The 56229-nt window shown below is 63.8% G+C and carries 55 protein-coding genes and 1 pseudogene (1 of these 56 only partly in view); 30 read left to right on the forward strand and 26 right to left on the reverse strand.

Annotated elements, in window-relative coordinates:
• The 3 genes from NKJ84_RS13950 to NKJ84_RS13960 form a co-directional block, all read left to right on the forward strand.
• Positions 1-384 (forward strand): helix-turn-helix transcriptional regulator (locus tag NKJ84_RS13950; protein ID WP_352506918.1); only part of this gene is annotated, 384 nt, incomplete at its 5' end.
• 111 nt (positions 385-495) lie between these two features.
• Positions 496-969 carry a carboxymuconolactone decarboxylase family protein gene (locus tag NKJ84_RS13955; protein WP_352506919.1) on the forward strand — a complete coding sequence of 158 codons (474 nt, stop codon included), beginning with the start codon at positions 496-498 and terminating at the stop codon, positions 967-969.
• Between the two features lie 85 nt (positions 970-1054).
• Complete coding sequence (locus tag NKJ84_RS13960; RefSeq protein ID WP_352448516.1) at positions 1055-1417, forward strand: nuclear transport factor 2 family protein; 363 nt, start codon at positions 1055-1057, stop codon at positions 1415-1417.
• A 269-nt stretch (positions 1418-1686) separates the two neighbouring features.
• On the opposite strand, the gene NKJ84_RS13965 is transcribed toward NKJ84_RS13960, so the two are convergent.
• From NKJ84_RS13965 to NKJ84_RS13985, 5 genes are all read right to left on the reverse strand, one after another.
• The gene (locus NKJ84_RS13965) at positions 1687-2187 is read right to left on the reverse strand and encodes an MmcB family DNA repair protein (RefSeq protein WP_352506996.1); all 501 of its coding nucleotides are present in this window, start codon (positions 2185-2187) and stop codon (positions 1687-1689) included.
• A gap of 197 nt (positions 2188-2384) precedes the next feature.
• Complete coding sequence (locus tag NKJ84_RS13970) at positions 2385-2912, reverse strand: hypothetical protein (protein ID WP_352506920.1); 528 nt, start codon at positions 2910-2912, stop codon at positions 2385-2387.
• Positions 2913-3074: 162 nt separating this feature from the next.
• A complete protein-coding gene (locus NKJ84_RS13975; RefSeq protein WP_352506921.1) occupies positions 3075-3602 on the reverse strand; it encodes a hypothetical protein in 528 nt (175 codons plus the stop codon).
• Between the two features lie 334 nt (positions 3603-3936).
• Complete coding sequence (locus NKJ84_RS13980) at positions 3937-4335, reverse strand: hypothetical protein (RefSeq protein ID WP_352506922.1); 399 nt, start codon at positions 4333-4335, stop codon at positions 3937-3939.
• Positions 4336-4344: 9 nt separating this feature from the next.
• The gene (locus NKJ84_RS13985) at positions 4345-4644 is read right to left on the reverse strand and encodes a DUF1330 domain-containing protein (RefSeq protein WP_023676391.1); all 300 of its coding nucleotides are present in this window, start codon (positions 4642-4644) and stop codon (positions 4345-4347) included.
• A 150-nt stretch (positions 4645-4794) separates the two neighbouring features.
• Between NKJ84_RS13985 and NKJ84_RS13990 the strand changes: the two genes are divergently transcribed.
• From NKJ84_RS13990 to NKJ84_RS14005, 4 genes are all read left to right on the forward strand, one after another.
• Positions 4795-5121 carry a GYD domain-containing protein gene (locus NKJ84_RS13990; protein ID WP_023676390.1) on the forward strand — a complete coding sequence of 109 codons (327 nt, stop codon included), beginning with the start codon at positions 4795-4797 and terminating at the stop codon, positions 5119-5121.
• Positions 5122-5233: 112 nt separating this feature from the next.
• Positions 5234-5362 carry a hypothetical protein gene (locus tag NKJ84_RS13995; protein ID WP_352506923.1) on the forward strand — a complete coding sequence of 43 codons (129 nt, stop codon included), beginning with the start codon at positions 5234-5236 and terminating at the stop codon, positions 5360-5362.
• Complete coding sequence (locus tag NKJ84_RS14000; protein ID WP_352506924.1) at positions 5363-5488, forward strand: hypothetical protein; 126 nt, start codon at positions 5363-5365, stop codon at positions 5486-5488.
• A gap of 338 nt (positions 5489-5826) precedes the next feature.
• Positions 5827-6444 (forward strand): L,D-transpeptidase, encoded by a 618-nt coding sequence (locus NKJ84_RS14005; protein WP_352506997.1) that lies wholly within the window; start codon positions 5827-5829, stop codon positions 6442-6444.
• 110 nt (positions 6445-6554) lie between these two features.
• Here the strand turns inward: NKJ84_RS14005 and NKJ84_RS14010 are convergent, their stop codons facing one another.
• The 5 genes from NKJ84_RS14010 to NKJ84_RS14030 all read right to left on the reverse strand — a co-directional run bounded on the left by NKJ84_RS14010 (position 6555) and on the right by NKJ84_RS14030 (position 13879).
• Positions 6555-7124, reverse strand: a complete 570-nt coding sequence (locus NKJ84_RS14010) for a NifU family protein (protein ID WP_023676386.1) — start codon at positions 7122-7124, stop codon at positions 6555-6557.
• 278 nt (positions 7125-7402) lie between these two features.
• Positions 7403-7894: a universal stress protein gene (locus tag NKJ84_RS14015; protein ID WP_023717912.1), complete on the reverse strand. Its 492-nt coding sequence runs from the start codon at positions 7892-7894 to the stop codon at positions 7403-7405.
• Between the two features lie 183 nt (positions 7895-8077).
• Positions 8078-9154, reverse strand: coding sequence for a tryptophan--tRNA ligase (gene trpS, locus NKJ84_RS14020; RefSeq protein WP_352506925.1), 1077 nt, complete (start codon positions 9152-9154; stop codon positions 8078-8080).
• Between the two features lie 281 nt (positions 9155-9435).
• A complete protein-coding gene (murJ, locus tag NKJ84_RS14025; RefSeq protein ID WP_352506926.1) occupies positions 9436-11034 on the reverse strand; it encodes a murein biosynthesis integral membrane protein MurJ in 1599 nt (532 codons plus the stop codon).
• A 46-nt stretch (positions 11035-11080) separates the two neighbouring features.
• A complete protein-coding gene (locus NKJ84_RS14030) occupies positions 11081-13879 on the reverse strand; it encodes a [protein-PII] uridylyltransferase (RefSeq protein WP_352506927.1) in 2799 nt (932 codons plus the stop codon).
• A 228-nt stretch (positions 13880-14107) separates the two neighbouring features.
• On the opposite strand from NKJ84_RS14030, the gene NKJ84_RS14035 reads away from it, so the two are divergent.
• The 3 genes from NKJ84_RS14035 (at position 14108) to NKJ84_RS14045 (ending at position 17996) form a co-directional block, all read left to right on the forward strand.
• Positions 14108-16612, forward strand: coding sequence for a heavy metal translocating P-type ATPase (locus NKJ84_RS14035; protein ID WP_352506928.1), 2505 nt, complete (start codon positions 14108-14110; stop codon positions 16610-16612).
• A 42-nt stretch (positions 16613-16654) separates the two neighbouring features.
• On the forward strand, positions 16655-17041 hold the full coding sequence (copM, locus tag NKJ84_RS14040; RefSeq protein ID WP_352455040.1) for a CopM family metallochaperone: 387 nt from the start codon (positions 16655-16657) through the stop codon (positions 17039-17041).
• Positions 17042-17150: 109 nt separating this feature from the next.
• On the forward strand, positions 17151-17996 hold the full coding sequence (locus NKJ84_RS14045; protein WP_352506929.1) for an aldo/keto reductase: 846 nt from the start codon (positions 17151-17153) through the stop codon (positions 17994-17996).
• 85 nt (positions 17997-18081) lie between these two features.
• On the opposite strand, the gene mutS is transcribed toward NKJ84_RS14045, so the two are convergent.
• Positions 18082-20730, reverse strand: coding sequence for a DNA mismatch repair protein MutS (gene mutS / locus NKJ84_RS14050; RefSeq protein ID WP_352506998.1), 2649 nt, complete (start codon positions 20728-20730; stop codon positions 18082-18084).
• 202 nt (positions 20731-20932) lie between these two features.
• Between mutS and NKJ84_RS14055 the strand changes: the two genes are divergently transcribed.
• Positions 20933-23212 (forward strand): NADP-dependent malic enzyme, encoded by a 2280-nt coding sequence (locus tag NKJ84_RS14055; RefSeq protein ID WP_352506930.1) that lies wholly within the window; start codon positions 20933-20935, stop codon positions 23210-23212.
• Positions 23213-23269: 57 nt separating this feature from the next.
• On the opposite strand, the gene NKJ84_RS14060 is transcribed toward NKJ84_RS14055, so the two are convergent.
• The gene (locus NKJ84_RS14060) at positions 23270-24262 is read right to left on the reverse strand and encodes an adenosine kinase (RefSeq protein WP_352506999.1); all 993 of its coding nucleotides are present in this window, start codon (positions 24260-24262) and stop codon (positions 23270-23272) included.
• Between the two features lie 208 nt (positions 24263-24470).
• On the opposite strand from NKJ84_RS14060, the gene NKJ84_RS14065 reads away from it, so the two are divergent.
• Entirely contained in the window at positions 24471-25361 is an 891-nt protein-coding gene (locus NKJ84_RS14065; protein WP_502904020.1) for a DMT family transporter, read from the forward strand.
• 83 nt (positions 25362-25444) lie between these two features.
• Complete coding sequence (locus NKJ84_RS14070; RefSeq protein WP_352506931.1) at positions 25445-26140, forward strand: sulfate transporter family protein; 696 nt, start codon at positions 25445-25447, stop codon at positions 26138-26140.
• Here NKJ84_RS14070 and NKJ84_RS14075 read toward each other — a convergent pair.
• From NKJ84_RS14075 to NKJ84_RS14090, 4 genes are all read right to left on the reverse strand, one after another.
• Complete coding sequence (locus tag NKJ84_RS14075; protein ID WP_352506933.1) at positions 26137-27135, reverse strand: proline racemase family protein; 999 nt, start codon at positions 27133-27135, stop codon at positions 26137-26139. The two genes, NKJ84_RS14070 and NKJ84_RS14075, sit on opposite strands and share 4 nt — an antisense overlap.
• Positions 27136-27149: 14 nt before the next feature.
• Positions 27150-27953 carry an isocitrate lyase/PEP mutase family protein gene (locus NKJ84_RS14080; RefSeq protein ID WP_352506934.1) on the reverse strand — a complete coding sequence of 268 codons (804 nt, stop codon included), beginning with the start codon at positions 27951-27953 and terminating at the stop codon, positions 27150-27152.
• 77 nt (positions 27954-28030) lie between these two features.
• A complete protein-coding gene (locus NKJ84_RS14085; protein WP_352506935.1) occupies positions 28031-28888 on the reverse strand; it encodes a hypothetical protein in 858 nt (285 codons plus the stop codon).
• 75 nt (positions 28889-28963) lie between these two features.
• The gene (locus NKJ84_RS14090; RefSeq protein ID WP_352506936.1) at positions 28964-29374 is read right to left on the reverse strand and encodes an SRPBCC family protein; all 411 of its coding nucleotides are present in this window, start codon (positions 29372-29374) and stop codon (positions 28964-28966) included.
• An 81-nt stretch (positions 29375-29455) separates the two neighbouring features.
• Here NKJ84_RS14090 and NKJ84_RS14095 point away from each other — a divergent pair, with 81 nt between their 5' ends.
• Complete coding sequence (locus NKJ84_RS14095; RefSeq protein ID WP_352506937.1) at positions 29456-30040, forward strand: TetR/AcrR family transcriptional regulator; 585 nt, start codon at positions 29456-29458, stop codon at positions 30038-30040.
• A gap of 33 nt (positions 30041-30073) precedes the next feature.
• Here the strand turns inward: NKJ84_RS14095 and NKJ84_RS14100 are convergent, their stop codons facing one another.
• From NKJ84_RS14100 to NKJ84_RS14110, 3 genes are all read right to left on the reverse strand, one after another.
• Positions 30074-30730 carry an HAD family hydrolase gene (locus NKJ84_RS14100; RefSeq protein WP_352479875.1) on the reverse strand — a complete coding sequence of 219 codons (657 nt, stop codon included), beginning with the start codon at positions 30728-30730 and terminating at the stop codon, positions 30074-30076.
• A complete protein-coding gene (gene dut / locus NKJ84_RS14105; RefSeq protein ID WP_352506938.1) occupies positions 30730-31215 on the reverse strand; it encodes a dUTP diphosphatase in 486 nt (161 codons plus the stop codon). The genes NKJ84_RS14100 and dut overlap by 1 nt, the downstream gene beginning before the upstream one ends.
• 84 nt (positions 31216-31299) lie before the next feature.
• On the reverse strand, positions 31300-31770 hold the full coding sequence (locus tag NKJ84_RS14110) for an Lrp/AsnC family transcriptional regulator (protein ID WP_254816142.1): 471 nt from the start codon (positions 31768-31770) through the stop codon (positions 31300-31302).
• Positions 31771-31885: 115 nt separating this feature from the next.
• Between NKJ84_RS14110 and NKJ84_RS14115 the strand changes: the two genes are divergently transcribed.
• The gene (locus tag NKJ84_RS14115) at positions 31886-32101 is read left to right on the forward strand and encodes a DUF6356 family protein (RefSeq protein ID WP_023717932.1); all 216 of its coding nucleotides are present in this window, start codon (positions 31886-31888) and stop codon (positions 32099-32101) included.
• A gap of 168 nt (positions 32102-32269) precedes the next feature.
• Positions 32270-33643, forward strand: a complete 1374-nt coding sequence (locus NKJ84_RS14120) for an amidase (RefSeq protein ID WP_352507001.1) — start codon at positions 32270-32272, stop codon at positions 33641-33643.
• On the opposite strand, the gene NKJ84_RS14125 is transcribed toward NKJ84_RS14120, so the two are convergent.
• A complete protein-coding gene (locus NKJ84_RS14125; protein WP_352506939.1) occupies positions 33637-34713 on the reverse strand; it encodes an NAD(P)/FAD-dependent oxidoreductase in 1077 nt (358 codons plus the stop codon). The genes NKJ84_RS14120 and NKJ84_RS14125 overlap by 7 nt on opposite strands.
• 116 nt (positions 34714-34829) lie before the next feature.
• Between NKJ84_RS14125 and NKJ84_RS14130 the strand changes: the two genes are divergently transcribed.
• From NKJ84_RS14130 to NKJ84_RS14140, 3 genes are all read left to right on the forward strand, one after another.
• Positions 34830-35420, forward strand: a complete 591-nt coding sequence (locus NKJ84_RS14130; protein ID WP_352506940.1) for a TetR/AcrR family transcriptional regulator — start codon at positions 34830-34832, stop codon at positions 35418-35420.
• Positions 35421-35424: 4 nt separating this feature from the next.
• A complete protein-coding gene (locus NKJ84_RS14135; protein ID WP_352506941.1) occupies positions 35425-36342 on the forward strand; it encodes a haloalkane dehalogenase in 918 nt (305 codons plus the stop codon).
• 86 nt (positions 36343-36428) lie between these two features.
• The gene (locus NKJ84_RS14140) at positions 36429-38021 is read left to right on the forward strand and encodes a peptide chain release factor 3 (protein WP_352506942.1); all 1593 of its coding nucleotides are present in this window, start codon (positions 36429-36431) and stop codon (positions 38019-38021) included.
• Positions 38022-38191: 170 nt separating this feature from the next.
• On the opposite strand, the gene NKJ84_RS14145 is transcribed toward NKJ84_RS14140, so the two are convergent.
• A complete protein-coding gene (locus NKJ84_RS14145; protein WP_352506944.1) occupies positions 38192-38665 on the reverse strand; it encodes a VOC family protein in 474 nt (157 codons plus the stop codon).
• Between the two features lie 288 nt (positions 38666-38953).
• Between NKJ84_RS14145 and ilvD the strand changes: the two genes are divergently transcribed.
• The 3 genes from ilvD to NKJ84_RS14160 all read left to right on the forward strand — a co-directional run bounded on the left by ilvD (position 38954) and on the right by NKJ84_RS14160 (position 43242).
• On the forward strand, positions 38954-40798 hold the full coding sequence (gene ilvD / locus NKJ84_RS14150; RefSeq protein WP_352506945.1) for a dihydroxy-acid dehydratase: 1845 nt from the start codon (positions 38954-38956) through the stop codon (positions 40796-40798).
• Between the two features lie 27 nt (positions 40799-40825).
• Entirely contained in the window at positions 40826-42100 is a 1275-nt protein-coding gene (locus tag NKJ84_RS14155) for an amidohydrolase family protein (RefSeq protein ID WP_352506947.1), read from the forward strand.
• Between the two features lie 218 nt (positions 42101-42318).
• Positions 42319-43242, forward strand: a complete 924-nt coding sequence (locus NKJ84_RS14160; protein ID WP_352506948.1) for a DMT family transporter — start codon at positions 42319-42321, stop codon at positions 43240-43242.
• On the opposite strand, the gene NKJ84_RS14165 is transcribed toward NKJ84_RS14160, so the two are convergent.
• Entirely contained in the window at positions 43239-44141 is a 903-nt protein-coding gene (locus NKJ84_RS14165) for a phosphotransferase (RefSeq protein ID WP_352506949.1), read from the reverse strand. The genes NKJ84_RS14160 and NKJ84_RS14165 overlap by 4 nt on opposite strands.
• A gap of 105 nt (positions 44142-44246) precedes the next feature.
• Between NKJ84_RS14165 and NKJ84_RS14170 the strand changes: the two genes are divergently transcribed.
• Positions 44247-44879, forward strand: a complete 633-nt coding sequence (locus tag NKJ84_RS14170; protein ID WP_352506950.1) for a class I SAM-dependent DNA methyltransferase — start codon at positions 44247-44249, stop codon at positions 44877-44879.
• Positions 44880-44897: 18 nt separating this feature from the next.
• Here NKJ84_RS14170 and NKJ84_RS14175 read toward each other — a convergent pair whose 3' ends face one another.
• The 3 genes from NKJ84_RS14175 to NKJ84_RS14185 are packed head-to-tail and all read right to left on the reverse strand — an operon-like array spanning position 44898 to position 48403.
• Positions 44898-47351 carry a GcvT family protein gene (locus tag NKJ84_RS14175; RefSeq protein WP_352506951.1) on the reverse strand — a complete coding sequence of 818 codons (2454 nt, stop codon included), beginning with the start codon at positions 47349-47351 and terminating at the stop codon, positions 44898-44900.
• Positions 47348-48232, reverse strand: a complete 885-nt coding sequence (locus tag NKJ84_RS14180; protein WP_352507002.1) for a phosphotransferase — start codon at positions 48230-48232, stop codon at positions 47348-47350. The genes NKJ84_RS14175 and NKJ84_RS14180 overlap by 4 nt, the downstream gene beginning before the upstream one ends.
• Positions 48233-48268: 36 nt before the next feature.
• Entirely contained in the window at positions 48269-48403 is a 135-nt protein-coding gene (locus NKJ84_RS14185; RefSeq protein ID WP_352506952.1) for a hypothetical protein, read from the reverse strand.
• Positions 48404-48669: 266 nt separating this feature from the next.
• Here NKJ84_RS14185 and NKJ84_RS14190 point away from each other — a divergent pair.
• The 7 genes and pseudogenes from NKJ84_RS14190 to NKJ84_RS14220 all read left to right on the forward strand — a co-directional run bounded on the left by NKJ84_RS14190 (position 48670) and on the right by NKJ84_RS14220 (position 56206).
• Positions 48670-49447 (forward strand): annotated as a pseudogene (locus NKJ84_RS14190) (DeoR/GlpR family DNA-binding transcription regulator).
• A gap of 66 nt (positions 49448-49513) precedes the next feature.
• Positions 49514-50440 carry a LysR family transcriptional regulator gene (locus NKJ84_RS14195; RefSeq protein WP_254816127.1) on the forward strand — a complete coding sequence of 309 codons (927 nt, stop codon included), beginning with the start codon at positions 49514-49516 and terminating at the stop codon, positions 50438-50440.
• A gap of 201 nt (positions 50441-50641) precedes the next feature.
• Complete coding sequence (locus NKJ84_RS14200; RefSeq protein WP_352506953.1) at positions 50642-51796, forward strand: ABC transporter substrate-binding protein; 1155 nt, start codon at positions 50642-50644, stop codon at positions 51794-51796.
• A 191-nt stretch (positions 51797-51987) separates the two neighbouring features.
• Complete coding sequence (locus NKJ84_RS14205; protein WP_352506954.1) at positions 51988-52983, forward strand: ABC transporter ATP-binding protein; 996 nt, start codon at positions 51988-51990, stop codon at positions 52981-52983.
• A 14-nt stretch (positions 52984-52997) separates the two neighbouring features.
• Positions 52998-53948, forward strand: coding sequence for an ABC transporter permease (locus tag NKJ84_RS14210; protein ID WP_352507003.1), 951 nt, complete (start codon positions 52998-53000; stop codon positions 53946-53948).
• Positions 53938-54753 carry an ABC transporter permease gene (locus tag NKJ84_RS14215; RefSeq protein WP_352506955.1) on the forward strand — a complete coding sequence of 272 codons (816 nt, stop codon included), beginning with the start codon at positions 53938-53940 and terminating at the stop codon, positions 54751-54753. Before NKJ84_RS14210 ends, NKJ84_RS14215 begins: the two co-directional genes overlap by 11 nt.
• A gap of 25 nt (positions 54754-54778) precedes the next feature.
• Positions 54779-56206: a gamma-aminobutyraldehyde dehydrogenase gene (locus NKJ84_RS14220; RefSeq protein WP_352506956.1), complete on the forward strand. Its 1428-nt coding sequence runs from the start codon at positions 54779-54781 to the stop codon at positions 56204-56206.
• A 17-nt stretch (positions 56207-56223) separates the two neighbouring features.
• Here NKJ84_RS14220 and nhaA read toward each other — a convergent pair whose 3' ends face one another.
• Positions 56224-56229 carry the end of a Na+/H+ antiporter NhaA gene (gene nhaA / locus NKJ84_RS14225; protein ID WP_352506957.1) on the reverse strand. 1188 nt of this gene lie beyond the right edge of the window, so 6 of the gene's 1194 nt are visible here — the last part of the coding sequence; the start codon falls outside the window, past its right edge; the stop codon is at positions 56224-56226.

Here is a 56229-nt window from a genome sequence, read left to right on the forward strand (position 1 = left end):
GGGCGCGGCGACATCCTCGCTTCGCGGCAGGTCGCCGACCTCGCCCCCGCTTCAGGCCTTAATTTCAATGAACCCGGGCGCAACGCGCATGCCGCGCTGGAGGAGCCCCTGGCGCAGGTTCCAGCGCCCTCGGAACAGCACCTGGAGCCGGCCTGCCGGCCGAAGGCCAAGGCTGCCGAGCCGGCCGCACTGACGGCGCGCGAAAGCGAGGTGGTGAACCTGATCGCCGATGGCAAGAGCAATGCCGCGATCGCCGCCGAACTCGGGCTGAGCGAACACACCGTCAAGCGTCACGTCGCCAATATTCTGCTCAAGCTGGACCTGCCGTCGCGGGCGGCGGCGGCGGCGTTCTCGGCCCGGCACGCTGGCCCGCACGGGCCATAGCAGCCATGGCGCTTTCGGGCGAAGCGGCCAGGCATGCGTAAGCGCTATCACTTCGTCCCATGCAGGCCAGGCGGATGTCGCCGGGAAAGGCGCTGCGAAGGGAGGAATAAAATGCTGAAGTCGACACTCAAATCACTGGTGCTGGTGGCAGGCGTTGGCGCGCTGTTGGCGATCGTTCCTGCCAAGGCCGAAGACGCCTCGGCGACGGCTGCCTACAAGGACATCCAGGCAACGCTCGGCTCGGTGCCGGACATGTTCAAGACGCTGCCGGATGTCGCCGTTGCCGGCGCCTGGGCCGAGATCAAGGGCGTGCAACTCAACCCGAACACCGCGCTCGACGGCAAGACCAAGGAATTGATGGGCCTCGCCGTCGCCTCGCAGATCCCCTGCCAGTACTGCATCTATTTCCACACGCAGGCGGCCAAGCTCAATGGCGCCAGCGACGAGGAGATCAAGGAGGCGGTGGCTATGGCGGCGATCGTGCGCCACTGGTCGACGATGCTCAACGGCAGCCAGGTCGATCTCGCCACTTTCAAGAAGCAGTCCGACGAGGTGTTCGCGGCCGTCAAGGCGAAGTCGCAGTGAAGAAGCCACTGCCCGGCGGCGAGCGCCGGGCAGTGCCTGATCAAGCAACCACCCGATCCGAGAAGACGGGCCTATGGAGGAAAAAATGCTGACCAAGACACAGACGATAGACGGCGCTGCGATCAAGAAGGCGATTGAGGGCCGTGATGGAAAATTGCTGGCGAGCTTCTATGCCGACGACGCATTGGTGCGGGTGATCGACCGCAACAACCCGCCGAGCAAGCCGCGCGAAATCCGCGGGCGCGCTGCGATCACTACATTCTGGGACGACATTTGCAGTCGGGCGATGACCCACAAGGTCGACACCACCATTGCCGACGGCAACAACCTCGCCTTCACCCAGGCCTGCTCCTATCCGGACGGGACCAAGGTATTCTGCGCGGCGATGCTGGAGCTGAAGAACGGCCAGATCGCGCGGCAGACCGTCGTGCAGGCGTGGGACGAGTGAGGCGGCCATATTCGGTACCAGATGGGCATTTGCCAGGCCGCGTACCCCACCCCTAACCCCTCCCCACAAGGGGGAGGGAGACGATGCCGCTGCTGTTTCGGCTAGAATTGTCGAAGTTAATGCTAAGTGGCGCTGCCGCTGCGAAGTTCCCCTCCCCCTTGTGGGGAGGGGCTAGGGGTGGGGGTCTTCTTCGCAAGAATCCGCTGCGGTGCACGGGAGCAGGTGGCGGCAGCCGGGTAGCGCAACCCTCAATTACGGCGAACGAAATCCTACTCGCTCTCGCCGTCCAGCGCCGGCACCGACACGCCGGCAAGCTCCGCCGCCAGCAGCCGCGACGCACCGGCGCGTGCGATCCTCAGCATCAGCGCCTTGCGCGTTGCCGCCGCCATGCGGTGCTCGGGCGCATCGCGCAAAATCTCGGCGCCGTAACCGTCCGAAAGAATGAACCCGCACTCCTGCGGAAAAATTTCCGAAGGCACGCCGGGATGGGTGGCGAAGAAGAAGCGGTCGGAATGCAGCCGGTAGTCCGGCCATTTGCGGTCGACCCTGAAATCCTCGATCGAGGATTTGATCTCGATGATCCAGATGTCGCCGTGGCGGGTCAGCGCAACCAGGTCGGCCCGCCGACCGGTGGCCAGCGACAGTTCGGGCAGCACATGTGCGCCCATCTGCTTGAGCAGCCGCTGCACGCCACGCCTGACCAGCATAGCGCGCTCCGACTGGCGGCCGTCTATGAGGGGGTTGAGGGGTAGAGGTGAGATGATCGGCATGGCGACACCATGCCAGATTTTGTTCACGGTTTGAACCTGGATTTTTTGGGCGATTATCCGGCTGACAAACCCACCGGCAATAGGACTATTGTCCCAATTATATACTTAGAGAGCACGGGAATATGTCCTATGATTCGAGTCGACAGGCCGGCACCGATCCGAAAGCGCAGATAGAGGTAATTCTCAGGGACGCGGAGCTAGAAGGGGAAATCTTCGCGGACACCGCGCAGCGTGTCCTCAATCTCTTCTTCGCTGAGAATGCCAAGGTGCCTAATCGTGAAGACCATCATCGCCAATGCTAGATGGCCGCATTTGCCGGTGGTTTCTCGGATAGTATCCATCGTAATCTCCCTACTTTCTAGGAACTCCATTGCGGGGCGTTCAAAGCGGGAGAGATTCAACGGCTGATCATAAAGTGTGCCACCAATCATTGAAGCGGTCCCATGGATGCACCAGTTTCTATCGTCCACGATTCGGAAGGCTGCGTTGGCTAGTTCCCCCGCTCGTGCGATAGCGCTCGCCAGCTCGGGAGTGGCCTTCACTGCCTTATGGAAGAATTTGATTTTTGCTCGGGCATTGAGCGGTAGGAGGGCAGCCAGAGAACTAGCGCCTTTCTCGTAAAATAGGATAGAAAGACAGTGGTCGAGCGCGTGTTCGGCGGCCGCCCAATTGATGGCTAGCTTGCCGATGGCGCGTTCAAAATCTTCTCGCTGGATAGGTTCCAATTAAAGAATCACCTGGTAATCGTGGTGGCGACAAAGCCGACGATACACGCTTCAACGAAATCGTGAAGCGGATGCTCGAGACACCGCCGAAGCCGCGCGGAAAGACAGGTATCGTGGCAAAGCCAGATAAGAAAAGCCCGCCGAGCGGCGGGCCAACAAGAATTAAGCGTAAAGACGCTCTCGTTCCTTCTCTCGTTCCTTCTCATGCACCGCCTCGTGGCTTTCCTCAAGGCGAGCGTTTGTTTGCCGAAGGATCAGCGCCTCTAGGGCGACTTCCGGCGTCACTTGGCCGCGCTCGAATAACCAAAAGGCCACATCTGTCCAATCCCAGAGCGGATTCTGAGTGGTTACTCTAGCTACAGGCAAGGGAAAGTCCTCGCCGCGTTGCCCCTTGGAATACAAACTGACAGCTGCTCTTGTAAGCATTGCCCGTTCGGCTATCTCGGAAAGACTGACCAAATAGTCAGGCTCAACCCGTTCGACTGTGGCACCCGTGGACTTCACCGCATCAATGACGGAATCAACGGCAGAACTCAAATCTTCTGCCTCGCGGGCGAACTGAAGGATGATTGCGCCACGCGCCACAGCTATTGTAGCGTCATCGCATCCAGCTTCGAAGAAACGGTCTTCGAAGTGCTCATCCTCATGATCGAGGCCAGAGGCTACAATCGTGAATTCAAACTTCTTCATTTTTGCCTCCTTCTTTTTCGTGGGCACATTTTTTACCGTGCCCTATCAGTTGATTTGCGTGGTCTTCGGGAACCCTGGGTGTGGACCAAACCGAGACTTGGCATCCCGACCGGTCGTGCTGGGGGCATAGCATGCGCCCCCAGGCATGAGCGCTTTTCCCGGTCGCTCGATAGGACCATCCAAGAGATTCCAAATGAGAGATCGCGGCCTCAATCTCCTTGTTTGGGTGCTTGGGACGCCTGCTCATGCCAGCGCCCCCAAAATGGGACAGCTGTTAACGGTTGTCAACACTATAGGTTCCGATTCGTGAATTTAGGGTGAACGGGCGTTGGGGTCAGTCCGCTAAAAACGGCTGTCCTTGGCCCGTAAAATTACTGAAGCCGGTGAGGTATTCGCGTGTCCAAGATAGCAGTTCCAATTCCTGAATCACGTCCCCCTCAGTGTTGTCCCGGAGCTCATAATATGCCCGGCGAAGCCGTTCTAAAAAACGCTCTTCAAAGGATGGATCTGATTCATTTAGAGTTTGAACGATGCAAGCGGCAAGGATTGCCGTGCCCCTCTTTGCCCGATGTAGATCAGTTGTTTGGCCGGCCATAAGAATCCCTCCTGCTGAAGTAACGGTAGAGACTACTTCTTTTTTCGTAAATGCAGGAGTCGTTTTGCCTTCATCGCGAAAGTCGGCCTCATGGATGATAATCAGATCCAGTTGAATTGGCGATTGTCCGGCTGACAAACCCGGCCCTCAGCTAACCGGCATCATGCCCTCCAGGGCAATGATTCTCGTCTTTGCGCAGCGTTCGCGGATGGTTTTGAGGCGGCCGTATTCTGGAGAGTCGTACCATGCCAGGAGGGACGCCATGTCCGGGAATTCGACAATGACGAGGCGATGAGGTTCCCAATCGCCCTCCAGAACTTTGGTGGCTCCGCCGCGAGCGATATACCTCCCCCCATAGCGGGCTTCGGTTGCCGGCACGTCCCGGCGGTATTCCTCGAAAACGGCGGCGTCGGTTATGTCGACATCAGCAATGAGATATGCGGCCATTGACCTTACTCCCTGAAAAAAACATTGAAACAGGTCTATTAGCGGCCCCGCAACTAAGCCAGCGGTACTACGCCTCGGAAACGACTCGCGTTCTCCCGGATTGGGGCGCTTAACTGTCTTGGTGGGGGCAGCTCTGGGAGGAGACGAACCATGCCGATGTATCTCACGCGATTCAGCTACAGGCCCGAAACCTGGGCGCGCTTGATGGATAATCCCGAGGATAGACGCGAGGCTGCCCGTTCCTATATCGAGTCGGTCGGCGGAAAGCTGCACGGGTTCTGGTATGCCTTCGGAGAGTACGACGGCTGGAACCTATGGGAGGCGCCGGACAACGTGTCGATGGCATCCGTCATGCTCGCCATCGGTGCGGGAGGCGCGCTCAGCTCGTACCAGACCACCGTGCTGTTAAGTGTCGAAGAGACGATGGACGCTCTTGGGAAAGCCAAGTCGATCCGGTATCGCCCACCGGGATCGTGACCGCCGCCCGCGCTTTGCGGAGTGTCGAAGGCTGGGGAACGCTTGCTCTCGGACGGCGCACGTTGCAGCTTGCGCTTTCAATGTCTGCCACGGATTTTAGGAGGAGCATTAGATGACGGAAGATGACGACCGGAAATCGGCGACGCCGGAGGAAATCCGCTCGGCCATCGGAGGCTGGGCGGTGCTTGGGGCAATTATCGTTGCCGTGTTTGGTGCGGCCTACGTCATGATCGATAGTTGAATGGCCAACGATCCTGGTCGCCCCGATGGATTGCCTGAAAAGATCGGCACGGTCCTTGGTGCATTGGTGGTGATCGGCACGTTCGGGCTTCTGGCTTGGGCCGTGCTTCGCGGCGTCCTTTATTAAACCCGGCCTGTCTGGACTTTCCCCTGCGGCGGCCGCGTCTCAGGCCGATCTCCTCGTAGCAACGGATGGTCTTGGCCGCAGGCCAGAGCGCCGGGCAGCGTCACCGACATTCATGGGTGATTTCTTCGTCTCCTGGTCCTTGTTCCTGGCCCATTGATTTTGCAACATAATCCTGCGGGGGCTGTTGCCGAAATGCCATAGTCGCAGGTTTACCAGCACGCAAGCGCAAGGATATAGGCATCGCCCGCTTGGCAAGCAAAGCAAATGCCAGCATGAATGAAGATGAAAAAAGCGGCCGACTCGAGCCGCTGTTGTTTGGGCAGGCATCGGACCTTTTCATGCGCATGAAGTCACTTGCAATCGTCGCGGCCCTGGCGCTGTCGACGGCTGTCGCCGGTTGCAGCACCATCGGCTCGCAGATCTTCACCAACAACTACGGCGCGGTGACCGACGCCGGCTATCACCTGCCGCGCGTTCCGATCGAAAAGGTGCCGTTCAAATACCGCCGGCAGATCGTCGACTACGACACCAGGGAAAAGCCGGGCACCATTATCGTCGATACGCAGAACAAGTTCCTCTTTTTCGTCATGGGCGACGGCGAAGCGATGCGCTACGGCATCGGCGTCGGCCGTGAGGGTTTCGAATGGCACGGCACCGCCCATATCGCGCTGAAGCGCGAATGGCCGACCTGGACACCGCCTTCGCAGATGATCAAGCGCCAGCCGGAGTTGGCCAAGTTTGCCGGTGGCATGGAGCCGGGGTTGAAGAACCCGCTCGGCGCGCGCGCCATGTACCTGTTCAACAAGGGCGGCGACATGGGTTATCGCCTGCATGGCAGCCCGGAATGGAATTCGATCGGCAAGGCGATGTCGTCGGGCTGCATCCGGCTGATGAACCAGGACATTATCGACCTCTACGACCGCACCTCGGTCGGCGCCAAGGTCATTGTGATATAAAACCCTTATACGCGGACCGTCTAGGCAACAACACAGACGTCGCAAACAGAAAACCGGGCACTTTGGCCCGGTTTTTTGTTGTCTATCGACGTTGACGATGGAACGGTGCGTCAGGAGACCTGTTCGACGTGCTGCACTTCCGGCACAAAGTGCCGGAGCAGGTTCTGGATGCCGTGCTTCAGCGTCGCCGTCGACGACGGACAGCCGGCGCAGGCGCCCTTCATGTGCAGGAACACGGTGCCGTTCTCAAAGCCGCGGAAGGTGATGTCGCCGCCATCCTGGGCCACCGCTGGGCGCACCCGCGTGTCGAGCAGCTCCTTGATGGTGACGACCAACTCCTCGTCGGCCTTGTCGTAGAATTCGCCGGTCTGGCTGGTCTCGGCGGCGGGGCCGGCCTTGGCCATCACCGGGGCGCCGGACATGAAATGCTCCATGATGGCGCCGAGGATAGCCGGCTTCAGATGCTGCCAGTCGGGGCCGTCCTTGGTCACGGTGATGAAATCATAGCCGAAGAAGACGCCGGTGACGCCGGGGATTTCGAACAGCCGGCCGGCGAGCGGCGAAGCCGTCGCGGCGCTATCGGCATCGCGGAAATCGGCGGTGCCTTCTTGCAGCACTTCCTTGCCGGGCAGGAATTTCAGCGTCGCCGGGTTTGGCGTCGACTCGGTCTGGATGAACATGGCCGTCTCCGTGCCCATTTCGGGCAACTAGTTTGGAATAGTTCTAATTAGGCTTTATCCGCCCGACATTCAAGCGAAAGGCATCGCGGGGAACGGCTGGCTGGCGGAATGTTTTGCTAGCGCCCTGAAACGCTTGGAGATGTGTTGAGATTCAGGTCAGGCCGAGCCGAAAATGGTGGGTTCCGAGAACCGGAGCGGAGCGTACTTTTGGTACGTGAGCACCGGAAGCGCAGGAAGCCGCCAATTGCAGGCCGGCCTCACCTGAATATCAGCGCATCTCAGGCGAGGCTGTCGATCTCTTCGTCCGACAGGTTCTGCGGCACCACCGTGACGGGAATCGGAAAGGCGGCGCCCTTGCCGGCGACCGCGCCGACCAGCGGCCCCGGCCCCTCCTTGCCGGCGCCTGCCGCCAGCACCAGGATGGCGATGTCCTGGTCTTCCTCGATCAGCTTGTGAATCTCTTCGGTCGGCTTGCCTTCGCGCACCACCAGTTCCGGCTCGATGCCGAGCTTCTGGCGCACCTTGTTGGCATAGCTGTCGAGTGCGGCACGCGCCGTGGCGGTCGCCTCCTCGCGCATGATCTTCTCGACGCCCAGCCAGTGCTGGAAATCATCCGGCTCGATGACATAGAGCAGCACCAGCACGCCGCCTGTGCTTTGCGCCCGCTTCGAGGCATAGGCGACGGCGCGCTCGCATTCCGGCGTGTCGTCGATGATCGCCAGGAACTTACGGCGATGACCGGCTTCGCGGCTGAGGCGTTTGGAGACCATATTCACCCTGTTCGATGGTTTCGGTCGCAATCTGCCACCGCCACAGCCCGCCCGCAAGCGACAGGCGGCGGTGGCGATATTGGTGCGGCTTGAAGCGCGTCGCGTTCGACCAGCGACGCGCTTCAGGTTCTTGTTTTATGCATGTCGTTATCGCAAACCGCTACACACTTTGCGCGACATGCATCAGCCTTGCAGCAGGCCGATAATGTCGCGCACGGTCTTCATGGTCGCTTCGGCCAATGTGCCGGCACGCTCGCCGCCATCCCGCAGCACCGCGTCGACATAGGCGCGGTCGCCGGAGATGCGGCGCATCTCACCGGCGATCGGCGCCAGCTTTTCCACGGCGAGATCGGCAAGCGCCGGCTTGAACACCGAAAACTGCTGGCCGCCGAACTCTTGCAGCACCGCCTCTTTCGATATTTCGGCGAGGCCGGCATAGATGCCGACGAGGTTCTCCGCTTCCGGCCGGCCGGCAAGGCCGTCCAGTTCCCCGGGCAAAGCCTCCGGGTCGGTCTTGGCCTTGCGGATCTTCTTCGAGATGGCGTCGGCATCGTCAGTCAGGTTGATGCGCGACAGGTCCGACGGATCGGATTTCGACATCTTCTTCGAACCGTCGCGCAGCGACATGATGCGCGCCGCCGGGCCGCCGATGACCGGCTCGGTCAGCGGGAAATAGCCGTTCACCGTCTCTTCGCCGACCTGCATCTCGACGCCGACGCCAAGCGCTGCGATGCGGTCCGAAAAGTCGTTGTTGAATTTCTGCGCGATGTCGCGGGTCAGCTCCAGATGCTGCTTCTGGTCGTCGCCGACCGGCACGTGGGTGGCGCGGTAGACGAGGATGTCGGCGGCCATCAGGGAGGGATAGGCGAGCAGGCCGAGCGAGGCGTTCTCGCGGTCCTTGCCGGCCTTGTCCTTGAACTGCGTCATCCTGTTCATCCAGCCGATGCGCGCCACGCAGTTGAAGATCCAGGCAAGCTCGGCGTGCTGCATCACCCGCGACTGGTTGAAGACGATGTGCTTGGTCGGGTCGATGCCGGAGGCGAGAAACGCCGCGGTGATCGACCGCGTCTGGTCCTGCAGATCCTGATGGACGAGCTGTGCGGTCAGCGAATGCAGGTCGACGACGCAGTAGATGCAATCGGAGGTGTCCTGCAGGGCGACGAATTTCTTGATGGCGCCGAGATAATTGCCGAGATGCAGATTGCCGGTTGGCTGGACGCCGGAAAAGACGAGCTGTTTGAAGGCGGGCTGATCGGTCATGGTGTTTCCCTGGCTTGTGGAGGGCCGTTTCGCGCGCGGCGAAAGTCTTGCGACGGCGCGCTTATGGACGAGAGCGAGGAGACGATCAAGAGGGGCGTTGGCCAGGGCGCGCAGGCTTTGACGTCGGCCGAACAGACGGCTGTTTGAGGGATGGCGCCGACCAGAAATAAAAACCCGCCTCGGTGGGCGGGTCGTTGGAGCCAATTAGCACCATACCGAGATTAGTAGCATAGCTGCCGGCACAAAGCAAGAACAAAATTGGCGCTGATGAATTTTCCCCCTCACGGATCCGGAGAGTGCTCCTTGACCGGCTGGGACGCCTTCCGCCCGATATTGCGGCGGATCATGCCGAAATCGGCGCCGCCGGTGGCGAAGGCGGTGACGAAGTAAAGCAGCGCGCCGCCGGCGACGAGCGCAAGCAAGATTACCGCCTTGATCACCAGCGGCGAGCCGGAGCCGAGACTTGCGGCGAACCAGTGTTCGGCAAAATAGAGCGCCGCGGCCATCACCGCCGCCGACAGCACCAGCCGCGGGATGCGTTTCATGAGCGGCACGTCGCGGCCCCAATGGCCGCGCCGGATCAGCACGGCGAGCAGCATCGCCGCATTGACCCAGCCGGCGACGGCGGAGGCAACGGCAATGCCGGGCGCGCCCATGATCGGAAACAGCGTCAGCGCCGTCGTAATGTTAACCGCCACCGAGATGGCGGCAAAAATCATCGGCGTGCGCGTGTCCTCGCGGGCGAAATAGCCTGGGGTGAACGCCTTGATCAGCACGAAGGCCGGCAGGCCGAGGCCGAAGATCGCCAGGATTGCCGCGACCGTCGGCGTCGAATTGTTGGCGGCGAAGGCGCCGCGCTCATAGACCAGCCGCACGATCGGCTCGGACATGACCAGCAGCGCGGCCGCCGCCGGCAACGTCATGAACAGAGTGAACTCGACCGAGCGGTTCTGCAGATTGGCGGCCTCGACCAGATTGCCCGATTTCAGCGCCCGCGACAGTTCCGGCAGAAGCACGATGGCGACGGCGACGCCGACGACGCCCAACGGCAGCTGGTAAACGCGGTCGGCATAGGCCAGCGACGACACCGCGCTGTCCTGCGCCGACGCGATCGCCGTGCCGATCAGCTGATTGATCTGGGTGATGCCGCCGGTGATAGCCGCCGGCAGCGCCAGGATCAGCAGCCGCTTGACGTTCGGCGTCATCTTCGGCCGGCGGAAGCCGATCGAGATGCCGGCATGGCGCACCGCCGCCCAGACGATCGCCAGTTGCACCAGGCCGGCCGCCAGCACACCCCAGGCCAGGCCGAAACCAACGGTGCGGGCGTCCGAACCCTTGTACCAGGCATAGGCGAGCACGGCGATGAGGATGACGTTGAGGAACACCGGCGCCACCGCGGCGGCGAAATAGCGGCGCAGCGAATTCAGCATGCCGGCCATCATGGCGCCGAGCGACATGCAGATCAGGTAGGGGAACATCACGGTCGCCAGTGCCACCGTCGTTTCGAATTTTCCCGGCGTGTCGGCAAAGCCCGGCGCCACCAGGTAGCGCACGATCAGCGGCATCGCCAGTTCCATGGCGATGGTCAGCGCCAGAAGCGCGGTGAACAAGACGCCGAACACCTCTTCGGAAAAGCGCTTGGCGCCGTCGGTGCCGTGCGTCTCGATCTCCTTGGCGAACAGCGGCACGAAGGCGGCGTTGAAGGCGCCTTCGGCGAACAGCCGGCGAAAGGTGTTGGGGAACTGGAAGGCGGCGTTGAAGGCGTCGGCGATCGGCCCGGTGCCGAGTGCGGCGGCCATCAGCATCTCGCGGCCGAAGCCGAGGGCGCGGCTCATCAGCGTGCCGGAAGCGACCGTGGCGAATTTCTTGACAAGGCTCATGCGCTTGAAGACTGCCTGTGGGATTGGGGCAAATGGAAGGTAACAGTCACTCGGCGGCCGTTTTGGTCTTGCCGCGCTCGGACGCCGTGCCCTCGAGCACCGCGATCAGCCTGTTGCGGATGGTCGCCGTACGCGACGGGCTGTCGATCTTCTGGCCGGTGAGATCGGTGACGTAGAACGTGTCGATGACCTTTTCGCCGAAGGTGGTGATGTGGGCCGAGGCGATGTCGAGCGACAGGTCCGACAACATGCCGGTGATCTCCGACAGAAGGCCCGGCCTATCCAGCCCCTCGACCTCGATCACCGAGAACCGGTTCGACAGCGTGTTGCGGATCTCGGCGCGTGGCGGGATGCGGAAAACCTTGGCGCCGCGCCGCGGCTTGGTGCGCTTCTCGATCATTTCAGGCAGCCAGCTCTTGCCCGACAGCACGTCCTCGATCAGCCGGCCGACGCGCTCGGCGCGGCGGCGCTCGTCCTCGTCGCGGTCGAACTCCCTCGAGATCAGGATGGTGTCGAGCGCGCGGCCATCCGAGGTGGTGAAGATCTGCGCGTCGACGATGTTGCCGCCGGCCGCGGCACAGGCGCCGGCAATCACCGAGAGCAGGCGCGGATGGTCCTGCGCCAGCACGGTGATCTCGGTCACCGCCTCGAACTGGTGGGTTTTCACCATGGTGGCGAGCTTCTTGCCGGCATGGTCGGCTTCGCGGATGAATTCGGCATGGCGGAGCTGGTCGGGAAGATCGACCGCCAGCAGATAGTTCTCGTAGTGCTGGCCGACATAACGCTTGCGGGCCTTTTCCGGCCAGTCGGCAAGCGCCTCGGCCAGTTGTTCGCGCGCCGCCGCCGTCCGTTTGGCGCGCGACACCTCCGAAAACCCGCCGGTCAACAAAAGCTCGGTCTCGTAGTAGAGCGTGCGCAGCAACTGGCCCTTCCAGCCATTCCAGACACCAGGCCCGACGCCACGGATATCGCAGACGGTAAGCACTAAAAGCATCTTCAGCCGTTCGACCGACTGCACTATGGCGGCAAAGTCCTCGATCGTCTTGCGGTCGTTGAGATCGCGGGTCTGCGCCGTCATCGACATGACGAGGTGGTTCTCGACCAGCCAGGCAACCGTTTCGGTGTCGGCCGGCGAGAGCCCCATATGCGGGCAGATGCGCCGGGCGATCCTGGCGCCGGCTTGCGAATGGTCCTCCGGCCTGCCTTTGGCGATGTCGTGCAGCAGCACTGCGACATAGAGCGCCTCGCGGCTCTTCTTCAGCCCCGGCATCAGCGAGTGGGAGAGCGGATGGATCTTTTCGCCGTCGCCGCGTTCGATCTCGGCCAGCACGCCGATGCAGCGGATCAAATGCTCGTCCACCGTGTAGTGGTGGTACATCGAGAATTGCATCATGGCGACGATCTTGCCGAAGTCCGGGATTAGCTTGGCAAGCAGTCCGGCCTCGTTCATGCGCCGCAAGTTGAGCTCGGCGTTGCGGTCCGAGGTCAAGATGTCGAGGAACAGCCGGTTGGCCTCCTCGTCGCGCCTGAGCGCCTTGCCGACGAGGCCGAGCGAACGGGTGAGAAGCTTCAGCGCATCGGGGTGGAATTCCAGGCCGTGCCTGTCGGCAAACCAGAACAGCCTGAGCAGGTTGACCGGATCGCGCTCGAACACCTCGTCGTCGGCAATGTTGATGCGGTGGTTGTCGACGATGAAGTCGGCCGTGCCGGCGAGCTTGCGTTTGCGCCGCGAGAAGGTGAGGAAAATGCGGTTGAAGCCCGGCACATGCTTGGCCTGCTCCTCCTCGAGCGCGGCGCAGAAAATGCGGGTCAGGTCACCGACGTCCTTGGCGACGAGGAAGTAGTGCTTCATGAAGCGCTCGACCGCCGACAGGCCGGGATGGGTGGTGTAGCCGAGCCGCTCGGCAATGTCGCGCTGGATGTCGAAATGCAGCCGCTCCTCGGCCTTGCCGGTGAGGAAATGCATGTGGCAGCGCACCGCCCACAGGAAGTCCTCGGCCTTCTGGAATTCCCTGTATTCGGCGTCGGTGAAGACACCCTTTTCGACCAGTTCCTCGCCGGTGCGCACCCGGTAGAAATATTTGCCGATCCAGAACAGCGTCTGCAGGTCGCGCAGGCCGCCCTTGCCGTCCTTGACGTTGGGTTCGACCAGATAGCGGCTCTCGCCGGCCTTGGCGTGGCGCTCGTCGCGTTCGGCGAGCTTGGCCTGAACATATTCGGGCCCGGTAGTGCGCACCACTTCGTGGTCGAAGCGCTGCAAAAGCTCGTCATAGAGTTTTTGCTCGCCCCATAGGAAACGCGCTTCCAGGATCGAGGTGCGGATGGTGACGTCGGTGCGCGACAGTCTGAGGCATTCGTCGATGTTGCGCGTGGCGTGGCCGACCTTCAGCCCCAGATCCCACAGCATGTAGAGCATGTATTCGACAATCTGCTCGCCCCACGGCGTCTGCTTGTAGGGCAGCAGGAACAGGAGATCGATGTCGGAGCCCGGCGCCAGCGTGCCGCGGCCGTAGCCGCCGACGGCGACGACCGCCATGCGCTCGGCGGATGACGGGTTTTTCACGCGATAGACGTGGGTGGCGGCGAAATCGTAGAGCGCGCGGATGATCTCGTCCATCAGATGCGACAGCCGGGCGGCGCAGGCGGTGCCGCTGCCGTCGTCCATCAGCATGCGTTCGGCGACCGTGCGGCCGTCGGCGAGCCGGCTTTTGAGGAGCTTGAGAACACCGCTGCGCGCGGCCTTGCCCGAACCGTCGCCTGCCGTGGCCGCGGTCACTTCGGTCATCTCGCGACGCAAGGCCTCGCCGTCGACCAATTCCTCGAGCTTCAGTGATATTCTTGCCATGGATGCCGTTCGGCCTCGCCGTTTCGGCGGCGTCTATAGCGCGTTTTCGCGGCGCTGGGTATGGGGCTGACGGACGCGTTCTCCGCAGGGGTGGAACAGGACGATCGTCTCGTGCCCGCAGCCGGTTCGGCTTGGGATTGGCCGCGAAAAATCGAAAATCGGCCCTTGACCTTCCAGTTACTGGAAGCACTACCTCCGCCGCAACATCGAAATACAGGGGCTTTCGGCATGACGCATTCCGACCACCATCATCACGCCCATGGCAGCTGTTGCTCGGCAAAAGGCGCCACCTCTGCTGCGGACGCCGTCGCCCGCGATCCGGTCTGCGGCATGACCCTCGATCCGGCTGCCGGCAAGCCGACCGCCGAGCATGGCGGCCATCGCTATCATTTCTGCAGCGAAAGCTGCCGCTCGAAATTCATCGCCGAGCCGGAAAAATACCTGACGGCCAACGATCCCGTCTGCGGCATGAGCGTCGACCGCGCCACGGCCAGGCACTTTTTGCGGCACGCGGGCCAGGGTTTCTATTTCTGCTCCGCCGCTTGCCAGGCGAAATTCGAGGCCGAGCCGGCAAAGTATCTCGGCGACAGGCCGGCGCCGCAGGCGATGCCGAAAGGTACGCAATACACCTGCCCGATGCACCCGGAAATCATCCGCGACAAGCCCGGCTCCTGCCCGATCTGCGGCATGGCGCTAGAGCCGATGGGGGTGCCTACCGGCGACGAGGGACCGAACCCCGAACTGGTCGACTTCACCAGGCGTTTCTGGGTGAGCGCAGTGCTGTCCGTGCCGTTGCTGGTCATCGCCATGGCACCGATGCTCGGCCTGACGTTCCAGGCTTTCATCGACGACGGTGCGAAGGTCGGGCTGGAACTGGCGCTGGCCAGTCCCGTGGTGCTGTGGGCGGCATTCCCGTTCTTCCACCGCGGCTGGGATTCGATCCTGAACCGCAGCCCCAATATGTGGACGCTGATTTCGCTCGGCGTCGGTGCCGCCTATCTCTACAGCGTCGTCGCCACCCTGTTTCCGGGCCTCTTTCCGCACCAGTTCCGCGGCCATGACGGCACCGTGCCGGTCTATTTCGAGGCGGCGGCGGTGATCGTCGCGCTGGTATTCCTCGGCCAGGTGCTGGAATTGCGTGCCCGCGAGAAAACCGGGTCGGCGATCCGTGCGCTGCTCGACCTGGCGCCGAAGACGGCGCGGCTGATCGGCGCGGACGGTTCCGAAAACGACGTGCCGCTCGATACGATCAAGGCCGGCGACCGCTTGCGCATCCGCCCCGGCGATGCCGTGCCGGTCGACGGCATTGTGCTCGAAGGACGCTCCTCCATCGACGAATCGATGATCACGGGCGAGCCGCTGCCGGTCGAAAAGACCGAAGGCGACAACCTCACCGGCGGCACGCTCAACAAGAACGGCTCCCTGGTCATGCGCGCCGAAAAGATCGGCGCCGAGACGACGCTGGCACGCATCGTCGAGCTGGTCGCCAAGGCGCAGCGTTCACGCGCACCGATCCAGGGGCTGGCCGACCGCGTGTCGTTCTACTTCGTCCCGGCTGTCGTTCTGGTCGCGATCATTGCGTTCGTCGCCTGGGCGGTCATCGGACCGCAACCCAGCCTGGTCTTTGCCGTCGTCGCGGCGGTCTCGGTGCTGATCATTGCCTGTCCGTGCGCACTGGGCCTCGCGACACCAATGTCGATCATGACCGCCACCGGGCGCGGCGCGCATGCCGGCGTGCTGATCAAGGAAGCGGCGGCGCTCGAACGTTTTGCCTCGGTCGACACGCTGATCGTCGACAAGACGGGAACGCTGACGGAAGGCCGGCCGCGACTGACCGACGTCGTCGCCGTCGAAGGCATGGCACAAGACGATCTGCTGGCGCTCGCCGCCGGGCTGGAAAAAGGCTCGGAGCATCCGCTGGCCGAGGCTATCGTCGACGGCGCCCACGAACGCTACGTGAAGGTCCCCGACGCGAGCGGCTTCGAGGCCGTCACCGGCAAGGGCGTTTCGGGCACGGTCTCGGGACAGAAGGTGGCGCTCGGCAACGCCGCGATGATGGCCGATCTCGGCATCGACACGGCATCGGTCCTGGCCAGTGCCGAGGCGCTGCAGGCCGATGGCAAGACCGCGATGTTCGTCGCTGTCGCAGGCAAGCTCGCCGGCCTCGTTGCCGTCGCCGATCCGATCAAGGCGACGACCGCCGAGGCGATCAAGGCGCTGCATGACAGCGGGCTGAAGATCGTCATGGCGACCGGCGACAATGAGCGCACCGCCAAGGCCATCGCCGCCAAGCTCGGCATCGACGCGGTGCGTGCCGGGCTTTTGCCCGAACAGAAGAACGCGCTGGTCGAGGAATTGCGTGCCGGCGGTGCGGGCGTCGCCATGGCCGGCGATGGCGTCAACGATGCGCCCGCACTTGCCGCCGCCGATGTCGGCATCGCGATGGGCACAGGCGCCGATGTTGCGGTCGAAAGCGCGGGAATAACGCTGGTCAAGGGCGATCTCAACGGCATCGTCAGGGCCAGGACGCTGGCCCGCGCGACGATCCGCAACATCCGCCAGAACCTGTTTTTCGCTTTCCTCTACAATGTGCTTGGCGTGCCGGTCGCTGCCGGCGTGCTCTATCCGCTCACCGGCACGCTGTTGTCGCCGATGCTCGCGGCGGCGGCGATGAGCCTGTCTTCGGTTTCGGTCATCGCCAACGCATTGCGGCTCAGGACGTTGAAACTCTGAGTAAAACTTCCAGATAGACCCTGTTCAAAAAGGAGACGATGAATGACCTTGGCCAAGAAGATCGTGCTGCTGATGATGGCGGCGGGAATGCTGCTTGCTGTTTTCCTCGAAAGCGTTCCGGCACAAGCCGAGGAGATGAAGCACGACATGGGCGCAATGGGCGCGCAGAGCCCCTCGACCGAGGGCTACAAGGCGGCGATGGACAAGATGCATACCGACATGATGGCAATCGAATATTCCGGCAATGCCGATGTCGATTTCGCCCGCGGCATGATCCCGCATCACCAGGCGGCCATCGATATGGCCAAGATCGAGCTCGCCAATGGCAAGGATCCGGAAATCCGCAAGCTGGCGGAAGCAGTGATCGCCGCGCAGCAAGCCGAGATCAAGCAGATGCAAGACTGGCTCGCCGCCCATCCGGTGAAGTAGGCGTCACGCTGTCGGGGAATCCTGGCGAGAGGCTTCACCTGGATTTCTGCTTCACCTGGATTTCCCTTGGCGGCTATGGTGCTATCCGGGCCTCGGACTGGAGCATGCCATGGCATCGACGATAAGAACGACCACCCTGCCCTGCGGCGAAGCCGTGCCGGTGCTCGGCCAGGGCACCTGGAAGATGGGCGAGGACGGCCGCCGCCGCGCCGACGAGGCCAATGCCCTGAAGCTAGGGCTGGATCTCGGCATGACGCTGATCGACACCGCCGAAATGTATGCCAGCGGCGGTGCCGAGCAGGTGGTGGCCGAGGCCATCGCCGGGCACCGCGACGAGGTTTTCCTGGTCTCCAAAGTGCTGCCGTCCAATGCCTCGCGCGCCGGCGTGAAACGGGCCTGCGAGAACAGCCTGAGGCATCTCGCCACCGACCGCATCGATCTCTATCTCTTGCATTGGCCGGGCAGCGTTCCTTTGATGGAGACGGTAGAGGCGTTCGAAGCGTTGAAGGCGGCCGGCAAGATCCGCCATTGGGGCGTCAGCAATTTCGATACCGATGAGATGGAAGAGCTGGTTCGGTTGCCGGCCGGCGGCAACGTCCAGACCAATCAGGTGCTCTACAATCTGTCGCAGCGCGGCGTCGAGTTCGACCTTGCCCCGTGGAGCCGGCAACGCGGCATGCCGCTGATGGCCTATTCGCCGGTCGATCAGGGGGTATTGGCGCGGAACGCCAGGTTAGATGCCATCGCCGCCCGCCACGGTGCGACGCCGGCGCAGATCGCACTTGCATGGGTGATGGCGCAGCAGGGCGTGATCGCCATTCCGAAGGCCAGTCGCCCGGAGCATATCCGGCAGAATGCCGCGGCGTTGGACATCGAGCTCACGAGCGAAGATTTCGCCGAAATTGACCGCGCCTTCCCACCGCCGAGGCGGAAGTCGGGCTTGGCGATGATTTGAGGGTGAAGCTGCCAATCTCCCCCCTGGTGGGTCCCTCGAGGGGGAGATTGGCGGTTTCGCCGACGCCGCTCCGATTGCAGAAGCCCTACTTCGCCAGCATCCCCTTCAATCTGTACAGCGCCTCCAGCGCCTCCCTTGGCGTCATCTCGTCGGGATTGATCTCCGCTAGCGCCAAACCCAGCCCATCACTCTTCGCCGGCTTCGACGCTTCCCGCTGCGCCGCCACAGAAAACAGCGGCAGGTCGTCGACCAGACGGTTGGCCTTGCCCGAGACCTCGCCGGCTTCGAGCTGGTGCAGCACTTCTTTGGCCCGGCCGACGACGGCTTCCGGCAGGCCGGCCAGCCGCGCCACCTGGACGCCGTAGGAACGGTCGGCCGCACCCTTGCCGACCTCGTGCAGGAAGACCACGTCGCCTTCCCATTCCTTGACCCGCATGGTGACGTTGTGGAGCCGTGTAAGTTTCCCGGCCAGCGCCGTCATTTCGTGGAAATGCGTGGCGAAGATCGCCCGGCAGCGGTTCTTCTCGTGCAGATATTCGACCGCCGCCCAGGCAATCGACAGGCCGTCGAAAGTGGCGGTGCCGCGGCCGATCTCGTCGAGGATGACCAGTGCGCGCTCGCCTGCCTGGTTGAGGATCGCCGCCGTCTCGACCATCTCGACCATGAAAGTCGAGCGGCCGCGCGCCAGGTCGTCGGAGGCGCCGACCCGCGAAAACAACCGATCGACGACGCCGATATGGGCTGATGCCGCGGGCACGAAGGAACCGGTCTGGGCAAGGATGGCGATCAGCGCGTTTTGCCTGAGGAAGGTCGACTTGCCGCCCATATTGGGGCCGGTCAGCAGCCAGATCGCGCCGGTCTTGGCATCGCCTTGCGGCGACAGATCGCAATCATTGGCGACGAACGGGCCTTCGCCGGAACGCCGCAGCGCCTGTTCGACCACCGGGTGGCGTCCGCCCGAAATCTCGAAGGCAAGGCTCGCATCGACCAACGGCCGGCACCAGGCCTCGCTCTCGGAAAGCAAGGCAAGTGCGGCCGAAACGTCGAGCACGGCGAGCGCTTCGGCGCCGGCACGGATCCTGTCGGCGTGGCCGACCACTTGCGCCGTCAGCGCCTCGAAAGCGGCAAGCTCGATCGCCAGCGCCCGGTCGGCCGCATTGGCGATCTTGGTTTCCAGCTCGGCGAGTTCGGTGGTGGTGAAGCGCATGGCGTTGGCCATGGTCTGGCGATGGATGAAGCGCGCCCTGGCGCCGTCGCTGCCGGTCATCAGCGCATGATGATTGGCGATGACTTCGATATAATAGCCCAGCACATTGTTGTGCCTGATCTTCAGCGAGCGGATGCCGGTCTCGTCGATCAGCGAGCGCTCCAGCCCGGCGATCACTTTTCGCGACTCGTCGCGCAACGCCCGCATCTCGTCGAGTTCGGCGTGGTAGCCGCCGCGGACGAAGCCGCCGTCGCGCTTGAGCAACGGCAGCTCGTCGCTCAGCGCCTGCGCCAGATGCGCCGCCAGTTCATTGGGCAGCGTCTTGATAGCTCCCAACGCCGCGGCCAGTTCGCCCGGCAAGGCGATCTGGCCGAACAGTTCGGCGATGGCGCCGGCCGCTTCGAAACCGGCGCGCAGCGCGCCGAGGTCGCGCGGGCCGCCGCGGTTGAGCGCCAGCCTGGACAGCGCGCGCGGCATGTCGGCAACGCTCTTCAGGCTTGCCCGCACCGCCTGGCAAAGGCGCGTCTCGGAGCGGAAGAACGACACCGAGTCCAGCCTTGCAGCGATTGCCGCCGGATCGGTCAGCGGCGCCATCAGCCGGTCGGCGAGCAGCCTTGCACCGCCGCCGGTCACCGTGCGGTCGATCGCCTTGAACAGCGATCCGTCGCGGCTGCCGGACAGCGTGCGCAGCAGTTCCAGGTTGGCGCGCGTCGCCGGGTCGATGAACAGCGTCGAGCCCTGCTCCTCGCGCTCCGGCCGCGACAGCGGCGGCCGCTCGGCTTTCTGCGTCTTTTCGACATAGGCGATGACGCCTGAGATCGCCGACAGCTCGGCGCGCGAAAACGAGCCGAAACTGTCAGGGGTCGCCACCTCGAAGAAGCGCGCGATGCGGCCGGCGGCCGAAGCCGAATCGAACAGCGACGGCGGCTGCGGGCTGGCGACACGGCCGAGCACGTCGAAGACCGGTTTCAGCTCCGGGTCGTAAAACACCGGCTCGGCGACGATCAGCTCGCGCGGGTCGACGCGGAAGACATCGGCGAGCAGCCGGTCGGCGGTGGTCTCGGCGACGCGGAAGACACCGGTCGAGATCTCGATCCAGGCCAAGGCAAAGGAATGCTCGGCCCCGCCCTTGACCCGTCCCAGCGCCATCAGAAAACTCGATTCCGACGGCGCCAGCAATTTGTCTTCGGTGATGGTGCCGGGCGTTACCAGCCGCACCACGTCGCGGCGCACCACCGATTTGCCGCCGCGCTTCCTGGCCTCCGTCGGATCCTCGATCTGCTCGCAGACGGCGACGCGGAACCCCTGGCCGATCAGCTTCTGCAGATAATCGTCGGCGGCATGCACCGGCACGCCGCACATCGGGATGTCGAGCCCCTGGTGCTTGCCGCGCTTAGTCAGCACGATGCCGAGCGCCCGGCTTGCTTTCTCGGCGTCGTCGAAGAACAGCTCGTAGAAATCGCCCATGCGGTAGAACAGCAGCGAATCCGGGTTCGCCGCCTTGATCTCGATATACTGCTCCATCATCGGCGTCGCCGGCGCGAAGGCCGGCGTGGCATTGTCGCTTCGAATGGGCGTCTCGTCGTTCAAGAAGCTGCTTCCAAAATTTTCCAGGCCATGCTTGGCGGTTTACAGCGGCGAAGTGTAGCCTTAATCCCGAACCTTCCACAAAAGAAAGCATGCGCACCCATCTCAAGCGGTGCCGTACGGGCGAGGAACCGAAAGCATCATGGCCAAGAAATCCGAAAGCAACGGGCCCTCCGTCAGCGCCCAGGAGGCATTGGAATTCCATGCCATGGGGCGGCCGGGCAAGCTGGAGATCGTCGCCACAAAACCGATGGCGACGCAGCGCGATCTCAGCCTCGCCTATTCGCCGGGCGTCGCCGTGCCGGTTCTCGCCATTGCCGAGGATCCGAGCCGCGCCTTCGACTATACGGTTCGCGGCAACATGGTCGCCGTCATCTCCAACGGTACCGCCATCCTTGGCCTCGGCAATCTCGGCGCGCTTGCTTCGAAGCCAGTGATGGAAGGCAAGGCGGTGCTGTTCAAGCGCTTCGCCGATGTCGATTCCATCGATCTCGAGGTCGACACCGAGGATGCCGACGAATTCATCAACTGCGTGCGTTTTCTCGGCCCCTCCTTCGGCGGCATCAACCTCGAGGACATCAAGGCGCCGGAGTGTTTCATCATCGAGCAGCGGCTGCGCGAGCTGATGGACATACCGGTCTTCCATGACGACCAGCACGGCACTGCCATCATTTCGGCCGCCGGCCTGATCAACGCGCTGGAAATCACCGGCCGCGACATGAAGACCACGAAAATGGTCTGCAACGGCGCCGGCGCTGCCGGCATCGCCTGCATCGAACTGATGAAGGCGATGGGCTTTGCGCCAGAAAATATCATCCTGTGCGACACCAAGGGCGTGGTCTTTCAGGGCCGCACCGAAGGCATGAACCAGTGGAAATCGGCGCACGCCGTGAAAACCGGTGCGCGCTCGCTGGCCGAAGCGCTGGACGGCGCCGACGTGTTCCTCGGCCTCTCGGCCAAGGGCACGCTGACCACCAGGATGGTGCAGTCGATGGCCAAGAACCCGATCATCTTCGCCATGGCCAATCCCGACCCCGAGATCACGCCGGAGGAGGTCGCCGAGATCCGCACCGACGCCATCATGGCGACGGGGCGGTCCGACTATCCCAACCAGGTCAACAACGTGCTTGGCTTCCCCTACATTTTCCGCGGCGCGCTCGATGTGCGGGCGACCACCATCAACGACGACATGAAGATCGCCGCGGCCAAAGCGCTCGCCGAACTGGCGCGCCAGGACGTGCCCGACGACGTCGCCGCCGCCTATCAGGGCATGCGGCCGAAATTCGGTCCAAACTACATCATCCCGGTGCCGTTCGATCCGCGCCTGATCTCGGCGATCCCGATCGCGGTCGCCAAGGCGGCGATGGACTCCGGCGTCGCCCGCAAGCCGATCCTCGATCTGGACCGCTACGCGCAGGAGCTTTCCGCCCGCCGCGACCCGATCGCATCGACGCTGCAGCGCATCTACGACCGGGTGCGCCGCCAGCCCAAGCGCATCGTCTTTGCCGAGGGCGAGGAGGAGCAGGTGATGCGCGCCGCCGTCTCCTATGTGAACCAGCGGCTCGGCACCGCCATCCTGCTCGGCCGCGACGACATCATCAAGGAAAACGCCAGGAACGCCGGCATCGACCTCGGCAAGCAAGGCATCGAGATCATCAATGCGCGGCTGTCGCGGCGCAACTCGGTCTACGCCGACTATCTCTACGAGCGCATGCAGCGCAAAGGCTTCCTGTTCCGCGACTGCCAGCGGCTGATCAACAACGATCGCAACCATTTCGCCGCCTGCATGGTGGCGCTGGGCGATGCCGACGGCATCGTCACCGGTGTCACCCGCAACTATTCGACGGCGCTCGATGACATCCGCCGCGTCATCGACGCAAGGCCCGGCCACTGCGTTATCGGCGTGTCGATCGTGCTGGCGCGGGGCCGCACCGTCCTCGTTGCCGACACCGCCGTGCACGACATGCCGAATGCTGAACAGATCGCCGACATCGCCGAGGAGGCCGCCGGCTTTGCCCGCCGCATGGGCTACGAGCCGAGGCTCGCCATGCTCGCTTATTCGACCTTCGGCCATCCGCAGGGCGAGCGCTCCGAGCGCGTCCAGGAAGCGGTGCGCATCCTCGACAAGCGCCGCGTCGATTTCGAGTATGACGGCGAAATGGCCGCCGACGTGGCGCTCAACGCCCGCGCCATGGCGCAGTACCCGTTCATCAGGCTGACCGGCCCGGCCAACGTGCTGGTGATGCCGGCTTTCCACTCGGCCTCGATCTCGACCAAGATGCTGCAGGAACTCGGCGGCTCTACCGTCATCGGCCCGCTGCTGGTCGGCCTGAACAAGCCGGTTCAGATCGTCTCGCTCAATGCCAAGGACTCAGACATCGTCAATATGGCGGCGATCGCGGCGTATAGCACCGGGGCTTGAGGAGCGCCTAGCGGCACCTCTTCCTTCTCCCTTGGGGGAGAAGGAAGAGGCGCCGCGCTACAGCAACCCCGCCTGTTCGGCCTCGCGGCGCAGATTCTGCCTTGGCCTTGGGCCGATCTGCTGGATGACCAGTCCGGCGGCCAGCGAGCCGAGGTCGCCGCACTGCTTCAGGCTGCGGCCTTGCGTGTAGCCATAGAGGAAACCGGCGGCATAGAGGTCGCCGGCGCCTGTCGTGTCGACCAGCTCGCGGATCCTGGTCGCCTCGATGGTGACGGTCTCGTCGCCGCGCACGATCACCGAGCCCTTTTCCGAGCGGGTGACGGCGGCGATCTTGCAATCCTTGCGGATCTGCGCCAGCGCCTCGTCGAAGGACGCGGTCTGGTAGAGCGACTTGATCTCGTGGCTGTTGGCAAAGACGATGTCGACGGTGCCGGAGCGCATCAGATCGAGGAACTCGTCGCGGTAGCGGTCGACGCAGAACGAGTCCGACAGGGTCATCGACACTTCGCGCCCGGCGGCGTGGGCGAGTTTCGCCGTCTGCCGGATCGCTTCCTTGGCGCGCGGCGGGTCCCACAGATAGCCCTCGAAATAGGTGACGGCGGCGCCCGACGCCTTGTCGGCCTCGACGTCCTCCGGGCCGAGCTCGACGCAAGCGCCGAGATAGGTGTTCATCGAGCGCTCGCCGTCCGGCGTGACGAAGATCATCGAGCGCGCCGTCGGCGGTTCGCCGTTGAGCGGCTTTGTGTCGAAGGCGACGCCCTGGGCATGGATGTCATGCGCGTAGATTTCGCCGAGCGCGTCGTTGGAGACCTTGCCGAAGAAGGCGGCGCGGCCGCCGAAGGAGGCAACGCCCGCCGCCGTGTTGCCGGCGCTGCCGCCCGAGGCTTCGATGGCCGGGCCCATGCGGCTGTAGAGCAGTTCGGCGCGCCTCGTGTCGATCAAATTCATCGCGCCTTTGATGATGCCGTTGGTCTCCAGGAACGCCTCGTCGCACTGGGCGATGATGTCGACGATGGCATTTCCGATACAAAGCACGTCATAATCCGGCATCAATTCATGTCTCCGCCAAAAGCCACCGGCTTTCTGCCACGCCGGGCGCGGGCGGGTCTAGCGGTTTGATGCGGCTTTGCCTAGCGGCGATCCGACGAATGTCAGCATAGCGACCATCGTTGGATGGCGGCCGAAGCATTTCCCGCGTGCCTGGCTTACAAGCATGGCTGAGATGAGCGATGCCCAGAGGTTCCAGCCGGCCATGTCCATGAAAACCGACACGAGGCTCGAGTTGGTGCTGCTCGTCGTATTGGCGCTGCTGTGGGGCGCATCCTACAGCTTCATCAAGATCGGCGTCGCGACGATCCCGCCGGTAACGCTGATCGCCGCGCGAACCCTGGTCGCGGGTGGCATCCTGTTCGCCTGGATCCGCTGGCGCGGGCTGGCCTTGCCGGGTGATGCCGCAAGCTGGCGCCGGTTTGCATTCCAGGCATGCCTCAACAGCGTCGTGCCGTTCACGCTGATCGCTTGGGCCGAGCGCTCGCTGGATGCCGGGCTGGCCACGATCCTGAATGCGACCTCGCCGATCTTCACCTTCTTGCTGACCGCCCTCATCACCCGCCATGAACCGGCGACCATGCGCAAGCTGTTCGGTGTCGCGGCGGGAATCGCCGGAATATGCCTCGTTGTCGGCGCCCCAGCGCTAGGCGGCCTCGGACAGCAAATATTGCCGCAACTTGCCGTGGTCGCGGCGACGATCTGCTACGCCGGCGCTGCCGTTTTCGGCCGCGGCTTCAGGGGGCTCGACCCGATGGTGCCGGCCGCCGGTTCGATGCTCTGCGGCGCCGCGATGCTGATCCCGTTGAGCCTTGCGTTCGACCGGCCATGGACCTTGGCGCCATCGACAGCTTCGGTCCTTGCGCTGCTCGGGCTTTCGGTGTTTTCGACCGCGCTGGCCTTCTCGATCTATTTCCGCCTCCTCCATTCGCTGGGCTCCGTCGGCACCACCTCGCAAGCCTATCTGCGGGTGCCGATCGGCGTTGCTATCGGAGCCGTGTTCCTTGGCGAAAGCCTTGGTCCGAGCGCGTGGTGGGGAATGGCCCTGGTCGTCGTCGGCGTGGCGGCGATGACCATTCCCCAGGCGAAGGTCGCGCGCTAGGAAGCCGCGCTTGCGACTTGGGCGGTCTCCGCCTATTCGGAGATATCAGCCACGGGCATGTTTGACATGGAATTGGAAACGCCGTGATCCTCGACGCCGCCCGCGCCGCCTTGAGCCGGCTGTTCTCGCCCGAATTCCGTTCCGTGTTCGTGAAGACACTGGGGCTGACCTTGCTGGCACTGGCGGCGCTGTGGTTCGGGATAAAGAGCCTGTTCGAATGGCTGGCCTGGCCGTGGATCGATGCATGGCTGCCCGCCCTTCCCTCCTGGGCCGGATGGCTGGGCGCCGTCGTCGCCGGCGTCGGCCTTGCGCTGGGGCTGGCGCTTTTTATCGCGCCGGTGACGGCGATCATCGCCGGCCTGTTCCTTGACGACGTCGCCGAAGTGGTCGAGCGCACCGACTATCCCAACGATCCGCCCGGCTGCGCCGTGCCGGCGCTGCGCTCGCTGGTGCTGGCGATCAGGTTCTTCGGCGTCGTCATCCTCGGCAACATCATCGCTCTGCTGCTTCTGCTGGTGCCGGGCATCAACATCGCCGCCTTCTTCATCGTCAACGGTTATCTGCTCGGGCGCGAGTTCTTCGAGTTCGCCACCATGCGCTTTCGCCCGGAGGCCGAGGCCAGGGCGCTGCGCAGAAAGCACGCGGTCACCGTATTCCTGGCCGGGCTGGTCGTCGCCGCTTTCCTGGCCGTGCCCCTGCTCAACCTTTTGACGCCGCTGTTCGCCGCCGCCATGATGGTGCATCTGCACAAGGCGATCTCGGCGCGGGAAGGGAGCTAGCGCAGCAGGAAACCCCTGCCCAGGTCATCATCGTCCTCGACGATGAATTCGGCCCGTCCTGAGTAATAGGCGCGGCCGCCGACCCGGGCGATGATGGCATCATGCGGCCCGGCTGTGGCCCTGCGTGCGACCGCGCCGGAAAAGCGCGAGCCGGCGATGCTCTCGAACAGCCGCGCCCGGCCAATCTCGATTTGCCCCTTGGCGTGCATGGCCGCCAGCCGCGCGGTGACGCCCGAGCCGGTCGGCGAACGGTCGACCTCGGCTTCGGCGAAAACGCAGATGTTTTTGGTCGGCGTATCGGAGAACGCATCCTGTCCGTCAGTCAGGATGGTGCCGTAGAGAAAGGCGAGATCGGCATGGTCGGGATGCGACAGCGGCAATTCGGCCTTGAGCTTATCGGTCAGCGCGGTCGCTGCATCGACGAAATCGCGCACCCGGTTCCTGCCGAATTCCAGCCCGAACTGGCGGCAGTCGGCGAGCGCATAGAAGGCGCCGCCATAGGCGATGTCAAAGCCGACCGGACCATAGCCCGGCAGCTCGATCCGCCGGTCGCGGGCGAACAGAAACGCCGGCACGCTTTCGAAGGACACCGCACCGGCCTTGCCATTCCTTACGTCCACAGAAGCCGAGATCAGCCCGCACGGCGCCTCGATGTTTACGGTCGTCAACGGCTCGCGTGGCGCCACCAGCCGCTCGTCGACGGCGTAGCGGCCGAGCGCGACGATGGCGTGGCCGCACATCGTCGAATAGCCCTCATTGTGCATAAACAGCACCGCGAGGTCGGCGCCCGGCAGGTCAGGCTCCACCAGCAGCGCGCCATACATGTCGTAATGGCCGCGCGGCTCGAACATCAGGATCTTTCTGAGATGATCGAGATGGTCGCGCACATAGGCACGCTTTTCGAGGATCGTGCCCTTGGGAATGTCGGGGTAGCCGCCGGTGACGATCCGCAGCGGCTCGCCGCCGGTGTGCATGTCGACGACGGTGAGGGTCATTCGCCGGGCCCGACCTAGGCTGAAGATTTGGCAAACAGCGCCTGCAGCTTGCCGAACGGCATGGCGGCGCGGGTGAAGCCGAAGGTGCCATCCTGCTGGATCTCGCGCGCCGCGGTCTCCAGCATGCCGAAGGCGAAATTGGTGAGCCATGGACCGAGCGAGACGCGCTTTACCCCCGCCGTGGCCAGGTCGGCGATGGTGAAGCCGGGCCTGGCCATGACGTTGACCGGCTTGGTCAGCGCCGAGCAGACGGTTCGCACCATCTCGATGTCGCCTAGCCCCGGTGCATAGAGCACGTCGGCGCCGGCCTTCTCGAAGGCCTGCAGCCGCTTGATCGTATCGTCAAGATCGGGCTTGCCCCACAGGAAATTCTCGGCCCGCGCGGTGAAGACGAAATCGCGTTTCAGTGCCCGTGCCGCTTCTGCCGCCGCCGCGACGCGCTCGACGGCATGCGCAAAATCATAGATCGGCTTGTCGGGCTCGCCGGTATGGTCCTCGATCGAGCAGCCGGCGAGGCCAGCCGCCTCGGCGGCGAAGATGGTCTCGCCGGCACTTGTTGCGCTGTCGCCCTTGCCCTTTTCGAGATCGGCCGAAACCGGCAGCCCGGTCGCCGCCGACACTTCACGGCAATGATGGATCATCGCCTCGAACGTCACCGCACCATCGGGCAGGCCGCGCGAAAAGGCAAAGCCGGCGCTGGTCGTGGCCAGCGCCTTGAAGCCGAACGAAGCCAAGAGCTTGGTCGTCCCGACGTCCCAGGAATTGGCCATGACGAAGATCGAGGCATGCAGGTCGCGAAAAATCTTACCCTTGTCCATGGATGCTCCCCTCCAGTGCAGAATGTGAGGCAAATTCTAGCCCGGCGGAAGGCGCCGGGCAAACAAATGCGGTTGGCTCAGAAGCGTTTGGCGTTGTCATCTGCCAATCGGTCCAGCGCATCGGAATCCTTGACGTAGCGCGAAGCATTTTTGTTCCAATGATAGGTGACGGAAATGTCGCGCGAAGACGCCTCTGGCGGCGGCTGGCCGTCGCAGCTTTCTTCTCCCGGTAGCGTCGCGTCGGTCACTGTGACCTTGATGGCTGCATAAGGCTGGCCGTCGGCGACCACCTGGAACGCCGCATTCTGTGTCCTCCTATGAGTGCAGAGGTTTTCGTCGAACGTATAGATCATGTCGATCAGCTCGAACCTGTCGTTGCGGACCATGATCAGCGGCGTGATCCCATAGCCCTGGCTCGAATTGAAATGCATGCTCATGCTGATGATAGCGTCGTCACCAGGCCCGATCGCCAGCTTGCCCGGATCGCGAAGATAGGTGATGCGGTCGACGGCGACATTGACCGCGTCGAGCAGCGCCGGCTTGCCGGTGATGTCATAGAGTGCCAGCACGGCATAGCCCTCGGCGCTGTCAGGCGAGTCGCCAAGGTCGAACAGCATGGCCAGCCGCTCCTTGCCGCCGGCCTTGATGCCGAGCACGCCGGCGTTGGAAAGACCCGACGTCGCCGGCGGGGAGCCGCCGTAGTCCGGACCAGCGATGTGGCGCATCTCGATCGGCGTCGAACCCCGGAAAAAGCCGTCCTTGTCCGCGGCCAGATCGGGAATGACCATCCTGGCGAGGTCGAGATAGGTGACATCGCCGTGGCCGGGGACAGCGCTGCCGAGCTCCGGGAAACTGACGGCCTCGGCGCTGGCCGTCGTCCAAAGACAAGGCAGCAGCAGGCAGGCAAGGATGAAACGAACCAGCGAGAAGGCCATGCGCGCGCTCGTTATGTCGGGCGCGCGCAAGCTAGAGCATTTTGCGGCCAAGAGGAAACACCTGGCGTTACCCCGCTATGTTGGTTTGGCTTCGGTCGCCAGGGTCTGCTGGAAAACAGGCACCAGCTGATCCATGGCGGCTGCGAGCCACGCGCCGAGTTCGTCCGGCAGAGTGTCATGGATCCAGACCAGGCGGCTCCGGCCCTCACCCTCGGCAAAGACCTGCATGGAGGTGTTATCATGGGCGACCTCATCGCCGAGCCATCCCCACACGATGCGCCGGCTCTGCTCGTCGCGGGCGATGAGCCGCTCTCGCACAATCTTGCCGTCGGCGAAAGTAAGGGCCCGTACGTCGTCCTCATCCACCCTGCAGTCGACGAAAACGCCTGGGGCTATCCGTTGGGCGCCGCCGGCGAAGTCGCCGACCGTCGCCCATACGCTTTCCGGTGAAGCATCTACGATGATTTCCCTGACTATCGAAGCCATGTTCGCATTTCCTTCATTAGTAGGTAGACCTGTCTGTCTACATGTGGATGTATACAGACCTGTCTGCTATATAGTCAAGGCATGTCCGCAGCCCGAATCAACAATCGTCCCGAAAGTCTTGCGCGCCGTCGCATCCTCGATACGGCGACCGCGCTGTTTTCTCTGGAGGGGGTGCGCGCAGTCGGCATCGACCGCATCATCGCCGAGGCCGGCGTTGCCAAGGCGACGTTCTATCATCACTTCGCGGCCAAGGACGATCTGGTCCGCGCCTATATCGAGGAGCTCAGCAAGGGAGGACGGGCGGCAATCGCGAAGCTTGGGCGGCGGCCACCTCGGCAGATGATCCTTGCGATATTCGATCTCATCGCCGATGCGGCAGATCAGCCGGGCTACCGCGGCTGCCCGTTTCAGAATGCCGCCGCTGAATATCCGGATCCCAGCAGCCCGGTTCGCCAGGCGATCGATCAGCATCGTCACTGGAAGTGGGGTATCCTCAGGGATCTGCTGATCGCGGACGCAAATCCCGATCCGGACCGCACAGCGGACGCGCTAACGGTGGCGGCCGACGGCCTCCTTGTCGTCAGTCATCTCGACAGGCCGGCCAAGCTGCGCAGCCTCATACGCGACACGGTCGACCGAGTACTTGGAGCCCCACGCCCGGTCTGAGACCGGATGCGCATGCAGCTTACGCAAAGGCGATCAGTGGATCGGCACCAGCCCGGCCAGTTCACGCATGTCGTCGAACAGGATGCCGCCAGCTTCGATCAGTCCATCGCGGTCGGAAAGCGGGTCGCCGTGGTAGGAATAGACGCGCATGCCGGCGGCGATGCCGGCTGTCGTCCCGGCGACGCTGTCCTCAATGACGATGCAGTCGGCGGGCGCGAAGCCCATCGTCGCTGCCGCATGCAGGAAGAGGTCGGGGAACGGCTTGCCGCGCGAGACCATGGTCGAGCTGAACAGCGCATGCTCGAACAGCGGCAGCAGCCCGGTCTGGCCGAGTGTGATGTGCATTTTCGATACCCGTGCCGACGAGGCGACGCAGGTGGCGATGCCGGCGGCGTGCACGGTTTCGATGAACTCGCGAACGTAGGGGATGGCCTCGACGCCATGTGCGAACAGGTCCGGCAGGCCGGCGTTCCAGCGCTCGACAAAATCGGCGCCAAGACTGACGCCGGTCGCCTCGACTTCCTTCTGCACCGAGACCATGCTGCGGCCGGAGAAATTCTTGCGGCAATATTCGAAGCTGGCCGGGAAGCCTGCCGCGGTCAACCATTCGGCGAGGCGCCGATTGGCCAGGTTCTCGGTATCGACCAGAACCCCGTCGCAATCGAAGATAACGAGTTTGGGTATTTTCATCAAGCGGTGCCGGTCGATCCGAAGCCGCCCGAGCCGCGCGCCGTGCCGCCGGCCAATGTGCGCTCCTCGACGGTCGCCTGCGTTACCGGGGCGAAGACGATCTGGGCGATCCGCATGCCGCGCGTCACGGCGAAATCCTCGTCGCCGAGATTGATCAGCAGCACCTTGACCTCGCCGCGATAGTCGCTGTCGATGGTGCCCGGCGTGTTGAGGCAGGTGAGCCCGTGCTTGACGGCGAGGCCCGAACGCGGCCGGACCTGGCCTTCGACGCCCTCCGGAATTTCCAGGACCAGCCCGGTCGGCACCAGCGCGCGCTTTCCGGGCAGGATCAAAAGCGGCCTGTCGTCGGGGACGGCGGCGCGCAGGTCCATGCCGGCGGCGCCCGAGCTCTCATAGGCGGGAAGCGGCAAGCCCTCGCCATGCGGCAGCCTGACGAAACCGACAGCCGGACCGATGACGGAGGTAGGATAAGGTGCTGCGCGCATAAGGCTGATCCTATCGTCGCGAACGCCGGTTCAGTCAACTCGGCGGCAATGCTATCAACGGCTTTCTTTCAGCGCAGTTCCGCCTCAGCGCAGTTCCATCGGAACGACCGTGGTCTCCTTGATCTCCTCCATGACGAAAGAGGCCGAAACGTCCGACAGCGCCACCTTGGCGATCAGCCGCTGGTAGAGCCGGTCATAGGCCTTCACATCGGCGACGCGGGCGCGCAGCACATAGTCGAGATCGCCGGACATGCGGTAGGCGCCGGTGATCTCGGCAAAGCCGGTCACCGCCGCCCGGAATCTTTGCAGCCAGTCGGGATCGTGGTTCGAGGTGCGGATCAGGATGAACACCGAAAGCCCGAGTCCGAGCTTGTCGGCGTCGACCAGTGCCACCCGACCGGTAATGACGCCGTCTTCCTCCAGCCGCTTGACCCGGCGCCAGCAGGCATTGCGCGACAGCGATATTCTTGCCGAGAGCTGGTCGACGGACAGCGTGCCGTCGCGTTGCAGCTCGGCCAGCAATCTCCGGTCTATTTCGTCGATTTCCGCCATCATGCGGGATGTTTGTCCCAAAATTTGGCTTTGGACAAGGACAATTTGAGACCGATGACCCTGATAGCCGTGGCAGGATATTCATCGCTGGCTCTTCATGCCGGCAGGAGGGATCGACATGACAGCACGGCTCGCAAGACTTTTCACCTCTCACCCGGCCGCGGTCGGCGAGAGCTATTTCGGCCATATGGCTTTCGCCGCATGGTTCTCGTCGCGATTGTTCATGGCGGCCTTTGCCGCGCTCATTCATGCTTTCTTGCCGTTTCTGTTCGAGACCACGGCAAGCGGCATCATCCGTGAGCTCTACGAACGGACGCATAACAGGGGACGGTAAGCCGTAGAGGTGCCGATCGCGGGAGGCCGCGGTACAGCGCCCCCTCAACAAATCCCGGCAGCGCAATCCGATCAAGCGCCGCCGTCGTCAAAATGCCGAGCCAGGCTTGAAGCCGCGCCGCAATCCACCATTTTGAGGAGCGCGACGCGATAGCCCGGAGCGGTCATGATGGATATCGTCTTTTCCTCGACCACCAAACTGGCCGCGGCCATCCGCGACCGTACGGTTTCCGCAATAGAAGTGCTGGACGAGCATCTGGCGCAGATCGACAGGCACAATGAGGCGGCCAATGCCGTCGTCACGCTCGACAGGGAGGAGGCTCGCGCTCGAGCGAAGAAAGCCGACGAAGCGCAGGCGCGCGGCGAGGCACTTGGGCCGCTGCATGGCCTGCCGTTCACACTGAAGGACACGCACGAAACCGCTGGCATGAGAACCACCGTCGGCTTCCCGGCCTTCGCCGACTATGCCCCGAGGGCAGACAGTTCGGTCGTTGCCCGGCTAAAGGCGGCAGGCGGCATACTGGTGGGCAAGACGAACGTGGCGACAATGCTCGGTGACTGGCAGTCGAGCAATCCGCCATTCGGCCGCACCGGCAATCCCTGGGATCTCCAGCGCACCGCCGGCGGCTCCAGTGGCGGTGCGGCGGCGGCGCTCAGCACCGGAATGACGCCGTTCGAGGTCGGCACCGACATGCAGGATTCGATCCGGCTGCCGGCCGCCTTTTGTGGCGTCTACGGCCTCAAGCCGACCGAGCACCGCGTCTCGCTCGCCGGCGCCTTCCCCGATCCAGGCGGGGCGCCGCGCAGCGTGCGGCTGATGTCCTGCCTCGGACCGCTGGCGCGCAGCGTCGAGGACCTGGCGCTCATCTACGGCCTCATTGCCGGGCCGGATGGAAGCGATACCGACCTTGCGCCGGTCCCGGTCGAAACCATGCCTGAGCTGGACCTCAAAAATTTGCGCATTGCCGTCGCGCCGTCCTTTCCGGGCTTTCCAGTGGCCGGCGAGATCAGCGCGGCGGTCGAAAGTCTGGCAAAAGAGCTTCAGGCTGCGGGCGCCATCGTCGAGGAAGCCGAATTGCCGGAGCTCGACCTGCACGACGACCTGAAGCAGGGCGGCGTCCTGATCGGCATGATGCTGGAGGCGGCGCAGCCCGAACCACCGGAGAAGCCGACGCCGGTCTCGCGCTGGTTCGAGGCGCTCGCCCGCCGCGACCGCTCCATCCTGGCATGGGAACGGTTCTTCGACGGTTGCGACGCCTTGCTGTGCCCGGTGGCCATGGTCACCGCCTTCCCGCATTGCGAGCCGGGAACGCCGATCGAGGTCGACGGCGAGAAGCAAAGCTACTGGATGCTGCCGGCCTATGGCGCGGTGTTCAACTACAGCGGCCATCCGGCACTGTCGCTGCCCTGCGGACAGGATCGCGACGGCCTGCCCATCGGACTACAGCTTGTTGGCAAACGCTGGTCGGAGTCGCGCCTGCTCGGGATCGCCAGGGCCATCGAGCCGCTGGCCGGCGGCTTTCGCCGCCCACCCGGTTATTGAGTAAACCGCGCCAGTCCGTAGGGATCAAGCAGCGGATCGCGCTCGCCGTCGAGGATTTCGCGGGCGGCGAACAGGCCGACGGCCGGCGCCAGCGTGATGCCGGAATGCATAACGGCGACGTAGACGCCGCCCGTGCCTTCGGCGCGGCCTATGATGGGAAAGCCATCGACCGGCGTCGGCCGGTAGCCAATGGTGTGGAAATCGAGTTCCAGCCCATCCGCGCCGCGCAGCATCGCCTTCATCGCTGCAAACAGGTCGCGGGCGGTGGCCGCGGCATCCATGCCGGGATCGGCGCCGCCGAAATCCGAGCCGGCGATGACGCGGCCTCCCGCTGTCTGGCGCATATGCAGGCGGTCGCCGATCACCAGCCCGTTGAGCAGCTTTTCGTAGGGGCGCGAATGCACGATCAGGCCGGGCGGCGTTTCGATCGGGAGTTCTATCCCGGCTGTTGCCGCTAGTGCCGGAGAGCCGGCTCCGGCCGCGATCACCACCTCGTCGGCAGTAATCGGCCCGCCGGATGTATCGACGCCGGCAATCCTGCCGTTGGCCTGCACAAGCGCGGTCGCGGTAACTCCCGTCAGCAGCCGCGCGTCGCGCCGTTCGGCGTCGGCCAGCAGTGCTTGCGTGGCGGCGACCGGCTCGGCGACACCTTCCTTGGCGACATAAAGGGCGAAGTCGGGAAGTTCGGCCAGATTGGGCTCGATGCGGGCCGCTCCGGCACGGTCGACACGCTCGATGCCGTAGCCCCATAGGGAATGTTCGGCGGCATAGGCTTCCAGTTCGGCCGCGGGCAGGTCCCAGCACAGGCCACCGCACCATTGCAACGGGATGCCCGGCACCTCGTTCGCCAATCGCGTCCATTCGGCCATCGATCGAGTCCGTAGCCGGAAGTAAGGCTGCGGATTACCCCAACTGGCATTGATCCAGGCAAAGGAATTCGGCGTCGCGACGCCGCCGGCACCGCTGCCGGCAATGACCGTCACCTTTGCTCCGGCCCTGGTCAGGTGCCAGGCGATGGAGGCGCCGATGATGCCGGCGCCGATGACGATGACTTGTTTCGCCGCTGCCATGCTTCACTCCTCGTTCCAACGCCACCACTGCGATGCCATTGCCCGTGGGTTCTGCCAAGAGCGCGCGGTATAAAACATGCTTCTTGACTTTAATACGTACGTACGTATTATACGGCATGGCTAGACATTCACTTCGCGAAAAACTTCTCGACGCCGGTTTCAAGACCATCTGGAGTTCCGGCTATTCGGCCGCCGGCGTACGCGACATCGTCGCCGCGGCCGATGCCCGCCCGGGGTCCTTCACCAATCATTTTGCATCCAAGGAGGCGTTCACCGGCGAGGTGCTGGACCGCTATTTCGCCTATGTGAGCGGTTTGGTGGAGCAGGCCCTTGCCCGGGACGGCACGCCCCCGGTCGGGCGCTTGCGCCGCTATCTCGAAATCATCACGTCGAAGCTGGAGGCGCATGATTGGGCACGGGGCTGCATGATCGGCAATCTCAGCCTCGAGACGGCGGCTCACAGTGAGGCGCTGAGGCTGCAACTCGTCGCCATTTTCGAACGCTGGCGCAAGCCGTTCGCCGAATGCATCACCGAAGGCCAGGCGGCCGGCGATATCACCGACGCATTCGATGCCGAGGACCTCGCCGATTTCCTTTTGAGTTCCTGGCAAGGTGCGATGCTGCGCATGAAGGTGGAGCGCAGTCCCGAACCGGTCGAGCGTTTCAAGAATATCGTCTTCAAAACAGTCTTCGCAAAAAGGAGCTGATCCGATGAACCCGAAACTCGAAAAGCGCAGAATGTTGCCGCGCTCGCAAGTCGCGGTACTCGATTCCACCATTTCCTATATCGAGGCAGGCACGGCTGGCCCGACAGTACTCTTCCTGCACGGCAACCCGACGTCGTCCTACATCTGGCGCGACATCATCCCGCATGTAGCGCCGTTCGGCCGCTGCATAGCGCCCGACCTGATCGGCTATGGCCAATCCGGCAAGCCGGACATCGACTATCGCTTCTTCGACCACGTCCGGTATCTCGACGCTTTCATCGAGACGCTTGGCATCACCGACATGGTGGTCGTCGCGCAGGACTGGGGTACCGCCCTTGCCTTCCATCTCGCCGCCCGGCGGCCGCAGCGGATCCTCGGCCTCGCCTTCATTGAATTCATCCGGCCCTTCGAGAGCTGGGACGATTTCCACCAGCGTCCGCAGGCGCGCGAATTGTTCAAGGCAATGCGCACGCCTGGCATCGGTGAGAAGCTTGTTCTGGAAGACAATGTTTTCGTCGAAAAGGTGCTGCCGGCCTCGGTTCTGCGCACGATGAGCGATGCTGAAATGGCAGCTTATCGGGCGCCGTTCCCGACACCGCGATCGCGCGAGCCGATCCTGAGGCTGCCGCGCGACCTGCCGATCGAAGGCCAGCCCGCCGACGTCGCCGCCATCAGTGAGAACGACCATCGGGCGCTCCGGGCTTCCTCCTACCCGAAGCTGCTTTTCTCAGGCGATCCGGGCGCCCTCGTCTCGCCGCAGGCGGCACGGGAATTCGCGGTGGGCCTGAAGAACTGCCGGTTGATCGATCTCGGACCCGGCGCGCATTATCTGCAGGAGGACCATGCCGACAGGATCGGTACCGCCATTGCCGAGTGGATTCCCGAGATAGCCTTCGAGAGCCATGCCGCCGAACCGGCGTGAAGCCGGGAGCGTGGCCACTCCGCCGGAGAGGTCGACAGCTCTGCACTCCGCTGCTAGAAGCCCGGCCTCACACGGAAATCCTGAAAATGTCCGAAACGATTACAGATGCGGTATCGCGCCGCCGCACTTTCGCGATCATTGCTCACCCCGACGCCGGCAAGACAACGCTCACCGAAAAGCTGCTTTTGTTTGGCGGCGCGATCCAGCTTGCTGGCGAGGTCAAGGCCAAGAAGGACCGCATCCAGACCCGGTCCGACTGGATGAAGATCGAACGCGAGCGCGGCATTTCGGTGGTCACCTCGGTGATGACCTTCGAATATGAGGACACCGTCTTCAACCTGCTCGACACGCCCGGCCACGAGGATTTCGCCGACGATACTTATCGCACGCTGTCGGCGGTCGACAGCGCGGTCATGGTCATCGACGCCGCCAAGGGTATCGAGCCGCGCACGCTGAAACTGTTCGAGGTCTGCCGGTTGCGGGACATCCCGATCATCACCTTCGTCAACAAGATGGACCGAGAAAGCCGCGACCCGTTCGACATCCTCGACGAGATCGAGCAGAAGCTGGCGCTTGATACCGCACCGATCACCTGGCCGATCGGCCGCGGCAAGACCTTTTCCGGGACCTACCATCTGGCACTGAATGCTGTGCGCAAGGGCGACGCCGAAAAGGAGCGCACGCCGGTCAACGGTCCCGATTCCAACCGCGTCGCCGGCCTGCTGCCGGAGAACGAGCGCGAGGCTTTCATCGAGGAGCTGGAGCTGGCGCGCGAGGCCTGCCGCCCGCTCGATCTGGAAGCCTTTCGCGAAGGCCATCTGACACCGGTCTATTTCGGCTCGGCGCTGCGCAATTACGGCGTGCGCGACCTGATCGAGGCGCTCGGCGCCTATGGGCCGCCGCCGCGCGCGCAGGAGGCCGACACGCGCAAGGTCGAGGCAACCGAGGACAAGATGACCTCCTTCGTCTTCAAGATCCAGGCCAATATGGACCCCAACCACCGCGACCGTATTGCTTTCGTCCGTGTCTGCTCCGGCAAGCTCGAGCGCGGCATGAAGGCCAAGCTGGTGCGCACGGGAAAGCCGATGAGCCTGTCGGCGCCGCAATTCTTCTTCGCCCGCACCCGCGTCACGGCCGACGAGGCGTTCGCCGGCGATGTCGTCGGCATCCCCAACCACGGCACGCTGCGCATCGGTGACACGCTGACCGAGGGCGAGGAGATCCTGTTTCGCGGCGTGCCGAATTTCGCGCCGGAAATCCTGCGCCGCGTCCGCCTCGGCGACGCGATGAAGGCCAAGAAGCTCAAGGAGGCGCTGCACCAGATGGCCGAAGAAGGCGTCGTGCAATTGTTCTCGCCGGAGGACGGCTCGCCGGCCATCGTCGGCGTCGTCGGCGCCCTGCAGCTCGATGTCCTGAAAGAGCGGCTGAACTTCGAATACACACTGCCGGTCGATTTCGAGATGTCGCGCTTTTCGGTCTGCCGCTGGATCTCGGCCGACGACAAGGCCGAGCTCCAGCGCTTCATCGAGGCGCATCGCGGCGACATTGCCCGCGATCTCGACAACGATCCGGTGTTCCTCGCCCAGCACGCCTTCTCGCTCAACTACGAGGCTGAACGCTGGAAGGCGATCCGCTTTGCCGCGGTGAAGGATTATCAAGTCCGCGACAAAGCGGCTTGATGCGGCCCCTTCCCTTCTCCCCTTGGGGGAGAAGGTGTCGCCGAAGGCGACGGATGAGGGGTGTTCCAGGAAACACCAACGTCTCATTCCGTCCAACATCCCTCAACCGTCTCGGCGCTTCGCGCCGATCCACCTTCTCCCACAGGGGGGGAAGGCAAGACCGCGTTCGTTCACCCCCTGGCTGCCTCTTCGATCTTGGCGATGTCGATCTTGCTCATCTGCATCATCGCCTGCATCACGCGGCCGGCCTTTTCCCTGTCGGGGTCCAGCAGCAGCTTGGGCAACTGCTCGGGAACGACCTGCCAGGAGAGGCCGAACTTGTCCTTCAGCCAGCTGCACTGGCTGGGCTCGCCACCGCCCGCGATGAGCCTGTCCCAAAAATAGTCGACCTCGTCCTGCGTCTTGCAGTCGATGGAGAGCGAGACTGCCTGGGTGAACTTGAATTGCGGCCCGCCGTTGAGCGCCTGGAACTGAACGCCGTCGAGCTCGAATGAGACCATCAGCACCTTGCCCTCATTATCGCCGCTGCCCTTGGGCCAGCGCATCACGCTCAGCACCTTCGAATTCTTGAAGATGGAGATGTAATGGTTCATGGCCTCCTCGGCCTGGTCGTCGAACCACAGGCAGGGGGTGATCTTTTGCATTCTCTTGCTCCTCGGACTGGTTTTGGCTTTGTTTTCACTCACAAAACGGCCGGCTGGCGATTGATGCCCGGCCCGCCGTCTGCCCAAGGACGCTCGAGCAAAACCCGATCCGACAGCACCTCTGACTTTTTTACGGTCTGGACCGGCTGCGTCTTTGGCTGGCGCTCGTTCCGCGCCCTGGCGCAGCGCAAAATTGTGGCCAGACCAGAGCTTGGCGTCTATAAGGCCTGCGGCTCAATTCCGGTTTTCCGCGCCTGTGCGGCGCGAACAGACAGCAAGGACAGTTCAATGCCCGCCTACCGTTCCCGCACCACCACCCATGGCCGCAACATGGCCGGCGCCCGCGGCCTGTGGCGCGCCACCGGGATGAAGGATTCGGATTTCGGCAAGCCGATCATCGCCGTGGTCAACTCCTTCACCCAGTTCGTGCCCGGCCATGTCCATCTGAAGGACCTAGGCCAGCTGGTTGCCCGCGAGATCGAAAAGGCCGGCGGCGTCGCCAAGGAATTCAACACCATAGCCGTCGACGACGGCATCGCCATGGGCCATGACGGCATGCTGTATTCGCTGCCGTCGCGAGAATTGATCGCCGACTCGGTCGAATACATGGTCAACGCGCATTGCGCCGACGCCATGGTCTGCATCTCGAATTGCGACAAGATCACGCCGGGCATGCTGATGGCGTCGCTGCGCCTCAACATCCCGACCGTCTTCGTCTCCGGCGGACCGATGGAGGCCGGCAAGGTGGTGCTCGCCGGCAAGAGCCAGGCGCTTGACCTGGTCGACGCCATGGTCGCGGCCGCTGACGACAAGGTATCCGACGAGGACGTCAAGATCATCGAGCGATCGGCCTGTCCGACCTGCGGCTCGTGCTCGGGCATGTTCACCGCCAATTCGATGAACTGCCTGACCGAGGCGCTCGGCCTGTCGCTGCCCGGCAACGGCTCGACGCTGGCGACGCATGCCGACCGCAAGCGGCTGTTCGTCGAGGCCGGCCATCTGATCGTCGATCTCGCCCAACGCTATTACGAGCAGGACGACGACACCGCGCTACCGCGCGGCATCGCGTCGAAGGGCGCTTTCGAGAACGCCATGACGCTCGATATCGCCATGGGCGGCTCGACCAACACCGTGCTGCACATCCTCGCCGCGGCACATGAGGGCGAGGTCGACTTCACAATGGAGGACATCGACCGGCTGTCGCGGCGGGTGCCGGTGCTGTGCAAGGTGGCGCCGGCCAAGGCCGACGTCCACATGGAGGACGTCCACCGCGCCGGCGGCATCATGGCGATCCTCGGCCAGTTGGATAGCGCCGGGCTGATCAACCGCGACTTGCCGACGGTGCACACCGCAAGCCTCGGCGAAGCGCTCGATCATTGGGATATCTCCCGCACGTCAAGCCAGAATGTCCGCGACTTCTTTCTGGCGGCACCTGGCGGCGTGCCGACGCAGGTCGCCTTCAGCCAGGACCGCCGCTGGGACGAGCTCGATCTCGACCGCGAGACGGGCGTCATCCGCTCGGCCGAACATCCTTTCTCAAGGGATGGCGGCCTTGCCGTGCTGAAAGGCAATCTCGCGCTCGACGGTTGCATCGTGAAGACGGCCGGGGTCGATGAATCGATCCTGAAATTCACCGGTCCGGCAAGAGTGTTCGAAAGCCAGGACGCCAGCGTCAAGGCGATCCTGTCGAACGAGATCAACGCCGGCGATGTCGTCGTTATCCGTTATGAAGGCCCGCGCGGCGGCCCCGGCATGCAGGAAATGCTCTATCCGACCAGCTATCTCAAATCGAAGGGCCTCGGCAAAGCCTGCGCACTGATCACCGACGGTCGTTTTTCCGGCGGCACCTCCGGCCTGTCGATCGGCCACGTCTCGCCGGAAGCGGCTGAAGGCGGTCTGATCGGGCTGGTCAGGGAAGGCGACACGATCGAGATCGACATCCCCAACCGCACCATCAGGCTTGCCGTCGACGACGCCGAACTCACCGGCCGTCGTGCGGCGATGGAGGCCAGGGGACCAACTGCCTGGAAGCCCGAGGAAAAGCGCAAGCGCAAGGTGACGACGGCCTTGCGCGCCTATGCGGCGATGGCGACAAGTGCCGCCAAGGGGGCGGTGCGGTACGTGCCGGAATAGGCATACTCTTCAAAGGGGTAACGATAGATGGATTTCGACCTTGTGGTGCGCGGCGGCACGCTGCCCGACGGCAGGATCGCCGATATCGGCATCGTCGGCGAAACGATCGCAGCGATAGAGCCCGAGCTGAACGTCAGCGCCGGCACGGCGATCGATGCCCGTGGCAATCTGGTCTCGCCGCCCTTCGTCGATCCGCATTTCCATATGGATGCCACGCTTTCGCTCGGCATTCCCCGCATCAATGTCTCGGGCACGCTGCTCGAAGGCATCTCGCTTTGGGGCGAGCTGAAGCCGCTTCTGACCCACGAGGCGGTGCGCGACCGTGCGCTTGCCTATTGCGACTGGGCGGTGTCGATGGGCCTGCTCGCGATCCGAACCCATGTCGATGTTTGCGACGACCGCCTGCTGGCGGTCGAAGCGCTGCTCGACGTGAAGAAGACCGTTGCGCCGTATATCGACCTGCAATTGGTCGCCTTCCCGCAGGACGGCTTCTATCGCTCGCCGACGGCGCGCAGCAACACCATCCGGGCGCTCGACATAGGCGTCGATGTCGTCGGCGGCATTCCGCATTTCGAGCGCACCATGGCCGACGGCACGCGCTCCGTCACCGAGCTCTGCGAGATCGCGGCCGAGCGCGGCCTGATGGTCGACCTGCATTGCGACGAGACCGACGATCCGCTGTCGCGCCACATCGAGCAGCTTGCCTATGAGACGCAGCGGCTTGGATTGCAGGGCAGAGTGGCCGGCTCGCACCTAACATCGATGCATTCGATGGATAATTACTACGTCTCGAAACTGTTGCCGCTGATTGCCGAGGCCGGCGTTTCGGCGATCCCCAATCCGCTGATCAACATCATGCTGCAGGGCCGCCACGACACCTTTCCCAAGCGCCGCGGGCTGACGCGGGTCAAGGAGATGCTGGCGCACGGCATCCGCGTCGGCTGGGGCCAGGATTGCGTGCTCGACCCCTGGTATTCGCTGGGCACCGCAGACATGCTCGACGTCGCCTTCATGGGCCTGCATGTCGCCCAGATGTCGAGCCCGGCAGAGATGGCGCGCTGCTTCGACATGGTCACCAACGTCAATGCCGCCATCATGGGCCTCGACCACCTTGGCCTGGCGGTCGGCAAGCGCGCCAGCCTGGTCGTTCTCGATGCCGGCAACCCGGTCGAGGCGCTGCGGCTGCGCCCAGAGCGTCTCTGCGTCATTGCCAGGGGCAAGGTGGTGGCCGAGCGCAGCCGGCAGGACACGCGGCTTTCGATCGCCGGAAGGCCGGGCACGGTGAACCGGCGCCACGCTTAAAGCGCGTCGCGCTCGACCGGCCTCATGCGACGCGCTTAAGTTCCTGTTTTGATGCATGTCGTTGTCGCAAAACCGCTGCACACTTTTGCGCGACATGCATTAGTCCAGCCGATTTCCGGCGCTGGTCTTACCGAATTCTCGATTTTCGCCTCGTCACGGCCGCAGCTTGCGACTACGACGCGGGTCACCGTACCCCACGGCGAGGAACCGGTAACGGAATGGCGCAGCCCGCAGCCCATAATTCGACGATCAGGAACGTGCTGCTGGCCGGCATCCTGCTGATGCTCGCCGGCGATTTCCTGTTTGCGCTGAACGATGCGATGGGCAAGTGGCTGGTTGCCAGTTTTTCCGTCGGCCAGGTCGTGCTGATCCGCTCGATCGGCGCGTTTTTCATACTTGGGCCGATGATTGCCCATCAGGGTGCGGCCAAGCTGTTTCTCATGGAGCGGCCGGAGCTGCAGCTGCTGCGCGTGGTGATGACGACGCTTGACACGGCGCTGTTCTACGCGGCGGTCGTCTATCTGCCGCTCGCCGATGTGATGAGCTTCTACATGGCCGGGCCGATCTACGTCGCGGCGCTGTCGCACTTTTTGCTCGGCGAAAGGGTCGGCTGGCGCCGCTGGGCGGCTATCCTGCTCGGTTTCTGCGGTGTGCTGATCATGCTGAAGCCGTCGTCGGCCGCGTTCTCGCTGTCCTCGATGTTCGCGCTCGCCGGCAGCATTTCCTTTGCCTTCGCCATCATCCTCAATCGGCGGCTCCGCGGCACCAGCGACACTTCGCTGGTCACCTGGCAAACCATCGGCACGCTGCTGGTCGGCGCTGCGCTGACCCTCGGCAGCTGGAGGACGCCGTCCTCGCTCGACTTCGGCGCCATGCTGCTTCTCGGCATCGTCTCCTGCGGTGCGCATCTGATGATCACCAGGGCGTTGAAGCTGGCGCCGGCCTCGACCTTGGCGCCGCTGCATTACAGCCTGCTGTTGTGGGCAGTGGTCTTCGGCCTCGCCTTCTTCGGCGATGTGCCTGGGCCGCGCATCCTGATCGGCTCGGCCATCGTCGTGCTGGCCGGCCTGTTCATTTTCCATCGCCAGAAGGTGGTCGAAACCGTGGTGCCGCCCGAGAACGTGCCGAAGGGTGTGAATTAACCCCGGCGCACCGCTGCGAGATGCCGCGAAAATTCCGGCATCTCCATCAGTGCCTTGCAGCGCGCAAACCGGCCGTCTGCATAGGCGCGAAAGTCGTCGGCCGGATTTTTGTTGGCAAGCTGGATCAGTCCCCACAGCGTCCACAAAAGGTCGCACATCGCCTTGTAGATGACGATGCGGGCGCGCTCCGCCGGTCTCGGCTCGCCGCCGAAATAGGCCAGCATCATTTCCTCGTCCTGCGCGGCGTCGAATTGCCCTTCGACGCTGAGGTCGCCGAGATCCCAGAGCGGATCGTTCATGCCGGAATATTCCCAGTCGACGATCCACATCCTGTCGCCCGTATCGAGAAAGTTTTCGCAGAGCGGGTCGCAGTGGCAGGCGACGATCGGCAGAGGTTGAGCTGCAAGTGCTGAGCGCACTGCCTCCGCCTCGCGGACCACATCGTGGTAGCCGGCAGGCAGGGCGACGTCCTTGGTTGACAGCACTTTCAGATAATCGTCGATCATCGCGAACAGCTCGAAGCGGAAGGGGAACACCGCGCCGGATGTGTGCAGCTTGCGAAAGGCCTTGCCGGCGCGTGCCGGGCTGCCCGGTCGGGTCTTGAATTTTTCCGGCGACATCGTCTCGGCGCCGGCGATGAAGCGGGTCACCAGCACGCCGGTCTCGGCATCGACATGCAGCACTTCCGGGCTGACGCCGGCCTTCGCCGCTTCCCGGGCCGCCACTGCCTCGTTGGCGCGGTTGATGTATTCCTCGGTATCCTTGCCGGGGATACGCAGGCAGAAATCCTTACCTCTGAAGACGAGGTTGGTCAGGCCGCCGAGCCGTTCCAGCGGGCCGTCATAGCCGGCCAGCATCGGAATTGCCGCAAGCGCGGCGCGTGCCTGGTCATCCGCCATGGCTTTCGCTCCTTTTCCCATCTTTATTGTCGCGACGACGGTTCCACAGTTTTCACCGTTTGGCTATCATCGCGTAGCGGATCAATACCGGGCGACGAAACAGCAATGACGGACAGCAAACAGCAGAGCGCACTCGCCGCAGCCTATGCGGCGAAGCGGCCGGAAGACGTAGCCGCGCTCTACGACAGCTGGGCCGGCACTTACGACGCCGACATGTCGGCGGCCGGCTATCGCCATCCCACCATCTGCCTTGCCTTGCTGGCCCGCCATCTGCCGCGCGGCGCCGCACCTCTCCTCGATGCCGGCGCCGGCACCGGGCTCATCGGCGAGTGGCTCGCCATCACCGGTTATCCGCAGGTCGAGGCGCTCGACATCTCGGAAGGAATGCTGGCGCAAGCGGCGCGCAAAGGTATCTATTCGGCGCTGCACTGCCTGGCGCTTGGCGGGCCGCTGCCCTTCGTGGACGATGCCTATGCCGGGATCATCTCAGCCGGCGTCTTCACGTCGGGCCATGTCGGAGCCGAGGGGCTGGACGAGCTGATCCGCATCTGCCGGCCGGGCGGAGTGATCGTACTGACGGTGAAGAACACGCTGTGGGACACGGGCTTTGCCGCGCGGATCGCCGAGCTCGAGGCGCAAGGCATCGTCACCCGCGCCGAGGAGACGCCGCCCTATGTCTCGATGCCAGGCGAGGCCGATACGGTGCCTAGCCGGGGGCTGGTGCTCATCGTGAACTGAGGCTGAAATCGGAACGCTCTACGCCTTCACCTTTACTCCTGCCGGATCGTAAAGCGGCTCGAGGTGAATCTTCGCCGGCGTCCGTTCCATTGCCACAACCAGCTCGTAGTCGCCGGAGGTGAGGAAATCATCGCTGACGCCATAGGCATTGCGCACATAGCCGTAGCCGATGTTCCTGCCGATGGTGTAGCCATAGCCGCCGCTGGTGAGGTAACCGACCGCCTCGCCGTTGCGCAGGATGGTCTCGCGCCCGAGCAGCACGACGTCGGGATCGTCGACAGTGAAGCCGGCAAAGCGTTTCCTGAGCGTCGAGCCACCGAGCTTTTCAAGCGCCCGTCGGCCGAGGAAATCGGTGTTCTTCCTGAGCTTCACCGCCCAGCCGAGGCCGGCCTCCTGCGGCGTGTCGTTGGGCGTGATGTCGGCGCCCCAGGCGCGGTAGCCTTTTTCCAGCCGCAGCGATTCCAGCGCCCGGTAGCCGACCGGGCGGATGTCGTGGGTAGCGCCCGCCGCCATCAGCGCGTCGAAAACCTCGCCTGTCGCCGCGAGCGGCGCATGCAATTCCCAGCCCAGTTCGCCAACATAGGTGACGCGCAGTGCCCGCACGGCGTGGCCGGCAATGGCGATCTCGCGAACATGGCCGAACGGAAAGGCGGCATTCGAGACGTCAGCATCGGTCACCGCCGACAGCACGTCACGTGCGCGCGGCCCCATCAGCGACAACGTGCCAAAATCCTCGGTGACGTCGGTCAGCGTCACGTCGAACTCCCTGCCGATATGATCGGCAATCCAGGAGAAATCGTGCGTGCGGAACCCGGTGCCGGTGACGATGTAGAATTTTTCCTCACCGAGCCTCGCCACGGTCAAATCGGCCTCGATGCCGCCGCGCGTATTGAGGAGCTGTGTGTAGGTCAGCCGGCCGACCGGCTTGGCGACGTCATTGGCGCAGATCCAGTCCAGCGCCTTCAGCGCGTCGGCTCCGGTCATTTCGTATTTGGCAAACGACGATTGGTCGAAAATACCGATCTTTTCGCGCACATGGCGATGCTCGTCGCCGACGGGTGAAAACCAGTTCTGCCGGCCCATCGAATAGACGTCCTTCGGCTCGATGCCTGCCGGCGCGAACCAGTTCGGCCGCTCCCAGCCAAGTTTCGAGCCGAACACGGCGCGATGTTTTTGCAGCCGCTCGTACAAAGGTGAGACGATGCGCGGCCGTCCGCTGGCATATTCCTCATGCGGGAAGCCGATCGTGTAGTGCTTGCCGTAGGCTTCCAGCGTGCGGTCGCCGACCCATTTCCGGTCGCGGTGCAGGTCGGAGAAGCGGCGGATGTCGACCACCCACAAATCGAGCGGCGCCTCGCCGTCGACGACCCATTGCGCCAGCGCCCAGCCGGCGCCGCCGCCGGACGCGATGCCGAAGGCATTGAAGCCGGCGCCGACGAACATATTGGGGCATTCCGGCGCCACGCCGAGGATGAAATTGCCGTCCGGCGTAAAGCTCTCCGGCCCGTTGATCATCTGCTTGACGCCGACATTGGCAAGCGCCGGGACGCGCTCGATGGCCTGGCTCATATGCTGCTCGAAATGATCGTAATCATCGTCGAACAGCCGGAACTCCCAATCGTCCGGCACATCGCCGCCGGGCAGGCCGGTCGTCCACGCCTGCGGGTTCGGCTCGTAGCCGCCCATCACCAACCCGCCCACCTCCTCCTTGAAATAGGTGCGGCGATCGGGGTCGCGAATTGTCGGCGCGTCGGTCGCCAGGCCGACGATCCTCTCGGTGATGATGTACTGGTGCTTCACCGGCTGCAGCGGCACGTTGATGCCGGCCAACGCACCCACCTGCCGCGCCCATTGCCCGGCGCAGTTCACCACCTTGTCGCAGGCGATATCGCCCCTGTTCGTCCTAACCTTGACGATCCGGCCGTTGGTCAGTTCAAAGCCGGTGACCCGCACCTCCTCGAACAATTTTGCGCCATGCATGCGCGCGCCCTTGGCCAGTGACTGGGTGATGTCGGAAGGGCTTGCCTGACCGTCGGTCGGCAGCCAGGACGCGCCGACGAGGTCGCCGGTTTCCAGCAGCGGCCACATTTCCTTGACCTCGGCCGGCGACAGCAGATGCATGTCCATGCCGAAGCTTTTGGCCGTCGTTGCCAGCCGCTTATACTCCGTCCAGCGGTCGGCATTGGTGGCGAGGCGCAGGCAGCCAGTCATCTTCCAGCCGGTGGCGAGGCCGGTTTCGGCTTCCAGCCCCTTGTAGAGATCGACTGAATATTTGAGCACGCGCGTGATCGACGCCGACGAGCGTAGCTGGCCGACCAGCCCGGCAGCATGCCAGGTCGAACCCGAGGTCAGTTTGCCCTGTTCGAGCAGCACGATTTCGGCCTTGTGGTCGCGCGCCAGATGATAGGCCGTCGAACAGCCGATGATGCCACCGCCGATGACCACGATCCCGGCCTGGGCGGGCAAGGTCATGTCCGCGTCCCGTATTTTGTCCTGTAGTTTTCCAGGGCGGCTTCGAGCCGCGCCAGGTTTTCGTCCGCGTAGGCGGCGTAGTCGACACCGGGCGCATCGAGGTAGAGCTCGGAAACCATGCCCCACATCGCCTCGCGCAGCAGCGACGCGCATTGCATGGCGGCGTGCGAGCGCCGTATCGCCGGGTCCGGCTCCTTCATGAAATAGGCAGTCAGGAAGGCGAAGGATTCCTCGTCGCTCATGCCGGCGTTCGAAGCCGCGCCGGCAAGGTCGAACATCGCGGTGTTGAAGCCGGCATATTCGAAGTCGATGAGCCACAGCCTGTGACCGTCGTCGATTATGTTAGCCGGCAGAAGATCGTTGTGACCGAAGACGATCGGCAGCAGTTTTTGCGCGCGCTCGAGCTCGTCCGCCAGAGTCAAAAGGCGTGGCAATTCGCCCAGCTTGCGGCTGCGGCCTTCCTCCAGCGTGCGCGCATAGTCGCGAATGACATGGAATACCCAGAACATGAAGCCGGCGCCGGAGATGTGACTGGGCATCTCCCGGTGGAAGCCGCGCATCAACGCGGCAACGCGGCCGAGATCGGCGCGCACGTCCTGCGCGACGTAGGCCTTGGCGCCGAGATACTCCGTCACCATGACGCCCGGTCCGGTGTAGTGGACGGCCGGAGCGAAGCCTGCGGCGTGCGCTGCCCGCGCGGTCATCATCTCGCGCTCGCGAAAGACATGGTGGAACGGATAGTCCTGGCCGAGCCGTACGACGTGCCGCCCGGCCGCGTCCTTGACCAGATAATTGGCATTGCTCAGCCCACCCGGCAGCGGCGCAATGTCGATGCTGCCGGTCCAGCAAGGCAGCGCGCGGATGCGGTCTTCGACAGTCACGATCTCGTCCAACATCGGGTCAATTTTCCACGCATGTCACGGCTGGCCGGGGATGACAATCGGACAGAGGAATGGCGGCAACGCGAAGATCTCGTCGGTGCAGATCTCGGGATCGGTATCCCGCACCGCACCGACGAGCCCCTTTGTGCCGGGTTTCTTCGACGCCGGCATCCGCCCCCGCGGATCCTGAATTTCGGCACCCTTGCACCCAACAGTTTTCCCGGGCGTTCGGGCAGGCGATTTTTCGTGCGGCTCAGCCGTCGTCCTCCGTTCCGAGCCTGTCACAGCGATAATGTCGCGCCACGCTGGAGGCGTTGTCAACGCGAAATTGTGGTGTTCTCTGCGTTTTTGCCCGAATTTTGCGAAATTTATTGAAGCTAGTAGCGTTTTTGCCGTAGAAACGGTCAACGCTGCAACAATCCGACCGGATGGAACCGATGGTCCACTCGAAGCGGCATGGCGAAATCCTGCGCCTCCTCAAGGAGGAAGGCACTGTCACCATTGCCAGCCTGGCCGACCGGCTGGGCGTCTCGCTGGAGACGGTACGCCGCGACGTCAAGCCACTGACCAGCGACGGTTCCATCCTCAAGATGCACGGCGCCATCAGCCTGCCGTCGTTTGCCGGCGAAGCGCCGTTCGAGCGGCGCATGCGCGAGAACGCCGATGCCAAGCGGGCTATTGCCCGCATGGTCGCCGCCACCATCCGCGACGGCGAGTCCATCATGCTCGACACCGGCACCACCACCTCTTTCCTGGCCCGGGAACTGCTCGGCCACCGGCGGCTGACGGTCGTCACCAACTCCTCCGACATCGCCCGCACACTGGCCACCGTCAACGGCAACAAAGTCTATATGGCCGGCGGCGAGCTGCGCAGCGATTCCGGTGCTGCCTTCGGCGTCTCGGCCATCGAATTCGTCAGCCGCTTTTCCGTCAACCATACAGTGATATCGACCGGTGCGGTCGATGCCGTCACCCGGCGTCATGGACTATGACCTGGAAGAGGCCGAATTCGCCCGCATGGTGCTGTCGCGCGGCCAGCGTTCGCTTGTCGTCACCGACCACAGCAAATTCGGCCGCCAGGGCCTTGTTCAGGTCTGCGGCTTCGGCGGCTTTTCCGAACTCGCCACCGACCGGCCGCCGCCGCACGACATCGCCGCCGCCCTCGTCCAGGCCGGCGCGCGGCTCAGCATTGCGGACGGCGGAAGCGAGGGCTGAGCTCTATCGGCAGATCGGCACCAGCACCCACTTCCCAGCGCCGCCTCTGCCGTGTTTAGTCCGGCCATGGCTTTCACCATCCGCCAATTGCAGTTCTTCATCGCCGTCGCCGAGCAGGGCACAGTGTCGGGCGCCGCCCAGAACCTGTCGATCTCGCAATCCTCGGTCACCGAAGCGATCAAGGAGTTGGAGCACGATCTCGGCGTCGAGCTGTTCGAGCGCCACCCGCGCGGCTTGAACATCACCCACAAAGGCCACCAGTTCCTGCGCCATGCGAGGAAGATCCTGGCCGACGTTTCCGATGCGCGCCGCGCCTTCTTCGGCGAACGGATCGCGGCAAGCGGGCGGCTGCAACTTGGCGTCACCTCGTTGGTCGCTGGCTATGTGCTTTCCGATCTTCTTGCCCGCTACCGCCGCGCCTATCCGGGTGTCGAGGTCTCGGCGATCGAGGACAATGGCGACTATCTCGAGCATCTGTTGATCGGCGGCAAGCTTGACATTGCCGTCATGGTCACCTCGAACCTGCGCGACCGCACCGCGCTGCAGTCCGAAATCCTCGAAGTCTCGGCCTACCGGCTGTGGCTGCCGCTCGGACACCCCTTGGCCGGTGCCGACATCATCGGCATCGGCGACATCGCCTCGGAACCGCTGATCATGCTGACCGTCGACGAGATCGAGGAGAATACCGGAAAGCTGCTGACGGCAATCGGCGCCAAGCCGCATGTCGCCTTCCGCACCCGCTCGGTCGAAGCGGTGCGCAGCCTCGTCGCTACCGGCGCCGGCGTGGCGCTGCTGCCCGACCTCGTCTACCGGCCATGGTCGCTGGAAGGCGACCGCATCGAATCGCGCGATATTTCGGGGTCGTTGCCGGTCGTCCAGGTCGGCATGGTCTGGCGGCGCGGCTCCGGTCTGCCGCAGGCGGCGCGCGACTTCATCGGACTTGCCCAGTCGCAGCGCATGGTGCGCCAACGGCCTGAGAAGATTGGCCGCTGACCTATCGGAAAAATCGATATCGGCTTTCTGATAAATGAATTTGCGAAACCGGAAATTTCGCAGCACTTTTCGGTCAGGGAACAAAGCTGCCGCCGGAGCACGGCCCTCAGAGCCGCGCATCCAACGTCTTTGAACGGGCGCATGATCTTCTTCCGAAAACCGAAACCGGTTTCGAGGTCATGCAAAAATGGGAGATCGACGATGAATTCATTGCTGAAATCATGCACTGCCTTGACGGTCGCGCTGAGCTTCTCCGGCCAGGCCATCGCCCAGGTCAAGGAGCTCGGCAAAGGCGAAGGCGAGGTCAATATCGTCGCCTGGCCGGGCTATATCGAGCGCGGCGAAACCGACAAGGCCTATGATTGGGTCACTTCGTTCGAGAAGGAAACCGGCTGCAAGGTCAACGTCAAGACCGCCAACACCTCCGACGAGATGGTCTCGCTGATGAACGAGGGCGGCTTCGATCTCGTCACCGCCTCGGGCGATGCCTCCCTGCGCCTTGTCGCCGGCAAGCGTGTCCAGCCGATCAACACCGATCTCATCCCGAGCTGGAAGACGGTTGACGACCGGCTGAAGGATGCACCCTGGTTCACCGTCGGCGGCGTCCATTACGGCGTCCCCTATCAGTGGGGGCCGAACGTGCTGATGTACAACACCGAAGTGTTCAAGGAGGCGCCGAAGAGCTGGAACGTGGTCTTCGAGGAAATGAAGCTTCCCGACGGCAAGTCGAACAAGGGCCGCGTCCAGGCCTATGACGGGCCCATCCACATCGCCGATGCCGCCAATTACCTGATGGCCCACAAGCCGGAGCTCGGCATCAAGGATCCGTACGAACTGACCGAAGACCAGTACAAGGCCGCGCTCGACCTTCTGCGGGTCCAGCGTACGCTGGTCGGACGGTATTGGCACGACGCCGCCATCCAGGTCGACGATTTCCAGAACGAAGGCGTCGTCGCCTCCGGCTCCTGGCCCTACCAGGTCAACACGCTGATCGCGGCCAAGAAGCCGGTCGCCTCGACCATCCCCGAGGAGGGCGTTACCGGCTGGGCCGACACCACGATGATGGAGGCCGATGCTGCCCACCCGAACTGCGCCTACATGTGGATGGAGCATTCGCTGTCGCCGAAAGTGCAGGGCGACGTCTCCGCCTGGTTCGGCTCGCTGCCGGTGGTACCTGCCGCCTGCAAGGGCAACGAACTGCTCGGCGAAGAAGGCTGCAAGACCAACGGCTACGACAATTTCGACAAGATCAAGTTCTGGAAGACGCCGGTCTCGAAATGCGCCACCCAGAACGACCAGTGCGTACCCTACTACCGCTGGGTGTCGGACTATATCGGCGTCATCGGCGGGCGGTGAGTTCGCCTCACCTACGAAGCCCGGCGCTGCCCCTCACCCTTACCCTCTCCCCGTGAAGAAACGGGGGGTCGCCAGCGTTGGAGCGCCTCCCTTCTCGCCGTCCACTATATACGGGGAGAAGGTGCCAGCAGGCGGATGAGGGGCGGCGCGACCGCCTGAAATTTGATGAGCCTGACAGATCAGGACGACCCATGACCTCCGCCGTTTCCTTCCAAAAAGTCTCCCGCCATTTCGGCAGCGTGCGTGCCGTCGACGCGGTCGATCTCGACATCGTGCCGGGCGAGTTCTTCGCCATGCTCGGGCCTTCCGGCTCGGGCAAGACGACGTGCCTGCGCCTCATCGCCGGTTTCGAGCAGCCGACGGCCGGCTCGATCTCGATCTTCGGCGAACGCGCCGAGGGCGTGCCGCCCTATCGCCGCAACGTCAACACCGTGTTCCAGGACTATGCGCTGTTCCCGCATCTCAACGTGCTCGACAACGTCGCCTATGGGCTGATGGTCAAGGGCGTCGGCAGACCGGAGCGGCAAAAGGCGGCGGAAGAGGCGCTGGCGCTGGTACGGCTTCCCGGCTACGGCGCGCGTCGCCCTGGCCAACTTTCCGGCGGCCAGCGCCAGCGCGTCGCGCTCGCCCGGGCGCTGGTCAACCAGCCCAAGGTGCTGCTGCTCGACGAGCCGCTCGGCGCGCTCGACCTCAAGCTTCGCGAAAACATGCAGGAGGAGTTGAAATCGCTGCAGAAGGCGCTCGGCATCACCTTCGTGTTCGTCACCCACGACCAGGGCGAAGCGCTGTCGATGGCCGACCGCGTCGCCGTCTTCAATGATGGCAAGATCATGCAGATCGGCACGCCGGAAGACATCTACCAGCGCCCCAAGACCCGCTTCGTCGCCGATTTCGTCGGCTCGTCCAACGTGCTGCCGCCGGATTTCGTCCAGCGCTATGCCGGCCAGCATCGCTGGGGCAGCCTGCGGCCCGAATCCATCCGTATTGGCCGGGCCAACGGCGAAGGCGTTGCCGCCCGCCTTGTCTCGACCAATTATCTCGGCGCCACGACTAGACTGGCGCTCGATGCAGAGGGCTTGCGGCTGCATGCCATCGTCCCGGCGGGTGCAGCCTTGCCCCGGGAAGGCGAGGCGGTGGTGCTCACCTTCAACCGCGAGCATTTGCATTTGATGGACGAACTGGGATGAGCCTGGACGCTGCCATGCCGCGGGCCACGGCGCCTGCCATCCTGCCGGGCAGCGGCGGCGTACGCGGCGCGCTCTCCGACATCTTCTGGCGCCGGCCGCAACTCCTGCTCCTGCTCATGCTGCTGCCGCCGGTTCTGTGGCTCGGCATCGTCTATATCGGCTCGCTCTTCGCGCTGCTTTTGCAGAGTTTCTTTTCGATCGACGAGTTCTCCGGCCTCATCAACCGCGAGTTCACGCTGAAGACTTATGGCGACCTGCTGCAGGCCGCCAATCTCGACATCATCCTGCGCACGGTGACGATGGCGGCGCTGGTGACGTTTGCGTCGGCGGTCATTGCCTTTCCCATCGCCTATTACGCGGCGCGCTATGCGCGCGCCCGTTGGAAGGCGTTGTTTTATCTCGGCGTCATGCTGCCGCTGTGGTCGAGCTACCTGGTCAAGATCTATGCCTGGAAGCTGATCCTCGCCAAGGAAGGCATCCTGACGTGGCTGCTGGCCAAATTGCATCTTCTATGGCTGCTCGATGCATGGCTATCGCTGCCGATCGTCGGCGGCAACTCGCTGTCGGTCTCGTCAACCGGCACCTTCATCGTCTTCGTCTATGTCTGGCTGCCCTTCATGATCCTGCCGGTGCAGGCCGCACTCGAGCGCGTGCCGGGCAATTTGGTCGAGGCCTCGTCCGATCTGGGCGCCTCGCCCGGCCAGACCTTCCGCAACGTGCTGTTCCCGCTGACGCTGCCCGGCATCGTCGCCGGCTCGATCTTCACCTTCTCGCTGACGCTCGGCGACTACATCATCCCGCAGATCATCGGTACCTCGCGGCTGTTCATCGGCCAGGCCGTCTATTCGCAGCAAGGCACCGCCGGCAACATCCCGCTCGCCGCCGCCTTTACCGTGGTGCCCATCGTCATCATGGGCTTCTACCTCTGGGGCGCCAAGCGCATGGGGGCTTTCGATGCGCTCTGACCGTGGCCCATCGGCGCCGATCGGCCTGAAGCTCGCTGCCACCGGCGGCCTGCTTTTCCTGCATTTGCCGATTGTGCTGATCTTCGTCTATGCCTTCACCACGGAGGAGAAGAGCTTCGTCTGGCCGCCGCCGGGGCTGACGACGCAATGGTTCGCCGTCACCTGGAACCGCCCCGACGTCTGGCAGGCGCTGTCGCTGTCGGTGCGGGTCGCGGCGATCTCGACCGCCATCGCGCTGGTCCTCGGCACGCTCTGCGCCGCCGCCGTGTCCCGCACAAAATTCTTCGGCCGCGAAACCATCTCGCTGCTGGTGATCCTGCCGATCGCGCTACCCGGCATCATCACCGGCATTGCGCTGCGCTCGGCCTTCGCGCTGGCCGAAATCCCGTTCTCGTTCTGGACGATCGTGCTCGGCCACGCGACCTTCTGCGTGGTCGTCGTCTACAACAATGCGGTCGCCCGTTTCCGCCGCACGTCCGGCTCGATGATCGAGGCGTCGATGGACCTCGGCGCCGACGGTTTCCAGACCTTTCGGCATGTCGTGCTGCCCAACATCGCAACCGCGCTGCTGGCCGGCGGCATGCTCGCCTTTGCGCTGTCCTTCGACGAGGTCATCGTCACCACTTTCACCGCCGGCCAGCAGCAAACGGTGCCGATCTGGATGCTCGAAGAGCTGATCCGTCCGCGCCAGCGTCCGGTCACCAATGTCGTGGCGATGGTCGTGGTGCTGGTGACGCTGCTTCCCATCCTCGCTGCCTATTACCTGACCCGCGACGGCGACCAGATCGCCGGTTCGGGCAAATGATCTCGTTCATAAGGGAGAGACTTCCATGGACACGCAGATGCTGATCGGCGCGAAATTCGAAAAAGGCACCGAGACCGAGGAGCCGATCCTCAACCCGAAGACCGGGGCGACCATCCTCAATCTGCCTGAGGCCAGCCCAGCGCAGATCGAGGCGGCCGTGCTTGCTGCCGAAAAAGCCTTCGTCACCTGGTCCCGCACAACACCGGCGCAGCGCGCCGGCTATCTCCTGAAGATCGCCGATCGCATCGAGGCTGCTGCACAGGATTTCGCGGCGCTCGAGGCGCTGAACTGTGGCAAGCCGATCAATGCCGTGCTCAATGACGAGATCCCGGCGATCGTCGACTGCTACCGCTTCTTTGCCGGCGCGGTCCGCTCGATGCCCGGCCAGGTCGCCGGCGAATACATTCCCGGCCACACCTCGATGGTCCGCCGAGACGCCATCGGCGTTGTCGCGTCGATCGCGCCGTGGAACTATCCGCTGATGATGATGGCCTGGAAGCTGGCGCCGGCGATTGCCGGCGGCAACACCGTCGTCTTCAAGCCGTCGGAACAGACGCCGCTGACCGCGCTGAAGTTGGCGAAAATCCTTGCCGAGATCCTGCCGGAAGGCGTCGTCAACGTCGTGCTCGGTCGCGGCGACAGCGTCGGCAACACGCTGATCAACCACCCGAAAGTCAACATGATCTCGATCACCGGCGACGTCGCCACCGGCAAGAAGGTGCTGCAGGCTGCCGCCAAATCGGTCAAGCGCACGCATCTCGAACTCGGCGGCAAGGCGCCGGTCATCGTCTTCGACGACGCCGATCTCGGCGCGGTGGTCAACGGCCTGCGCGCCTTCGGCTATTACAATGCCGGCCAGGACTGCACCGCCGCCTGCCGCATCTACGCCGGCAAGAAGATCTACGACAAGCTCGTCGCCGACCTCTCCGCTGCCGTCTCGACTATCAAGTATGATCGTCCTGACGATACCGAGAACGAGATCGGCCCGCTGATCTCGCGTCGCCAGCGTGACCGCGTCTCGAGCTTCGTCGAGCGCGCCTCTGAGCTCAAGCACATCGAGATCACCACGGGCGGCAAGCCGGGCGAGGGCTCCGGCTTCTTCTACCAGCCGACCGTCGTCGCCGGCGCGCTGCAGGAGGACGAGATCGTGCGCCGCGAAGTGTTCGGTCCGGTGGTCTCGGTCACCCGCTTTTCCGAAGTTGACGAAGCGGTGAACTGGGCCAATGATTCTGACTACGGCCTGGCGTCGTCGGTGTGGACCAAGGACGTTTCGCGGGCCATGGCGACAGCCGCCCGGCTGCAATATGGCTGCACCTGGATCAATACCCATTTCATGCTGACCAACGAGATGCCGCATGGCGGGTTGAAACAATCCGGCTACGGCAAGGACATGTCGCTCTACGCGCTGGAGGACTATACCGCCGTCCGCCACGTCATGGTCGCTCACGGGTAGCGCCCGCGAGGAGACGCCTATTC

This window comes from Mesorhizobium sp. M0048, assembly GCF_040323405.1.
GTDB lineage: Bacteria > Pseudomonadota > Alphaproteobacteria > Rhizobiales > Rhizobiaceae > Mesorhizobium.

Bases quoted from the DNA above. Each gene is read 5' to 3' on its own strand.
- NKJ84_RS13955 (WP_352506919.1), top strand. From the start codon at position 496: ATGCTGAAGTCGACACTCAAATCACTGGTGCTGGTGGCAGGCGTTGGC.
- NKJ84_RS13960 (WP_352448516.1), top strand. From the start codon at position 1,055: ATGCTGACCAAGACACAGACGATAGACGGCGCTGCGATCAAGAAGGCG.
- NKJ84_RS13965 (WP_352506996.1), bottom strand. From the start codon at position 2,187: ATGCCGATCATCTCACCTCTACCCCTCAACCCCCTCATAGACGGCCGC.
- NKJ84_RS13975 (WP_352506921.1), bottom strand. From the start codon at position 3,602: ATGAAGAAGTTTGAATTCACGATTGTAGCCTCTGGCCTCGATCATGAG.
- NKJ84_RS13985 (WP_023676391.1), bottom strand. From the start codon at position 4,644: ATGGCCGCATATCTCATTGCTGATGTCGACATAACCGACGCCGCCGTT.
- NKJ84_RS13990 (WP_023676390.1), top strand. From the start codon at position 4,795: ATGCCGATGTATCTCACGCGATTCAGCTACAGGCCCGAAACCTGGGCG.
- NKJ84_RS13995 (WP_352506923.1), top strand. From the start codon at position 5,234: ATGACGGAAGATGACGACCGGAAATCGGCGACGCCGGAGGAAATCCGC.
- NKJ84_RS14000 (WP_352506924.1), top strand. From the start codon at position 5,363: ATGGCCAACGATCCTGGTCGCCCCGATGGATTGCCTGAAAAGATCGGC.
- NKJ84_RS14005 (WP_352506997.1), top strand. From the start codon at position 5,827: ATGCGCATGAAGTCACTTGCAATCGTCGCGGCCCTGGCGCTGTCGACG.
- NKJ84_RS14010 (WP_023676386.1), bottom strand. From the start codon at position 7,124: ATGTTCATCCAGACCGAGTCGACGCCAAACCCGGCGACGCTGAAATTC.
- NKJ84_RS14015 (WP_023717912.1), bottom strand. From the start codon at position 7,894: ATGGTCTCCAAACGCCTCAGCCGCGAAGCCGGTCATCGCCGTAAGTTC.
- trpS (WP_352506925.1), bottom strand. From the start codon at position 9,154: ATGACCGATCAGCCCGCCTTCAAACAGCTCGTCTTTTCCGGCGTCCAG.
- murJ (WP_352506926.1), bottom strand. From the start codon at position 11,034: ATGAGCCTTGTCAAGAAATTCGCCACGGTCGCTTCCGGCACGCTGATG.
- NKJ84_RS14030 (WP_352506927.1), bottom strand. From the start codon at position 13,879: ATGGCAAGAATATCACTGAAGCTCGAGGAATTGGTCGACGGCGAGGCC.
- NKJ84_RS14035 (WP_352506928.1), top strand. From the start codon at position 14,108: ATGACGCATTCCGACCACCATCATCACGCCCATGGCAGCTGTTGCTCG.
- copM (WP_352455040.1), top strand. From the start codon at position 16,655: ATGACCTTGGCCAAGAAGATCGTGCTGCTGATGATGGCGGCGGGAATG.
- NKJ84_RS14045 (WP_352506929.1), top strand. From the start codon at position 17,151: ATGGCATCGACGATAAGAACGACCACCCTGCCCTGCGGCGAAGCCGTG.
- mutS (WP_352506998.1), bottom strand. From the start codon at position 20,730: ATGATGGAGCAGTATATCGAGATCAAGGCGGCGAACCCGGATTCGCTG.
- NKJ84_RS14055 (WP_352506930.1), top strand. From the start codon at position 20,933: ATGGCCAAGAAATCCGAAAGCAACGGGCCCTCCGTCAGCGCCCAGGAG.
- NKJ84_RS14060 (WP_352506999.1), bottom strand. From the start codon at position 24,262: ATGCCGGATTATGACGTGCTTTGTATCGGAAATGCCATCGTCGACATC.
- NKJ84_RS14065 (WP_502904020.1), top strand. From the start codon at position 24,471: ATGAAAACCGACACGAGGCTCGAGTTGGTGCTGCTCGTCGTATTGGCG.
- NKJ84_RS14075 (WP_352506933.1), bottom strand. From the start codon at position 27,135: ATGACCCTCACCGTCGTCGACATGCACACCGGCGGCGAGCCGCTGCGG.
- NKJ84_RS14080 (WP_352506934.1), bottom strand. From the start codon at position 27,953: ATGGACAAGGGTAAGATTTTTCGCGACCTGCATGCCTCGATCTTCGTC.
- NKJ84_RS14085 (WP_352506935.1), bottom strand. From the start codon at position 28,888: ATGGCCTTCTCGCTGGTTCGTTTCATCCTTGCCTGCCTGCTGCTGCCT.
- NKJ84_RS14090 (WP_352506936.1), bottom strand. From the start codon at position 29,374: ATGGCTTCGATAGTCAGGGAAATCATCGTAGATGCTTCACCGGAAAGC.
- NKJ84_RS14095 (WP_352506937.1), top strand. From the start codon at position 29,456: ATGTCCGCAGCCCGAATCAACAATCGTCCCGAAAGTCTTGCGCGCCGT.
- NKJ84_RS14100 (WP_352479875.1), bottom strand. From the start codon at position 30,730: ATGAAAATACCCAAACTCGTTATCTTCGATTGCGACGGGGTTCTGGTC.
- dut (WP_352506938.1), bottom strand. From the start codon at position 31,215: ATGCGCGCAGCACCTTATCCTACCTCCGTCATCGGTCCGGCTGTCGGT.
- NKJ84_RS14110 (WP_254816142.1), bottom strand. From the start codon at position 31,770: ATGATGGCGGAAATCGACGAAATAGACCGGAGATTGCTGGCCGAGCTG.
- NKJ84_RS14115 (WP_023717932.1), top strand. From the start codon at position 31,886: ATGACAGCACGGCTCGCAAGACTTTTCACCTCTCACCCGGCCGCGGTC.
- NKJ84_RS14120 (WP_352507001.1), top strand. From the start codon at position 32,270: ATGGATATCGTCTTTTCCTCGACCACCAAACTGGCCGCGGCCATCCGC.
- NKJ84_RS14125 (WP_352506939.1), bottom strand. From the start codon at position 34,713: ATGGCAGCGGCGAAACAAGTCATCGTCATCGGCGCCGGCATCATCGGC.
- NKJ84_RS14130 (WP_352506940.1), top strand. From the start codon at position 34,830: ATGGCTAGACATTCACTTCGCGAAAAACTTCTCGACGCCGGTTTCAAG.
- NKJ84_RS14135 (WP_352506941.1), top strand. From the start codon at position 35,425: ATGAACCCGAAACTCGAAAAGCGCAGAATGTTGCCGCGCTCGCAAGTC.
- NKJ84_RS14140 (WP_352506942.1), top strand. From the start codon at position 36,429: ATGTCCGAAACGATTACAGATGCGGTATCGCGCCGCCGCACTTTCGCG.
- NKJ84_RS14145 (WP_352506944.1), bottom strand. From the start codon at position 38,665: ATGCAAAAGATCACCCCCTGCCTGTGGTTCGACGACCAGGCCGAGGAG.
- ilvD (WP_352506945.1), top strand. From the start codon at position 38,954: ATGCCCGCCTACCGTTCCCGCACCACCACCCATGGCCGCAACATGGCC.
- NKJ84_RS14155 (WP_352506947.1), top strand. From the start codon at position 40,826: ATGGATTTCGACCTTGTGGTGCGCGGCGGCACGCTGCCCGACGGCAGG.
- NKJ84_RS14160 (WP_352506948.1), top strand. From the start codon at position 42,319: ATGGCGCAGCCCGCAGCCCATAATTCGACGATCAGGAACGTGCTGCTG.
- NKJ84_RS14165 (WP_352506949.1), bottom strand. From the start codon at position 44,141: ATGGCGGATGACCAGGCACGCGCCGCGCTTGCGGCAATTCCGATGCTG.
- NKJ84_RS14170 (WP_352506950.1), top strand. From the start codon at position 44,247: ATGACGGACAGCAAACAGCAGAGCGCACTCGCCGCAGCCTATGCGGCG.
- NKJ84_RS14175 (WP_352506951.1), bottom strand. From the start codon at position 47,351: ATGACCTTGCCCGCCCAGGCCGGGATCGTGGTCATCGGCGGTGGCATC.
- NKJ84_RS14185 (WP_352506952.1), bottom strand. From the start codon at position 48,403: ATGCCGGCGTCGAAGAAACCCGGCACAAAGGGGCTCGTCGGTGCGGTG.
- NKJ84_RS14195 (WP_254816127.1), top strand. From the start codon at position 49,514: ATGGCTTTCACCATCCGCCAATTGCAGTTCTTCATCGCCGTCGCCGAG.
- NKJ84_RS14200 (WP_352506953.1), top strand. From the start codon at position 50,642: ATGAATTCATTGCTGAAATCATGCACTGCCTTGACGGTCGCGCTGAGC.
- NKJ84_RS14205 (WP_352506954.1), top strand. From the start codon at position 51,988: ATGACCTCCGCCGTTTCCTTCCAAAAAGTCTCCCGCCATTTCGGCAGC.
- NKJ84_RS14210 (WP_352507003.1), top strand. From the start codon at position 52,998: ATGCCGCGGGCCACGGCGCCTGCCATCCTGCCGGGCAGCGGCGGCGTA.
- NKJ84_RS14215 (WP_352506955.1), top strand. From the start codon at position 53,938: ATGCGCTCTGACCGTGGCCCATCGGCGCCGATCGGCCTGAAGCTCGCT.
- NKJ84_RS14220 (WP_352506956.1), top strand. From the start codon at position 54,779: ATGGACACGCAGATGCTGATCGGCGCGAAATTCGAAAAAGGCACCGAG.